The organism is Negadavirga shengliensis, from assembly GCF_042652345.1.
GTDB classification, from domain to species: domain Bacteria; phylum Bacteroidota; class Bacteroidia; order Cytophagales; family Cyclobacteriaceae; genus Negadavirga; species Negadavirga shengliensis.
Map to the genome: position 1 here is coordinate 57,672 of NZ_JBHSJJ010000009.1, position 57,671 is coordinate 115,342.

The window sequence follows — 57,671 nt, forward strand, 5'->3', positions numbered from 1 at the left end:
ACTTTCATAGTGCATGTGTAAATCATGATACCAGACGGTACTGCCCTCAGGAACGCGAAAAAGCGTCATCTCATCGGGAACCCTTTCCACAGCCTCATCACCAGGCAAAATCAGTCTAAACGCTGCCGCATTGTCAAAAAGCCGAAGTTCCAAATTAAACTCCGCATGTTCATCGTTTCTAAGGTTAATGAGCACTTCGTTGTAGTGATTATTCGCCTCGGAATGCGAACCCAATCGGGCATAACTTTCTTTATATGATCTTTTTACTATATCTACTATCTCAACCTGATCCGTTACGGGTTTTCCATCCGATGTCATTATTATCGGAGAATCTTTCAGAACGGTCCGGTCTTTATAGAACACTGAAAAGCTTAAAGGTCCGGTTCCCTCTCCCAGTTCCAAAACAATATTCTTATCAGGGCTGCTGAATTTTCTATCATGCCTGTCGTAGGAACAACTAAACAACCCAAAAAAGAGGCTAATCAGGAAAAGGTTACACTTAAGAAATTTCATAATGTTTGGGTTATATTTATCAAAAGCTATTTTTTTCATCATCAACGTTTATTCTGGATTATCTAGGCGCAGATTCAACTGTGCCTCAAAAAGGGATTGGGGATATACTTCCTGGCCACGTAATTGATCTATTCCAACATTTTCAAAGGTAATTTTCCTATTCGCCCGAAACCCCACAAAAACAGGATCCGCTATGGTGTAATTTCTTCTCCTCTCAACAGACCAGAAATCATAATGAAAATCCTTTTCCGATAAATATTCGAAATTCCAAAACACCAAGTGTTTCCCATGATGGGGAAGTCCCGGCAAAGGCCCGCCAAGGTTGTAAAAAACCCCTCCGTTGATATTATCAAACAGGGTGGCATAGGGTTGTCCGGAATGGCTGTCAATAATTTGATCCTGGCCAAGCGTACACTGTGTGACAACAGTAGCCACTCCCCCATACCCGGTTCCCGGTCCATGGTGGTGAGCCCCGTTAAAATCACATTTCCTGATCAGGACGCCATATCCTGACCTCGCATGGATAGAGGTATGTCCCTTTTTTCCAAAAATATTGATATCGGTTAAGGTCAGTTGATAGCCGTTTCTGATATTGATCACTTCATTCCAATCCTTAAAAGCACAATTCCTTATCCAGGAATTTTTCACATTCTCCATATTGATGGCGACCCAGCCCTGGTCGTGGATCACGTCTTTATGATGGTGAAACTCCTCCGGATAACTTGTCCAGTTTCCGGTAAATAAAATATCTTCTATTCCACATTCTTCGATACTCCGGTAGCTGTGCAGCTCAAAATCATGTCCTTCTATCATCATGATGTCTATATGGAGGGGGTTTTTGAATTTCACGCGGTTGCCTTCAATTTTGTCGACCGTATGTATCTCCTTGATCTGCATCCCCCCATCGGGACCAAATAATCTGGTCCACTCCTTGGACAGTTCCCTTGGAGCAAAGTATTGCCTGGTAAAAGCCTCACTTTTATGCATCAAAACAACGTCGTCCCCCTCTTCAAGCATTTCCGGATTTTCAACTTCTATCCAGAAGCTTCCTCTTTCTGCAGCTTGGGTAAGGAGGGTTATTTTTTCACTGTCGGTCTCTTCTGGCTCAAACCTGAACTGTCTGCTTCCCACCCTCATTTTGTCCTGAAATATTTCCGTCCCTTCTTTTCCGCTACCGCTGCCTTTTAAAATAATATTGCTTTTGGAGATCAGGAAAAATTTGGATTTGTCTTCATCCGGAGCGATAAGATATTTTCCCGGAGGAAAAAAAACAATACCGCCTTGATCAGTTCTCTGAGCCGCATCAATGGCTTTTTGTATGGCTTCGTCATCATACCCATTATCATCAGGTATTGCTCCGTACTCAGTCACATCGAAGATGTTCAGTTCATGATTGTCGGGAAGCGGCTTTTCTGAAAAATGGTAACCGGCATAAGAAAAATCAGGTAAAGTTGCCTGTCGGTTCTCTTGCGCAGCGCTTTTGAATGCTGTCCAAAGCGGCGAAACCTGCTGGCCTTGGGCAGAAAAAATAAATAGCGATAGGCAGGACAAAAGAAGTTTGCTTTTCAATCTTTTCATCGGTCAAAACTGTCAGTCTGTTTTTATCTGTGTTTCAGTAATGGCAATTTATGTAGATTTGACTGAATGAAAATATCCGATATTGACTTTGTATTAAACCATTTTCACCTTGTCTCCCTTTTTTCTATCTTTCGGCCATTCAAAGATGGTAAGCCTATCCATTTTCCCCGCTTCCTCATCACAAAAATTATAGTAGATCGGTGTAGGGGCCAGGTTTACCTTAGAACTTCAAAAGTTTAATTGATGTATGGATACAGAAAACCCCCGATTGGTACAGTTACAAACGAAAGAACTCTCTTCTTTTTTAATAGGTAAGGAGTGCATTGCCCAACACGACAGCACTTGGCATTTTCATCCTGAAATCGAACTTGTACAGGTATCTGAGGGAAAGGGGAAATTACAGGTAGGAAAACATGAAGTTTTCTTTCATCCCGGGAGGGTTTTTATATTGGGATCATTTGTTCCCCATTGTTGGAAGCTCGGGGATAGTGAAAACAATGAAATACATGCCATACATTTCCGCCCGGATTTTTGGGGTGATCGCTTTCTCGGTCTGCCGGAAAACCAAGCCATTAGATCGCTTTTGGAAACTGCTAAAAAGGGAATAAGGCTTCATAAAAAAGATGAAGAAATTATTTCCGGGTTGTTCAGAAGGGTGTTTGATTCAGAGGGAAGTACCAGGATAATTGCCCTTCTGGAAATGCTGACCTGTATATCAAAATGTGAAAAATCATTTATTTTGCCACCTGATTTCATGACCGGGAGTTTTCAAGATCACAGTGATCTCAGCAGAATTGACCGTATCATGCATTTTACTCATAATAACTTTAAAAGAAATATTCTGCTTCACGAAGCAGCGTCTTTGGCAGGCATGAATCCAAATTATTTTTGCAGGTATTTTAAAGCAAAAACAGGAAAAACATATTTCCAGTACCTGTCAGAAATACGGGTCCGTCATGCATGTGCACTTATACTGGAAAAAAAGCTGAGCCTAAAACAGATCTGTTTTGAAAGCGGATTCAATAACATCCAGGGGTTTTACAAGGCATTCAAAAAGATAACCGGCAAAAGCCCCTTGAAATTTTACCATGATCTGGCTAAAAAGATATAATTCCACTCCCGGCTTCACCCCCCTCCCCTCTATTGAATATAAGAAAATGTGAATGAGGCCGGTTAATACCGGAGTTTAACTAATGATTTTCTTTGTTTTTCAGAATGATTGTTTGCTTTTTTACAGGTGATAACAATAACCCGTACCTTTAGATGGATTTTTCAAAATTAAGCGAAGCACAATTATGGAAGAAGATAGCCCAAGGCGATGACGCAGCCTTTGAATTTGCTTATGAAAAATTTTCGGACGGGCTTTTTAGGTATGGACAAAAGATAACAAAAGACCGCGAGCTGATAGAAGACACAATTCATGATGTTTTTTTGCTGCTATGGGAAAACAGGAAAACGGTAACGATTTTCAACTCCCTGAAATTTTACCTCTTAAAGTCTTTCAAAAGGGCTTTGATCCGAAAGATCAACGAAACCCGGGAAACCCGCCCTTCTACATCCCAGGAACCTGATAGGATATGGGAGTCCTCCATCCAGGAATTGCTGCTTGAAAACCAAATCATCCTGGAATCCAATGAAAATGTAAAAAACGCCATCAACAACCTCTCAGCCCGGCAAAGGGAAGCTGTTTTTTTAAGGTACATGGAAGGGCTTCCGTACGAGGAAGTGGCCAGACTGATGGACATGCAGGTTTCTTCCCTTTATAACCTTGTGCAAAAGGCATTGAAAAACCTGGGGGAATTTTTGGTAAACAAACAGACATACATCAAATCGTTTTTGATCCTCATATATTGGTCCTCGCGATAGCGCGAACAGCATGCACCCAAAAATCGGCAAGAAATTCCCGACAGATACACCAGTCGTTATTTGTAATAATCTAACAAAAGGATACTTTTACTGTATTTTTTATAATAATAAAAGGGATTTTATACATAGCATGTAAAAAATCACCCCAATTTGGAGATAGCCTATGTGATTTATTAAAAAAGATGCTCCTATTTATAACAGCAACGATTTGACACATTGGCGAAATTTGAAAAAATAGAAGACTTTTTGGAGGACGGCTCTTTCAGGGAATCTGTACTAGCCGGACGGCGGGACCCAAAGTGGGAATCCTGGTTAAAGGATAACCCTAAGAAAGCGGTCTGCTATCACAGAGCCGTGGCCATCCTCAAAGAGATCAGAGAGGATAGCGAAATATGGGATCCCAAGCGGAAAAAAGCTGTTTTGGACAGGTTGAAGAGCAGTCGGCGCAAGGCTGGCAGGGCCAAAAAAAACACCCACCGGGTAACTCTCCACGTGGCAGCAGTGATAGGAGCACTGGTTTTGGTGGCTTTTGCATGGCTGATCGGATGGAACGGCGTGGAAAAAAAACCGGAAGTCGCAACCCGCAGTACCAATGAGGAATGGGTGATCAAGACAAGCCCTGCCGGCCAAAAATCCAGGATTATACTCTCGGATGGTTCCACGGTCACGCTCAACTCCGACTCCGAGATCCGGTATAGGCCGGGTTTTTCCGTTGCCCATAGAGAGGTGTATCTTAAAGGGGAAGCCTTCTTTGAGGTGGCACCGGATAGTCTGCTGGCTTTCAAGGTGTATAGCGGCACCTTGGTCACGCACGCCCTGGGAACGGCCTTCAATATCCGTAATTATGAAAATATGGACCACAAGGTCCAACTGACTTCAGGGAAAGTGTCGGTATTGCACGGATCGGCGCGGGAAAACGCCATCTATCTTGATCCGGGACAAGAATTGATACTGGGCCGGAAGGGTCGCTTGGAAAAAAAAGACTTTGATGCCAGTAAAGCTTTGTTGTGGAAAGAAGGCATTCTCCATTTTGACAAGGCTCCGTTTGATGAAGTTGTGGCCACTTTGGAAAGGTGGTACGGCGTCCAAATAACCCTGAAAAACCGGCCCGGAAGACCCATCATCGTATCCGCGGAATTCCAAAAGGATTATTTAAGCAATGTGTTGAATTCCCTGGGATATTCCTTTGGATTCAGCTATACCCTCCATCAAAAAAAAGTAACCATACAATTTAACGGGAATAGCCTATGAGATAATTGAAATGCGACTGAAGCCGGACAACAAGCCGGCTAAATCAGGGAGGACAGAAAAGTTTCTCAGGCTGCTTCTACCTCCCTGATGCCTTATTGAATCATTGACAATAAAACACCTAAAATTATGAAAAAAACACTACACTTACTGGGTATGATGGGAAAATACTACCTCTATGGTACCATGTTGCAGATGGTATTTATGAATTGGATCTTTGCCGCAACAGGCAACGCCCAGGGTTCTTTGGATATCAAAGAGGTGAAAGTGAGCCTGGAGCTGGAATCCGCTACACTTTCCCAGGTTTTTGACGCGCTTAAAGAAAAAACCGACTTCTATTTTGTCTATGACAGAGCTTTGACAAAGGAATCCGAACCCGTAAACATCCATGTCCGGGATGAAAGTTTGGAATCCGTTCTGCTTTTACTGGCCGCCTCCCACAAATTGTCTTTCAGGCAGGTCAATGAACGGATCAGTGTGAAAATGCTTCCCAAGGGCAATGCCAAACTCTCCCTGGTTGCCGTGGAAATCCCTGTTCAGGGAAAGGTCGTTGACGAGCAGGGCGAGCCGCTGCCCGGCGTGACCATTGTCGTAGAAGGCACCAGTTCCGGTACCGTCACAGATATCAATGGAGAATTCAGCTTAAATGTAGATGAGGGGGCGGTGCTTCAAATATCATTCATTGGCTACCAGACCCAAAAGGTTACTGTCGGAAATCAGTCGAATATAAGCATCACGCTGCTGGAGGACCAGTCATCGCTTGACGAGGTAATCGTGGTGGGCTACGGTACCCAAAGAAAGAGCGATTTGACAGGAGCAATATCATCGGTTTCCAGCCAAGACCTGCAGGAGACTCCGGCCGGGAATTTTCTCGAACAGTCGCAGGGAAGATTGGCCGGAGTGGATATTGTACGGGAAAACGGATCGCCAGGCGCCCCTGTGCAAATCAGGATCAGGGGGAACAGGTCCATTAACGCAAGCAACGAGCCCTTGTATGTGATAGATGGAATCCCTACTACGGCAAATATCAACGATTTTAATCCGAACGATATAGAATCCATGGAAGTGTTAAAAGACGCCAGCGCAGTGGCCATCTATGGCTCAAGAGGTGCAAATGGCGTGGTATTGATCACTACCAAAAGAGGAAAGACCGGAAAGGCTGTCGTAAGTTACGACGGCTATTATGGCGTAAAACAACCGATCGAAAACATCGATTTGATGGATGGCCGGCAATTTGCTGAATATGCAAGGGTTGCCAGGGGACATGCGGCTGATGATCCCAGTTTTGATGGTAATTTTTTAAGCAGCTTAGAAATCAACAATCTGCAAGCAGGGAATTATACCGACTGGCTGGATCTGGCTATCCAGACCGGGAGCCAGCAAGACCATCAGGTATCGGTAAGCGGAGGTTCGGATAAAATCAATTATTACGTGTCGGGTTCGTTTTTTCAAGAAGACGGATATATACCCGGAACCGATTTCCGGCGCCATGCGGTACGGGCAAACCTTGAATCCCAACTTACGGACAAGCTGAAACTGGGGCTTAGTTCCACGGTAAGTCTCAGTGAGAGAAACCAGATGTCAAATCTGCCCTACAACAACTCGTTGGGATATTCACCCCTTGTAGGACCAACAGATGAGGAAGGGAATTTTCTACCGTTTCCCAATCCCAGAGAGGGCTTACTGGCCAATCCTTTGATCAATTACCAGCCTTATCAATATGTCGACGAAACAAGAACCCACAGGATTTTCGCCAACATCTATGCGGAATATCAATTTACCGATAATTTGAGGTTCAGGGTGAACTACGGCCCTGATTTTAATTTATCCAGGAGAGGCAGGTACAGGGGTTTGTTGGAGGGCAATATCAATACCGCCAGCCTGAATAACCAAATGGATTTTGCCTATACCCTGGAAAATATCCTGACTTATGACAAAGAATTCGGAAAACACCATTTAAATGTCGTGGGGTTGTACAGTGTACAGGCCAGCCGGTTTGAATCTTCCAGTTTGAGCGGTCAGGATATTCCCGTCGAAAAATCCCTGTTTTATGATATTGGCAGTTCCTCCACGATCACCGGCATCGGCAGTTCGCTCGGAGAATGGGGGCTGTTGTCCTACATGGGAAGGATAAATTACCGGTTTGACGAAAGGTTCCTGTTTACCTTGACAGGAAGGGCTGACGGATCATCCCGTCTTGCGGAAGGCAATAAGTGGGCTTTTTTTCCGGCAGTATCCGGCGGTTATATCATTTCCGAGGAACCGTTTATGGAAGGTGCCCGTGTTTCTTTCTTAAAGTTGAGAGCGGGATATGGAGAAGTGGGAAACACGGCAATCGATCCCTTTCAAACTTTGGGGGGCTTAAACAGGACAACTTATATATTCGGCACCACAGCTGCGTTTGGATTTGAAAACAATTTGATCCCGAATCCGGATTTGAGATGGGAAATTTCCAAAACCACCAATATAGGTTTGGACTTTGGCTTCTGGGAAGACCGGTTTACAGGCTCATTTGAGTTTTACGTGACCAATACCAAAGACTTGTTGCTGAACAGGTTGTTGCCTATTACTTCAGGATATAATTCCATATTACAGAATATCGGTGCAACCCGCAATTCAGGATGGGAACTCACCGTGGGGGGCAATATCCTTAACAGACCCGGCGGGCTCAACTGGGACGCCAGTTTAAATGTCTTTTCAAACCGGGAACAAATTGTGGAGCTGTTTGACGGTGAAAATGATGACGTGGGAAATCAATGGTTTATCGGTCATCCCATCAATGTGTTCTACAACTTTAAACAAGACGGTATCTGGCAGTCGGATGAAGCAGACCGGGCCGCAGACCACGGCCAAAGACCGGGAGATATCAAGATAAGGGATGTGAATGGAAGAGGTGCTGATGGAAACCTTACCAATGAACCGGATGGCATTATCAATGCGGACGACCGGACCATCCTGGGCTCAACGGTTCCGGATTGGAGCGGAGGACTGACTAACCGTTTCAGTTATAAGGGCTTTGATCTCTCTATTTTGGTCCATGCCAGAGTGGGACAAATGTTGAGGAGTGATTTCCATTATTTAGGAGGAAACAATTGGCAGGGAAGGTACAACAGCCTGAACCTGGATTATTGGACACCTGATAACCCCACCAATGCTTATCCAAGACCGGATGCCGGGGAAGCACCCTTGTACTTTGATGCCGTGAGGTTTTTTGATGGTTCTTTTGTCAAAATAAGAAACGTGGCATTGGGCTACAATTTCCAGAACTATCTGATAGAAAAAATAGGTTTTTCGTCTGCCAGGGTCTATACGACCATGAACAACGCCCTTATTTTTTCTCCCTATACTACAGTGGACCCGGAGACCTCAAATGGAATCGTAGGGGGAGGGAGCCCATTAACCACAGCTACTTATATTTTTGGGGTGAATCTTAAATTCTAAACAAGAAATATCATGAAAAATATATTCAATGTACTGACAATATGCTTAGGGCTGGTCATGATGTCATGCGAGCAGGTTTTAGTAGAGGATCCGGTAAGCCTCGCCACAGCGGACGGACATTATACCACAGAGGCGGGGATTGAAGATGGCCTAAAAGCCTCTTATACCACCCTTAGGAGCCTGTATGGACAGGAAAACGGCTTTTTTCTCACGGTTACCGGAACAGATATCTTTACCAACGGCTTCGGCGGGATAGCCAACAATCCCCATATCAACAACTACTCTCCTAATTTTCTGGGAACCAGTGGCACGGTGACGGCGATTTGGAACGCGCTTTACCGGGGGATTAACCAATGTAATACCGTGGTCAATAAGGTGGGTTTGGTACAGAATATTTCAGAACAAAGACGCAAAGAAATAGAAGCCGAAGCCAGATTTCTTAGGGCGTTGTATTATTTTCACGTGGTGCAGCAGTGGGGAGGAGTTCACTTTTCTCTTGAAGAAACCATCGGCGTGGAAACCGAAGCCAACAGAACTCCCGAGGAAACTTTTTATAACCAGGGAATCATACCGGATCTGGAGTTTGCTGTAGAAAATCTGCCGGTAAATGCCGCGGCATATGGCAGAACATTCAAAGGGGCGGCCGAGGCCCTGCTGGCCCGGGTGCAGCTTACGTTGGGCAACTGGCCTGAGGCGGAACGGTTGGCCGCCAAGGTGATCAGTGAATATTCATTTGAATTGGTCAAACCTTATATCGACCTGTGGGATATTCAAAATGAAAGGAATCCGGAATTTATCTGGACCGTCCAATTTTCCGAAGACCCTTTATTTAACGGCCCCGGGAATTCGGGTCACCTTTATTTTATTTTCGACTATACTTTTAACCCCGCTATGGTGCGTGATGTGGAAAACGGAAGGCCTTTTCAGCGGTTTCTGCCCACCAATTACCTTTTCAGCCTGTATGATAGAGACATTGATGCCAGGTGGGAAGGTTCATTCAAAACTACCTGGCTGGCCAATACATCCGCGGTGATCAACGGGCATACGGTCAGTCCCGGGGATACCGCCATCCATATCGTCATGCATCCGGTTGCCGATGAAGAGAAATTGGCGGCACCCTATTGGCTCATTGATTACAAGGGAAACTGGATAGGCGGCGTTACGTCATTCCAGGAGATCGGCACTAACCAAAGGCGAAACTACCCCTCCCTGCTCAAGTTTTTGGACCCCCTTAGACCCAGCATCAATGAAACTGCGGGCAGAAGGGATTTTCCCGTGATCAGGTTGGCGGAAATGTACCTGATTGCCACGGAGGCAGCCTGGAGGCAAAATAAAAATGCGGAAGCGGCGGCCTATGTCAACGTCCTGAGGACCAGGGCAGCCAAACCTGGAAAAGAAGCCGAAATGCAGGTGGGCCCCGGGGATATCGACTTGGACTTTATATTAGAAGAAAGGGCAAGGGAGCTAGTGGGAGAAAAATTCAGATGGTATGACCTGAAACGCACGGGTACCCTCCTTGAGCGTGTCAAAGCACATAATCTGGACGCAGCGCCTAATATCAAGGAAATGCATCTGGTACGGCCGATTCCCCAGACACAGATAGACAGGGTGAGCAACCCGGGGGAATTTCCCCAAAATCCCGGATATTGAATCAGGCTTGGGTTTTACGCCGGACTCCCTGTTCAACATACGGGGGGTTTGGTTCTTTTATTTCCGTGAATTGACGAATAAATGTGCGGCTGTAATTTTATAAACACATGAAATCGAGCATGAGAATATCAACACACCCCTCTCCGGCTGGGAAAGGGGCCGGGGGTGAGGGGAAACCGGATTATGCCCGGAATTATGCTAATCCAAACAAAAATATAATTCTGTGAAGAAACCAAGCTTGACGAAACGACACACAGTGGGATAATTTAGGCTTGGTTCTCCCAAATCAAGTTCGGGACCATTGAAAAAGATATTATAATCATTTGAAATCGAGCATGACGGGATCGTCACAAATTGGGATGCCCCGATAGCTATCGGGGAAAACATGCGAGATTCCATATGGCCTATTAAGAAAAAATTATAATCATATGAATTGTAGATCTAAAATATTGGGTATGTACGAAATCAAAAAAAACGGACCGGTCTTTTTTTTACTGACCGTGTGGGCTTCTATTATGCAAATTTCCTGCTCTTCACCAAAAAATCAACACGACCAAGCAGAGGTTCAAGCCCCCTACCACGTTCTTTTCATAGCGGTAGATGACCTTAGGCCGGATATCGGAGCTTATGGCAACAGCCTCATGAAAACACCGAATATGGACAAGCTGGCGGGCACTTCATCGCTTTTTTATAATCATTACGTGCAGGTGCCCACCTGTGGCGCTTCCCGGTGCAGCATCCTCACCGGGTTGCTCCCCCGCAGTACCCAACACCTCCAAAACTCTGCCATAGAGCGGTTCCTTTCCGATGAGCCGGAAGGGGAAAACCCTGAGAGTATGGTCCATCACTTCAGGAGAAACGGATATTACACGGTGGGCATCGGTAAAATCAGCCATTCTGTGGATGGACTTTGGTACGGATACGAGGAGTCTCCCGTGGGAGCTAAACCCGAAATGCCTTATAGCTGGGATGAGTTTCTGTTTGATGCCGACAAATGGGGCACAGGCTGGAACGCGTTTTTCGGCTATGCGGATGGTTCTAACCGACAGGGCATGAAGAGACAGGTGAAGCCCTATGAAATGGCCGATGTCTCAGATAGAGGCTATCCTGACGGGATTACAGCGGATCTGGCGGTGGATAAGCTGAAAGACCTGGCGGCCAAAGACCAACCGTTTTTTCTCGGTGTGGGTTTTTTCAAACCCCATCTGCCCTTCACTGCCCCAAAAAAATATTGGGATATGTACAAAGAGGAAGACATCCCTTTGTCTCCGGTACCCGATATTCCCGAAAACATCCACCGGGCCAGCCTGCAAAACATGGGAGAATTCAATTCCTATGAAGCCGGGGATGAAAGGGCCTCTCTGGATGAGCCGCTTTCTGATGCCTATGCAGGAAAACTGCGCCATGCCTATTATGCGTCCGTCAGTTATGTGGATGCCCAGATAGGAAAAGTGCTGGACGAATTGGAAAGACTGGGTTTGACGGAGAAGACCATCGTGGTACTGTGGGGAGACCACGGTTGGCACCTGGGAGACCACAGGGTATGGGGCAAGCACACCAACTTTGAGGTGGCCCTGCGGAGCCCACTGATGATTAGGGTACCCGGAACGGAGCCCAGGGAAATAAATGACGGTACCGTAGTCAGTTCGGTAGACATATACCCTTCCCTGATGGAATGGTGTGGCATTCCCGTGGATTTTCCCCTGGATGGACAGAGCCTGGCCAGGCTGGTAGGGGAAGGCAAGGATCCGGACAGGGAAAATCTCGCCTTCAGCTATTTCAACAGGGGCATATCCATGAGAAACGAAAGATACCGGCTGACCCGCTATTTTAGGGAACAAAGCCCCGTCACCGAGCTTTATGACCACCAGGCTGACCCGTGGGAGTCAAAAAACATTGCCGAAGAAAATCCCGAAATCGTTGAACAGCTCTTGCCGCTTTGGAAAAAAGGAAATACGGGATTATTTGACCGACAATGAATCGAGGGCCGGATTACGTTTCGCAAGCTAACGCTGTAAATTTTATCCTATGAAAAATTTATGCATTAAAAAGTGAAAAAACCGCTTGGAAAAAAGTGTTGGTTGGGCCACGCCAGTGAGGTAGTTTGACAGCCGCCCAATATACCACCCCAAGATGAGCTCGCTCCGGGAATAGTGGTTATTGCTTCGGTCCTGAATGGGTTGCTATTTGCTTTTTCAGATACTGCATTATTTTAAAAATAAGCTGCCGTAAAACGGGAAAATGTTCCGGGTGAAAACCACAGGACAGCCTTTCAATTTTAACGGCTGAAAAAATGAAATCTTTTAAGCAAGGCATCTGTAATTCAGTCTGTCAGCCTTCCTTGTTGTATTTTGATTTGTAGTCATGGGGAGAAATCCCTGTGATCCGGTTAAACACATTTCTAAAAGCTTTGGTATCGCTATATCCCACATCATACATGATTTCATTTACTGTTTTCCTGGTATTCTCAAGGGATTTTTTGGCCGCTTCAATTCTTACCCGCTGCAGGTAATCGAGTGGCGTCATGCCTGACGCCTTGATGAACCTTCTATCAAACGTTCTTCTTTCCAGGTTTAACTTTTTTATCAGAAATTTGATGGAAATTTTATCCTGATAATTTTTCTCAAGATACATTTGGGCTTTTTGTATGATGTCATCACCATGCTTTTTGTGGTCGTTGAAAATTGAAAATTCGGACTGCAGATTGCGGTCCATATCGATCTGAAAGACTTTGGCACAAAACATCAGAAAATACTTTAACACAAATAGATATGAACAATCAAGATTATACCGCTACTATTCTTGTAGATGCAGGCGCTGAAAAAGCCTATAATGCCATTAAGGATTTTCGGGCCTGGTGGTCAGAAGAAATTGAGGGCCCGACAGACAAACTCAACGAGGTGTTTTTTTATCACTATAAAGACATTCATTTATGCAAAATGAAATTGATTGAAATGAATAAAAATAAAAAGTTAGTCTATCATGTGTTGGAAAATGAATTTAATTTCACTCAGGATAAAACCGAATGGGTTGACACCAGGCTGGTTTTTGAAATAACGAATGAGGATGGCAAGACAAAAGTTAAATTCACGCACCAGGGTTTGGTACCCGAACATGAATGCTATGAGGTTTGTAATGATGCCTGGACGGGTTATATCACAAACAATCTTTATAAGCTGGTTACTGATGGCCAAGGTGAACCAATCCAAAAGACAAAGATGGATTTAATGCCGAATTAGCGGAAAAGTGGAAGTTAAATCAATTATCCGAAAACCATGACCGCAGACCGGGTAAAAGAAAGACGGTAAGTAACCAAACAACCTTGGGGTTTTGCCCCCAGGGAAGCGGCTTCTCCCCCACCCTAAAGCTTCAAGCAAGGAATCCTTCCTCTCCCAATCCCGGTTGCCCATTAAAAACGTGCGCCGGGCATTTTTTAACGCCCGGCCCCAGTTGCATAAATACCATGAATTGATAAAAACATCAGTTCAATCATATTTCATCGCCGGATACCCCAGAAGTCTGCGCCATAAGGCGATTTGGCCGATGCAGTTGGCTTCCCTGTAAATCATAAAAGCAATGAGATCAAAATGGGACATTTTCATTTCTTCCATCTCAAAGGGACTGTCGAGTCGCGCGTCAGAAACATGGACAAGTGCATTTCTTAGAACCGGGGTGACGGTTTCCCAATCTTTTTGGAATGTTGAAAGCGATGGATAATTTACATCGTCCTGAATCCCTTTGTAATCTTTAAAAAGCTCATCTGCCGCTTGTTTCATGTCCGAGCCGAGCAACCGGGCCAGTTCATAGCGCTGCTGAACAAGACTTCCCGTAAGCCAAGCAATGTGATTCGCTTTGGTGTTAAGGCGTTTGTGACGGTCTTCGTCCGAAATGCCGTCAATGACATTCAGGAAAAACCGCGTTTGCATATCATACAGCGCCAGAAGGGATTGCATTCTATGGCTCACTGTTTTGGTTTCCATACAGTTTGGGTTTTATAGTTATTCAATTTCCAGCACAGAAAGAATATTACCGGCCGGGTCTTTAAACCAGGCGATGTTCGGCCCGCTTCCATCACTTCGGCAAATACCTTTTTCATCGGTTTTAATCTCTCCCTCATATTGCTCAAACTGTACGCCCCGTCTGGATAGCTCATCCACGGCTTCGTCGATATTGCTTACAGGAAAGTTAAGAACGGTAAAGGTGGCCGGTTCATGGTTTGCCTTGGGATATATCATGACCGTGTTCCCACCTTCTATATGCAGTTCCAGAATGCCCATCGGGCCATCCTCTACTTTCACTCCAAGGACTTTACCATAAAACTCCTTGGCTTTTTGTAGATCATCCGCGGAAAACCCACTGAATGCTTTGCTTTTTTTGAACATGATGGTCTTGTTTAGGTTGTTGTGAGTTGATTGTCAGGTACAAATCTACGGGCTATTGTCCAAAGAGTCAGCGGGTAAATACGGCATTTTAATAGGGTAATAGCGACAATGGATTGGTTGAAGCTTTGCCGGGTCCTGGTGATTTCCGCCGTCTTCCATTAACGGGCTTGGTCAAAAAAATCCGAAAAAAATAGTAAATTCGGTTTGACTGATTAAGATTTTAGGGTTGGGTTGGGCCAAATTCAAGGGGTTAACGCTGGTCAGAAGCAAAAAGCAAGAATTACCTAAACAAATTATTTGAACCTATGTACGCCGTCTTTAGAGAAACCTATTATTCAGCCGAAACGAAAATTCAAGAAACCAAAGCATTCAAAGCGTTTCAGGACAAACACGCAGAACAGCCGGGTTATGCGGGAACCATAGTTACAAGTGTGGGTGAAGGCCGCCATCTTACAGTCACATTGTGGAAGACTAAAGAAGATATGCACAACGCGCGTAAAACACTTGGACAGGTGGTGGAAGAACTTTTGAACCCAATCATGACAGCTCCTGCAATATTACTGGGTACGGGGCCGGTGGTGGTAAATGATTTGAATGCATATTCCAGCGGCTAATAAATATCGCCTATCGCATTAAAAAAATTTGCGTAGTTAAATAGCTACATATATATTTGTAGTCAAATAACTACACAATGAAATTAAGACGGGACGTGTTTCAAGCCATAGCAGACCCGACAAGAAGGGCTATACTGCTATTGATAGCCTCACAATCCATGACAGCAGGGGTTATTGCTTCCAACTTTGAAACGGCAAGGCCCACGGTTTCAAAACATCTTCAGATTCTTACTGCATGTGAATTATTAAAACAAGAGCAACAAGGGCGTGAAATCTACTACCATCTCAACGCTGACAAAATGAGGGAAATAGCAGAATTTATCGAACCATTTCGGAAATTTTGGGATGACAGGTTTAACAAACTGGAAGCCATCATGAAAAATTACCAAACAAAAAAATAGCACAATGGAACGAAAAACAAAAGTGAATGCTGAAGACGGCAAACATGATTTGCTGATCACCCGTGAATTTGACCTGCCGGTGGAATTACTCTTTAAAGCGCATGTGGAGCCCGGGATTTTCGAGCAGTGGATGTCGCATGAGTATGGAACAACAAAACTGACGAAGTTTGAAGGCAAAAAGCATGGCAACTGGCGGTTTCAAACCACAGATGCCAACGGAAATGTGCTGTACGCGGCGAATGGAGTCTTCCATGAGCTTGTTCCCAATCAAAAAATCACCAGGACATTTGAAGCTGAGAATTCAACGCTTGATGTGCAACTTGAGTTCCTGGAATTTGAGAAACTGACTGACAACACCAGCAAGCTCATCATGCATACGGTATTCAGATCGGTCGCACTTCGGGACCAACTACTAAAAATGCCTTTTGAATACGGCCTGAATATGGCGCATAACCGCCTGCAGGACATAGTGAGCAAATTAACAAATGCTTGAAAAGAAAATTAGAAAAACAGACTAATTAACGCGTTATGGAAAAGAGAAACAAACCTGCCGGACGCGCCAGTAAAATCACCTACTGGGTTGCTACTCTTTGGCTTTCGCTGGGAATGGTATCCACCGGCATCGTACAATTGATGAAAATGGAAGCAGACGTAGACCTTATGACGCGTCTGGGCTATCCCATCTATCTTCTAACCATGCTGGGCGTTTGGAAAATGTTGGGAGTCGTTGCGGTGCTTGTTCCGAAATTCGCTTTGGTAAAGGAATGGGCTTACGCGGGCTTTTTCTTTGCCATGTCGGGTGCCATCGTTTCTCATTTGGCTATCGGTCATGGTGCCGAGGAACTTTTTGGCCCTTCTTTACTGCTGTTATTGACGGTAGTATCCTGGTATTTTAGACCTGCCGACAGAAAAGTCGTGGCGGTTAATCAATAAATAAACGGCATGAATCCTAAAGTCAATTGGTTTTTCGACAAGGCCACCGAGTGGCAGAAAGAATATAGGGAATTGAGAATGATTGCGCTCAATTGCGGGTTGACTGAAGAATTAAAGTGGGGCTGCCCTTGCTACACGTTTAAGAGCAGCAACATCGTGTTAATACACGGATTTAAAGAATACTGCGCACTTTTGTTTTTCAAAGGTGCTTTGTTACATGATGCCGATGGTATCCTTATCCAGCAGACGGAAAATGTGCAATCGGCACGGCAGATCCGGTTCACGGGTCTTCAGCAGATCGTGGAGATGGAAGCCACTTTGAAAGCATATATTTATGAAGCGGTAGAGGTGGAAAAGGCGGGCTTGAAAGTGGAGTTAAAAAAGACTTCCGAATTTCCAATGCCGGAAGAATTTCAAAAGGCATTGAATGAAAATCCTAAACTAAAAACTGCTTTTGAGGCCTTGACTCCCGGACGGCAAAGGGGATACCTTCTCCATTTTTCCCAAGCCAAACAATCCAAAACCCGAGAATCAAGGATTGAAAAATATATACCAAAAATTCTTGAAGGAAAGGGGCTGGAGGATTAATAAAACGTAAACATGAACAAAAATAAAATGAACCAACAACATACCTTGCCCTCAGACAGGCAAGAAGAACTGCTCAACATATTGAAGAAACGTTTTGAAAAAAACATGAACCGCCATAAAGGTCTTAACTGGAGCGATATCCAAAAAAAGCTGGAAGCCAACCCAGACAAGCTTTGGTCACTCGATGAAATGGAAATCACCGGTGGTGAACCGGATGTGGTCGGCCATGATAAAAAAACCGGCGAGTACATTTTTTATGATTGTTCACCCGAAAGCCCTAAAGGCCGCAGGAGTGTTTGTTATGACAATGAGGCGCTGGAGTCAAGGAAAGAACATAAACCGAAAAACAGCGCTCTTGGCATGGCTGCTGCTATGGGCATTGAGCTTTTGACGGAAGAAGAATATCGAAACTTGCAGAAACTTGGAGATTTCGATACGAAAACTTCTAGCTGGGTGATCACCCCTGCTGATGTCAGAGAACTTGGCGGCGCCCTTTTCTGCGATCGCCGCTACGGCCAGGTATTTCTCTATCACAACGGTGCAGAATCTTACTATGGCGCCAGAGGCTTTCGTGGCTCGTTAAGGGTCTGATTTTTTAGCGCCGGTTTTCACCGGGCTTTGTATTTTTTGCCAAAGGAACCAGCTATGAAAAAAAAAGCTGCGGAAAAATTTGCGAAACCGAAAAGTTGCATATATATTTGCAACTGATTGGTTTCTTAAAATCACCGCACAAATGAGAAGAGACGTGTTCCAAGCCATTGCCGACCCGACCAGAAGGGCAATTATTGCGCTCATAGCCTTGCAGGCGATGACTCCTAATGCCATTGCCGAACACTTTGACACCAGCCGGCAGGCTGTTTCCAAGCACTTGCGTATTTTGACGGAGTGCGAATTGGTATCCCAAAATCAGCAGGGAAGAGAGATCTTTTACCGTCTTGAAATTGAAAAAATGAAAGAAATAGACAAATGGCTGGAACAGTTCCGCAAGATATGGGAAAAACGTTTCGACCAGCTTGACGATATTTTACAAAAACTCAAAACAAAATAGAAATGAATCCTAACCTGTTATTTGACTTTTCCGTCAACAAGGAAAACAACACCATTTTAGTAAAACGGGAGTTTGCGGCAAACCTTGACCTGGTTTGGGACGCCTGGACAAAACCTGAGCTCTTGGACCAGTGGTGGGCGCCCAAGCCCTATAAAACCGAAACCCGGTCAATGGATTTCAGAGAAGGCGGACACTGGCTTTATGCTATGATAAGCCCTGAAAATGAAAAACACTGGTGCAGAAACGACTATCAAAAAATAAAACCCCTAAAAAGTTTTACCGGCTTAGATGCCTTTTGCGATGAAGATGGCATTGTCAATACCGACATGCCAAGAACCTTGTGGGCAAATGTTTTCAGCGAAATTTCCGACAAAACACTCGTAACAATTACGACAAAGTACGAAAGTCTTGCCGATCTTGAAAAGATAATTGAACTTGGTTTTAAAGAAGGCTTTACCATGGCTCTTGAAAATTTAGATGAGCTGCTATCAACCTTGACTCCCAATCAAAAATGAAACCGAAGATTCTGGCGGTGTTGTCCGTAGCATTCGGATTGCTGCTCATCAACGGTGGGTTAAATAAATTTTTTAATTACATGCCTGCCCCTGATGATTTGCCCCGGGAATTGCTGAACGATTTTAATGCGCTAACGGAGATCTCGTGGCTGATGCCGCTCATTGGGTTTGCTGAAACCCTTGGTGGGGTTTTGATCATTCTCCCTAAAACAAGAGCCTTGGGAGCTTTGATTGTTTTTCCGGTTATGGTTGGGGTGCTGCTCACCCATATTTTTGTGGACACAAGCGGATTGCCCATCGCCATTCTCATCTGGCTTGTCCTGCTTTGGATAATCTTTGACAACCGGGAAAAATACCTTCCAATTATCAAATAAACGGCTAAAATATAAATGGAATTAATCAATGAAGATATCCAGATCATTTCAGCACCGTCCATTTTGGGCCTGAAACCGACAGGGGTGGAAGCGTTGGGTGACAGCCTGCTTGCTTCCGGTTTGTACGAAACTTTAAAAACTCAGAATACAGTTATCCGCCTCGAAACCCTGAATACTCAATATAGTGAAAAACGGGAGCCAAGGTCCAATTTATTGAATGCGCTGGCAATCAAAAATTTTTCTATGTCATTGGATGAGGTTGTAGTTAATTCAATAGATAAAAACAATTTTCCGTTTGTTTTAGGCGGTGATTGTAGCATACTGATTGGCATAACATCGGCCCTGAAAGCAAAGGGGAATTATGGATTAATTTTTTTAGATGCACATGCGGATTTTTACGAACCTGAAAAATCCATCACAGGCGAAGTTGCTGATATGGATTTGGCTATTGTAACAGGACGGGGTCCCGGAATATTGACAAACATCCATAACCTACAACCCTACATAAAAGATGAAAATGTGGTTCATGTGGGCCAAAGGGACTGGGAAGAAACCCGAAAATATGGCTCACAGGATATACGGGAAACCCCTATAAAATGCTTCAGTCTGGCCGAAATCAAAAGGAAAGGCATAAATACCACCACAGAGGAGATTCTGCAACATATCAATAAAGCGGAGGTTGAAGGGTTCTGGATCCATTTTGATACAGATGTGCTTTCTGATGAGATTAATCCGGCAGTTGATTATCGCCTTCCGGATGGACTCCGGTTTGAACAGGTGGAATACCTGATAAGAAGCCTGTTAAAGACAGAACGGATGATAGGAATAAGCGTGACCATATTTAATCCCAGGTTGGACAAAACCGGAAATGTTTCTAAAAACATAACAGAAAGTTTAGGCAAAGCATTTAACTTAGAGACCCGCTGATATTCTTTCATGACAAAAAACGGCCTCTGACGTTCCGTGTGGTTTATGCGACAATAAGTAATTCAAAGTTCTCAACTTATGACACCCTGTCTGAAAAATGCCATAAGCCCTATATGTGACAGTTGTAGCCAATTTTAAAAATGACCATAAAGGAAATATTAAATACTACCGGGCACAGGCCTTGGAAGCTCCCTGCAGAAAGATGGAAATATTATCAGGAATGGAACAATGCGGTATTTCTTCATTGGCAAGTCGCCTATGAAGAAATAAGAAAGTTTGTTCCCGACGACTTAGAAATTGATTTATTTGAGGGAAAACCTTGGGTATCATTGGTTGCATTTACAATGGAGAAAGTAAGACCAAGAAAATTACCTTCCTTTTCTCCCCTATCTGATTTTGACGAAATCAACATTCGCACCTATGTGAAGCACAACAATAAAACAGGAGTTTACTTTTTGAGCATAGAAGGTGGTACCAAAATTTCCTGTCAATTGGCTAAGGCATTGTCTGCACTGCCCTACAGATACTCAAAAATAGAGAGACGGGAAAATATATATTACTCGGAAAACAAACAATCCAATGACAAACTGAAAATAATATACCAAGTCGGCAGGGAATTGAAAGAAAAGACAGAACTCGACAAATGGCTGCTAGAGAGATATGCCTTATTTCAAGATACGCAAGCTTCCATCAACGAATTTGAAATCCACCACGCTGAATGGCCTGCTTTTAAAATAGATTTGAAAGAAATAAAAATTGAGTACCCAAAATTTAACGAATTACTGGACAACTCACCGGACAGAATTCACTATTCTACAGGTGTACAGGTAGTTGCCTGGGACAGGAAAAAATATACAAAATTGGCGCATAAGCTGTAACGCCGGACAGTCAAGACTGGCTATTGAGAATGTCTGTTTTTTGCAATTTGCCCTCTGTTTTACCAAGTATTTTTGTGGGCACAACCATAAAAAATATGCTATGGACAAAGTGATTCTAATTTTGCCATGTCCCGATATAAAAAAGCAAGTGGAGTTCTACCGGCAATCAAAAATAAGTACTCCGATATCCTAGAGCAGGAATAGAATGGAATCAATCTTTGACCGTCCACCTTATCGCATAATATTCACACGCCCCTTTGCCCACATTACGAATCCCGTGAGGATCCATAGAACTGAGAAAAATAACCGATCCCGGTCCCAACCTATAGGGGGTGCCATTGATCATCTCTTCCACCTCCCCTTGCAAAACCACAATTATTTCCTCATCTGGATGCACATGGGGATCGTGGCTTTTCTCACCTTCCAAAAGTGTGGTGATATGCATTTCCAGTTCATGCAAAGTTTGGGTAGCTGCTTCCATGACGTTTCTGCGGCCACCTTTGGGGTTTTCCTTATAATCCAGTTTTTGATAATCAAAAACCTGTATGCTTTTACCCGATGACCTTGGCCGGTATTCTGAGAAAGTTTCTATTTTCCATTGGATAAGGAAAAAGGATGTTGGGGACTTCCCGGCATTGTAAATACTCAGCTTTTCTCCAGGATGTACCAAGGCAATGCTTCGCGCACTTAAGATCTGGTCCCCCTGCTGAGAACTCAAGCTTAAAGTACCGTTTTTCACAAGAATCAATTTTTCCGTGTCAGAGGCTATCTCCGTAATTTTCCTGTTATTTTCTGATTGAATGTCAATGACTTCAATTTCAAAATTCTGCAAAGTTTTGGTCGGCCAATTAAAGTAATGCCTGCGCTCTACCCCGCCACTTTTTTCCACTGGCATCATTTTCCATTCGTAAACAGAGGAGGGTAAGGGTTGAGGCTGGGCTATGGATTTCATATAACAGAAAAGTACAGGTAAGAACAGCAATTTTGGATTTATCATGTCCATTGTCAATTAAACAGGATGAAGACCATCTTAAATATAGGAATTGTTTCCATGGCATCCCGGCTTAGAATTCCTGAGATTTTATGAAATAATTCCCATCACCTCCGGGCCGGTTCTCAGGCCCTTTTCACCACTTCACATTTTTTGAGATAATCAGGGTCTATGGTAACGCCCATTCCCGGGCCGGTAGGAACTTCAATTGTCCCGTCAGCCAATATTCTCAGTGAAGAGGTTTTGCATTCAATCGGCACATCCGTATAACCTTTGAATTCAATATGAGGGCCTGAATTAGGAATCGCCGAAACAAAATGCATCATATAAATGAACCCAAAATCACCCGACAAATGGGGGGTGCATGTTTTGCCCATGGCATGGGCCATCCGGGCCACTTGCATGGACCGCACCATTCCCCCGAAATAATACTGGTTGGGCTGCACGATTTCGAGGCCATCGTTGGCCAGCAACCAGCGAAAGCCATAAATACTGTGTTCCTGCTCCCCTCCTGCCACCGGAATGGACAGCGCGTCATTTACCATCTTTGTACCATGATGCCAGTAACAGGGTGTGGGTTCCTCGAAATACCTATAATCGTGTTCTTCCAGCAACTTACCCACACGTATCGCCTCATTCACGTCCTGGTAATAGCCATTGGCATCTGCATACAGAGGCATATGGTCACCAAAAGTTTTCCTAATGAGCGGAATGATCTGCTCCGTTCTGCCGGGAGGGCCCTTCGCATCCAAATCATTGGTCATGAACATCAGCGCCCCGACTTTTATTTTGACCGCCTGGGCACGGTGTTTTTCCACCTCCCTTTTGATAAGCTCCACCGATTCTTCCACCGGTCTCTCCCTGAATTCGGTGGCCTGATAGACCGGAACGTGCGTATTGTGGATTTCGCCAATCAACTGGCCTGTGGGTTTCTTGGCAATATGTCCCATCATATCCAATATCGCAAACTCGATGGTGGCTAAGGGAATTCCAATCGGCAGAGGCTGGTACCGGTAATTCATGTTATAAATAAGTGCCTTTTCCACGATTTCATCCAGCCGCCTGGCATCCAACCCAGCAAACATGTTTTGCAGGTGATTGACAAAAACGGGATAAAAGGTGTTCATCATGTCGTGGGCAACTGAAACGCCTTCTGCGCCATCCTTAGATCGCACGCGGCATAAAAATTTTCTTCCATGGCGCAGTAATTCCACAGATTCGATAATAACGGGGTGGGTAAACAGCTCCTTTTTGAAAACAGGTCGGCGGAGCACTTCATCCAGTTGGGCGTATTTGGGGTTTTGGGATTCCAGACAGGCGTCCGAATGGTCCATCCTGTGCTTTCCGTATCCTGGCATGGCCACAGCCATTCCACTTACCAGTGCCGTTGAAAGAAATTTACGTCGATTGCTTTTCATCATTTTTACTTTATTGATTTCGGATTCGTTTTTTCAGCCCACACACCCGCATTTGTACACCTATTTTTTAAATTTAAGATAAATATTTGGGTTTCACCCCTCAATTAATCCAGATTCTTCTCCCATTTTTAAAATATATATTTAAATTAGGTCCTGAGGTTTGAGGTACTATTATCTCCCCTGCACATTCCATAACTGAAAAATTACAGCCTCCGGCACCGAAGGGATTGCCTGTGAGACAATGCCGGCAACAGGGGACACCGTGAGGCTCCATCAAAGAACCATGAAAAAAAATTATTTATTCAAATACAGGTGTTGGCTCATCATTCTTATATATCCTCTTTTACAAAACTGCCAATCGCCCGCAAATGGATCAAAGGCTGAAAGCCATTCCCTGCCCACATACTACGGAGCTGATGACTTCCCCACCATCAAAAAACATGACGCGCATGTACACCTCAGAACGGATTTCGACACCCTGTTTATCCGTCAAGCAGAAGCCGATAATTTTTCTCTGCTCACCGTGAGTGTGTATACGGCCTCCGGAAGGCCACCGGAGGAGCAGGAAAAATTCTCCGTCAAGATGAAGGAAACCTTCCCCTCAAAAGTCTTCTATGGCACCGCTTTTTCTCTTGAAAATTTCGGGAAGCCTGATTGGGAGAAACAGACAATCAATTATTTGAAAAGCTCTTTTGCCAAAGGAGCCATCGCTGTCAAGGTATGGAAAAACATCGGAATGGAGCACCGGGATGATGACGGCTCTTTTGTGATGATAGATGATCCGAGGTTTGATCCCATTTGGGATTTGCTTGAAGCAGAAAACATTACCCTTTTGGGGCATTTGGGTGAACCAAAAAACACCTGGCTGCCCTTGGAAGAAATGACGGTCCAGGGTGACAGGGACTATTTTCGGGAAAACCCAAAATACCACATGTACCTTCACCCCGATTATCCTTCTTATGATGAACTGATTGCCGCCAGGGACAGGTTGCTGGAAAAACGGCCCCGGCTCAGATTTGTAGGAGCTCATCTCGGCAGCCTGGAATACGACGTGGATGAACTGGCCAAACGGCTCGACAAATATCCCAACATGGCGGTGGACATGGCCGAAAGGATCTCTCACCTGCAACACCAGGCTGTTTCAGATTGGCAACGGGTACATAATTTCCTGATCAAATACCAGGATAGGCTGATTTATGGGACGGATCTGCGGCGAGGGGCTTCAGACATTGTGGCCAAAGGATTGGAGCAACCATCTGAAATAGCCCAACATGCCCACGAGGTATGGCTGCGCCACTGGAAATTCTTTACTTCTGATGAAACCATGGAAGTGCCCAAAGTCAAGGGGCAATTCAAAGGAATGAAGCTGCCGAAGGAGGTCGTGGATAAAATCTACCGGACAAATGCCGAAAAATGGTATCCCGGATTGCTTCACTAAAAATACGCATATCGAAATTTAAAACCATAGACTCATGAATGACCCGAATCGAAGAAATTTCCTTAAACTTTCCACTGTCGCCGTGGGAGGTATGACTTTATCGGGAGGAATTTTACCGGCAAATGCGTTTGCCAAGTCCTCTTCCAGAAAACAAAATATCCGCCTGGGCTTTGTGGGAATAGGCGGGCGTGGATCCTACCATTTGGATACCGCCCTGGGTATAGAAGGGGTTGAAATCCCCGCTATTTGTGACATCAATCCCAAAAACCTTTACCGTGCCAAAAGATGGGTGGAAGAAGCAGGACAGCCCACACCCCGGCTATATGACCGCGGGCCTACGGACTTTGCCCGTTTATGTGAGGAGGAAGAGCTGGATGCGGTCATCTGCTCCACGCCATGGGACACGCATGCCCCGGTATGCCTGGCTGCCATGAGAAATGGCAAACATGCCGCTTGCGAAGTACCGTTGGCCCAGACATTGGATGAAGGCTGGGAACTGGTGGAAACCTTCGAAAGCACCGGAAAATGGGCCAGCATCGTGCTGGGAGGATTTGGGGACCTGACCTTGCTCAATATGGTAAGAAAAGGCCTTCTGGGGGATATTCTCCATGTGGAAAGCGGATATATTCATGATTTAAGACTGGTCAAATTTGATCCTGAAAGAGAACCGTGGCGTCTTCAGCCCGCCGTGGACCGAAACGGCAACCTCTACCCTGACCACCCCATGAGGAACATGATGCCGGCACTGGATATTAACCGTGGCGACCGGTTTGACTACCTGGTTTCTATGAGTACAAAATCCGTGATGCTCAATGAATATGCCAGGTCCCAATACGGAAACGACCACCCCTATGCTACCAAAAAAATGGCATTGGGCGATTATAATGCTTCCCTCATCCGTACGGTAAACGGCAAGATGGTCACCCTCAACCACGATACCCATACACCCCATCCCCGGGAAAGTTTCCGCATACAGGGCACGAAAGGGGTATATCTAAAGGAAAGAGACGGGCACCGGATTTATATTGATGGGCGCAGCCCTGTGGACCATCAATGGGAACCAGCAGAAGAGTACCTGAAAGAATACGAGCATGAGATCATAAAAAATTATAATCCTCCGAAAAGGAAAGGTGGTGCCATCCGCGGACATGGCAGCGGTGGCATGACCCAGACTCCCATCAACTGGGACCGGCTTATCACGGCGCTCCGTGAAGACAAACAACCTGACTGGGATGTCTATGATTCCGTGACCAGCGCCTCCATTATTCCCCTTAGTGAAGCATCTGTGGCAAACAAAAGCCGACCTGTTGACTTCCCTGATTTCACCAAAGGAAAATGGAAAACCCGGCCACCGCTTTATACCGAATACAGTAGCATTCAAGTGAAATAATATACGATTTTACTTCTTGGATACATCGGGCGAATGTCGTCCTACACGATCCGTTTTCCCGGGATTTGAATTCCAATCCGTTTGGATCCCGGGACCCGGATCATACTGAGGTTGTTGGTCAGCAAGCAATTGAAAAGACTCTTGGTTTTATTTATCCCCTTATCTTTCCAATTGGGCTTTTAAATTGTTCAGTCCGGACTGTAAATCCTCCCCTATCATTTCTTCAAAATCCATAAAAAGCATCATGAAATTCATAGGATAATTCATATGTCCGCTAAAACCCCATTTTACAACAGTCTCATTTTCAGACAAGCTTTCAGTGGTCATATAGGCGGGTGAAGTGGCCTCAAACGGCTTGATAAATCGAAGCTCAAAATCAATCCTTTCTCCCTCAGTGATCCCCTTAATTTCCTGTTCACCGGTCCCTACCTCTCCGTTGTCGCTTTCCCACGCCGATACAAATCCCACGGTACCATCGGTACCCCTATATGTCTTCTTCATATCGGGATCCATTGTCGCCCATTTGCTGTAGGCGTCCTGGTTTTTGAGATATTTAATGTAGTCAAAAACCTCCTGTTTGGGTTTGTTGATAACAACCTCCCGTTCTACGGAGTAATCTTTTTTGACAAACAATGCGAGCACAAGGGGAATGGCAATGATGATGACTACCCCAATGAAGATTTTTTTTAAAATTCCCATTTGTAAGATGCGTTTAGTTTAGCAGGTAAGCAGACCAGAAGCTCATATATGGCTGCTTTCTGTACGGTTAAGGGTATATAAGGTACAAACAATCAGATAAATATCCTATAAAGACAGGTCATAAAATCAATAGCTGGGGGTTACCCCAAAAGGACGTCTTACCTATACAAGCGTAGCCTTTTAAATGTTCAACCAATAATTCAATTTCATCACAAAAGCCCTCTGCTTGGGCGCAAAGGAAGAAGGGAAGTAGTTGTCGGTGTATACCACAAAAAGATCGGAGACCGGTGCATACCGCCATTGGAAACGGGTGTTGATGTTGATGTTGTCTATTTGGTTATTGTATTGCATAAAGGTAGTCCAGAACAGGCTTTTGGTAAAGGTCAGGTCCACCCTTGGACCTATCAAAAACAAGTCTGCGTTTTGTTGAGGTTCGGCCAGCCGGATCCTGCTGTAACTGAAATTCATGGAAATGTTGGCCAAATACCCCAAGCGGCACTGGGCAGTTCCCGTAAACCGGGTCATGCTTCCGTTAAAGTAGTCCCCAACCTGCCCGGTTCCCAACACCGAAAAGACACCGCGTGGATCGGTTCTGAAATTAAAACTAAGGTAATTGTTCCTATACGCCGTGCCCTCTGCCAGTGGCTCACCCCCTGACCGGGTAGGGTCAAAAGGGAAAAACAGGTAAGTATACTGGTTATTGAAATTGACGGTGAGTTCCGCGAAACTATGCAGTTGTATCATGTATAAAAAAGTATGCAGCTCATCGGTCACACCCAGCCTGTCGTTCCAAAGCGTTTCTGAAATAAATCCCGGGCCATGGCGGTTGACCCACCTTGAATTGGGAAAAAATCTGTATCCCAGCTGAGGCGAAAAACGCTGGTAACCGGTCCGTGGCGTATACCCCATCAACGGGTTGTAATTTTCCCCCACATAGGAATAGGCCAGACCGGCAGACAGATGGATATCATCAAAAGCCAACTGGGCATGGGCTGTACCCGCATCGGACGGGGATCCTACCTCAAAAGTGCGGTGATAAAAAAACTTGCCGTTCCATCGGTTATCCGCCGAGTACAGGTTATAATCCATTCCCGCCAGCCGGTGAAATTTCCCGTTATCCATCGCCATGCCTCCTTTTTCCATATCCATGGATTCCCGGTTGATCACCATCATACCAATGTTGGAACGGTTAAAAATTTTCCGCTGCAAAGCAGCTACAGAGAAGTTTTTTCCCGAAATGCCCAGGTTAGGGTCATTGGCAGTTTGCATGTTCATGGCGCCTATCCTCCAATCGTCCGTCAACTTTCCGCTTAACCTGGCGCCATATAAGATGCGGTTCTGGACATTCTGTCCGGTATGTTCATCCCTGTCCACGCCTATCCTGCGGGAAAAGAACGGGCGGATCCTATCGGTACCAAAGTCCGCAAAAAGGTCTGCGTTTTCCAGAAAGAACTGTCTTCTTTCTGGAAAGAAAATCTCAAAACGGTCCAGGTTGGTCACTTGTTCATCCACCTCCACCTGTGAAAAATCCGGGTTTACGGTAAGGTCCAGGTTCAAAGCCGGGCCTATCCCCACCTTGGCATCCCCTCCAAAGGAAGGCTTCACGGGCTCCCCAAACCCTTCCATAAAGTTGCGGGATGTCCCCATAGCCATATATGGGATAAATGAAAGATTGCTGCCCACTTTTGGCAAGGGTTCCGGAAAATACAGTTTTCTGGAAAAAGCCATATTGGTCACATTGAAATTTCTGGGAATCGGTGTCCAGGTACTTTTTTCTGAGTATTCGCTGTCTATCCTATAGAAATTCACGTTCCAGGAAGTGCCGCCCTCTTTGTACCTTAAAGTAGAAAAAGGAATGACCATTTCAACCACCCAATGGTCCTCATTGATCTTTGCAGCAGAATACCATTTGTTATCCCAGGCAAGGTTCAGATCGGTGGATATGAGCCCCCCATTGCCTATCATCGCTTCCCTTTGGACCCCGTAAGGATTCACACCAAAAACATATCCGTTGGTTTTATCATTAAAAGTATCAAACACAAAACTGATCCCATCATTTTGATTGCCGCGATAATCCCGCCGTAAGGATGTGCTTACGTATTTATCCCTGGGGCCGGGGTTTAGCATGACCGCAGCGATATACAGGAATTTATCATCATAGCCCACTTTCACCCTGGTTTGAGCTACTGCCAGGGAAGTGTCAGACGGAAAAGTCTGGTAAAAATCAGACACCCAGCCAGCTTCCTGCCAAATATCCTCATCCAGCACCCCATCAACCCGGATAGGATCGGAAATTTTTACCGCCACAATTCCGGGCAGTATTTCTTGCTGGGCTTGAGAATTAAGATGTAAACAAAGTAAAAATATCAAACAAATTATATTTCTTATCATATGGTGATTGGGATGAGTCACTAAATTAACACCCCAACCACCAACAATTATTCTGTTTTTATATAAATGGTCGCATTATTCTTCTTGATCATTTGCCGCCCACACGTTAATAAAACCCTGGGGAAGTTCCAGCACTACCTTAAGGTTTTTATAGATTACTTCAAGGTCAAAATCCGCTGTCTCTTTGGCCAGCGAAACCTCTCCAATCAATTGATACGTGTCTGTTTTTCCAAACCGGAACTGGTTACCAGGCGTTACCCAAACCAAAGCTTTCTCCCCTTTATCATAGGATCTCCAAGCCAATGTCAATTTCTTTCCTGCAAGTTTTCCCTGAAGTTCCGCAGCAAACGGCTCTCCCAACAAAGAAACGCCATCCAGTTCCATCGCATGGTTTTTGGGAATGCTGATGCCCATAAAAGCGGCGATGGTCGGAAAAATATCCACAACCCCTGGCTGATTGTTAAAATGTTCATTGAATTTTTTGTTACTGACTATCCAAGTAGCCCTTTCTTCATCCGACTGGCCCCCATGATGAAAACCCCCGGTCTCCCTGCCATGGTCTGTAGTGATCACCACCAGCCAATCCTCATCAAAGGCTTGCATCCGCCTCTGGACAGCCTCCCAAATAAGGCCTACCTGTCTATCGGATGCCTGTATGGCCGCATCCATCTCAGGGCTTTCGCCAAACTTATGCCCCATGTCATCGGTATATTGCAGGTATACCCAAGTAAGATCAGGTCCCTTCTTATCGATATCCCGGGCGGCATACTCCGCCACCATCTGGTCTATTTCATGGATATACAGGCTTTGGTCATCATGCGGAAACCGGACAGTATCCAGTTCAAACCCATCAAAATGATAGTCCAGCTGAAGATTTCCGGTTTCCGGCAGATTTTCGCCCACCAATTTGGTCCGGTTGTCCAACCAAGTTGAATAAACAGCGGTCGTTTTATCCGGATAATTGGCTTTAAAATGCCTGAAAATGGTCCAGTAATGATAATTCGGATGCCGGATGCTGTTGTCTTTCACATTATGTTTGTTTACCCAGGTACCGGTAAGCAGACTGTTATAGCCTACCGCGGATATGGTAGGTGTCTCTGAATAGCCCCCTCTCTGCCCTCCCACATAAGCGGCAGCATAGCCTCCGTCTTGTGAAATCCGGTCCATATTGGGGGTTGGGGCTGCCTCCAATAGAGGGCCGGGTATACCGTCCAGGATGATAAACACCGTTTTGCGCTGCTGGGCATGAAGGTGGAAAGTGAAGAAAAAAGCAACCAAAATCAATAAAGAAATTCGTGTCATATTTTTTAATATGGATTAAATACAATGGCATTTGACTTATTAAATTGCAGACCTTCCAGGTTTTTGAAACCTGGAAGGTCTGACTTTGATAGTAGGTTGGCGGAATTTATTCCCATCCAAAAATCTGTTCAAGATTGGGGTTGAGAACGACTTGCTGTATAGGAACAGGCCGGTAATAATATTTAGGTTCCATAAATTGTCTTGGGGCAGTTTCGGTAACCAGGGTACCCCCATTGACCCCATTTCTCAAATATACGGTTACGTTATCATTTACGGTGCCTGCCCGGTAATAAATCAGTCTTTCTCCCAGAGAATTGGTTTCTTTTTGGGGGTCGGATGGTATATTGCTGTCCTTGTCTATCAAAATGATATCTTCCACCCCATCTCCAGTCAGGTCATACTTGCCCAATCCAGGGAAGTACATGCCTTCGGGGATTCTTTCCAAAAGTTTTCCGGCTCCCCATCGCATCAAATCATCAAACCGGTATCCTTCCAGGGCAAACTCAACCCTTCTCTCCCGCCTGATTTCCAACAATACGCCGGTCATGGGACCGGAAACATTCGGATACTTTTCCATCAGTCTGGCATCAGGAGAACTGTTGGCCGCTGTAAGCTCCAGGGGGGGCATTCCCGCCCTGTTTCTCAGCCGATTGACGGAAGCATCCAGATCAGATTGGGTAAGGGTTCCCAGTTCGGCTTTTGCTTCGGCATAGGTCAGCAGCACTTCCGCATATCGCATCACCGGAAAATCAAGGCTGCCTATGTCCACATTATCGATGGTATTGTTATATCCTTTCTGCTGAAAGTATCCCGTAAAGTTTCTGTTCATCAAAGGGATAAACGGACCCGGGTCAGGGGAACGCACCCAACCGGGATAAACCAACGTCTGGCTCAGCCTGGGATCACGATCCTGAAATTCCTCCACATACAGGAAAGTTTCATATCCCGGAATATCTGTAAAACGTGATCCATCTCTCATCAGGTAGGTCTGCACCAAGTCTCTGGAAGGGGATTGCTCATAAGTTCCAAAGACCGTATAGTTGATATTGCTGCTGCGGTCTTTGCTCACATCATGGGGATTCACCAGAATGATTTCAGGGTTGCCCACCAAATTCAGGCTGTTGAACAAGGTGGCATAGTCTCTCTCCGGATTACCTGTCTGATAGATGGAGAAATTGCCGGAGGCGATTATTTCCTGGGATACATCCTCCGCGATGGTCAAAAGAGCCTGCGCTGTCTCCTGTATGTTCAATTCGGGATGGTATTTTCTGAAAGTGCCTTCATAAAGCGCCACACGCGCATACAAGGTTTTCACCGCCCAAATACCGGGGGTGCCGCTGGGTACCTGTTCACGGACATGTGCGGCGGCAAATTCCAGGTCTTCCAGGATCCGCTGCATCACCAATGCCCTGGGGTCTCTGGGTTTATAAAGGGCTTCATCTGTAGGGGCAAGGAGCTCCCCATACCAGGGCAGGTCGGAATACCTTTTCACCATATTGAAGTAAAACCATGCTCTGTAAAATCTTGCCAGCCCCTCGAAATGGTTGATGGCTTCCTGACTTGCCTGGGCATTGGCGATGTTATCCAGAAAATAATTGATGTTCCTAAGCCTGGCCCAGTCCCATCCTGCTGTAATGTTTTGGGAATTGGGACTGCCTGTCATGATACTTTTTACTTCTATCGCCCCGGTAGTGGCGAGATTGTCGCTGCTCTGGTCCTGTTCGTACTGCCCCATGCCGGGTAACTGCAGGAGACCGTTGACATAGAGTGCCAGGTCCTCTTCGGATTTGAAGAACTCCTCGGGGGCAATGGAAGTCTGTGGGTACCTGTCCATGAATCCGTCATCACAGGATGTCAGAACAGACAGGATCAGTAAATATATATAAAGCCTTTTCATAGTATCTGTATTTTTATAAGTCAATATTCAATCCGAACGAATACCTCCTTTGAAAGGGGTAAGACCAACTGTAACCGTTGTTCACGCTTTCCGGATCCACAAACTGTTTGATGGCTGAAAACTCATACAGGTTTTCTCCGGTGGCAAAAATCCGGATACGCCGGGCCTTGATCCTTCTTGCAAGCTCTGTAGGCAAAGAATAACCTATGGAAAGGTTTTTCACCCTCACATAAGCCGCATTCAGCAAATATTCCGTCTGGGGAATATCCAGCCCTGAGCCATAGTTGTTGTCAGCAAGCCAGGCTTGGAGAACCGGATACCTGGAATCAAGGTTAACATCGGCCAGGCCTGCATCCAGGTACGCACGGCTGTGCATGGCCCTTAACTGCTCATTATCAGCCTCTCCCCTGTAAAAATCCAGGTTCCAAGGGTATATGTTGGCATATGGCTGCTGATAAGGTCCCCAAAACAGGTAATGTCTGGGGTAATAATCCTGCCGGCCGACCCCCTGCAAAAACAGGGAAAAATCGAAGCCGTTCCAGGACAGGTCTATATTCGCTCCCAACTGATAACGGGGACGGCTATTGCCAATTACGGTCAGGTCTCTTGGGTCCTGTTCCGAAAGCCCTCTTTCTATTTTTCCATCACCGTTTAAATCCACATATTTAGGCCATCCGGGTACGATATCAAGCGCGCCCCAAGGGATGATCGCTGACTGGTCAAGCTGACTGATTTCATCCTCGTTTCTGAAAAGCCCATCATTTATCAGACCCCAAATTTCACCAATTTCCTGCCCCACTCTGAAATTCTCTACCGTTTCTCCATTTTTGATCCTAGAAAACAGCTTTTGTTCATTTTCAAAGCTGGTAATCCAAGAGCGGGAATCCGCTACAAACAACCGAGTGGTTAACTGCACAGGTTTGTCGGACCTGCCGAATTGATTCCGGTAGGACAATGAAACCTCCCATCCTTTCGTCTGCAAATCGGCCGCATTCTGCTGAGGAGGGGAAGTCCCCAACACTCCCGGCAGTTCCACGGGATCGGTAAGCATGCCTTTGGTGTTCCTGATGAAGTAATCAAACGACGCAAAAAACCTGTCATCCCAAAAACCCACATCCGCTCCGAAATTGGTGGTGACCACCCTCTCCCAGGTATAATAATAGGGATCAACGGCCAGCTGAGGGGCAGAAGAAATGACCACTTGCCTGTCTCCCCCTATCAGATAGTTGGAAAACTGGGTCGGTAAGGCCTGAATGTAGCCGAAATCAGCAACGTTCTGATTGCCAAGACTCCCGTAAGAAGACCTTAATTTGACGGTCGGCGATGATGTCATCCCAACATCTTGGAAAAATCTCTCGTCACTGATGATCCATGCTCCTGAAATGGATGGAAAGAATCCCCATCGATTGGAACTGGGAAACCTGGAAGAACCATCATAGCGGCCATTGAATTCCAAAATATACCGGTCCAGCAGGGTGTAATTGGCCCTGCCAAAAAGACTTCTTGTCGCAAAGGAACTGTAAGCCGGGGTAATAAAGGAGTCGCCCGTGGTCAAGCCCATATAAGGAAGAGATGAAGAAATCAAGACCCTCCTCTCCGCCTGTACGGAAGATAATACATAACTTTCCTGATTATAGCCAGCGAGAAGATTGACGGTATGAGCCCCCATCTTTTTGGTATAATTCCCATACAGATCCAAGATCGTGTTCTGTAAAGTCTCATTTCTTTCAACCACAGCGCCATCCCCTCCTTCCATTCTGACATCCTCCGGCCCAAAACCTATCTCAAACTTCCGCCTGTCCCAATGGTATTTCCATTGTTCCCTCTTAAAACTTGCGTTTCCGGTAATGGAAAGGTCGCCGTTCAAAAAGGTGCCCGTGCCTCTTATGATGTTGTGAAACCCGAACATGTCTTCCTTGTTTCTGCCACCGTCTGAGAGTCGGGCGGCCAATCTTCCGGCTCCGGTGTTGGCCCAGGTTCCATCGGGATTTTTTGCCACTTCAATTGGGGTCAGGTAATAAATATCAGTGATGGTAGTAGTAGGATCCGCCCTTTCCGTCTGATAAATGTTCAGGTTGTTGTCCACCTTTAGCCACTTTTTAGGTAAAGCAGAGACCCTGGCCCTAAGGGAATACCTGTCCCAATGATCCGGCGCCAATTTGTTCATTCCGTTTTCCTTGGTATAGTCTCCGGACAAATAATAGGTAATGGGCATATTGTCAACATTGGCGCTCCCGCTGATGGCCAGGCTTTGATTGGTGGAAAAACTTGCCGGATTAAAAAAGTAATCATACCAATCATTATTACCCATATAAGCCCAGCGGTTGGGGTCATTCGGATCGATTCTCACATCTTCTACAGATGGATTTTCTGATCTTTCCTTGGCCCACTGGTAATGAAAATCATTAAAATTGATATAATTCCAAGGGGTATTGCTGGTGGACTGATCCATGACCCGGGAATAAATATAAGGGTCGGTTACCGGCTGTGGTAACACGGTGGGTCTTCCCCAGGTAAAATTGCTGTTATAACTGACAAGCTGGGTTGTCCCACCTTGTTTCGTGGTGATCAAGACCACGCCAAATGCCGCCCTGGCGCCGTAAATGGCAGCAGAAGCCGCATCCCGAAGTACTGAAAACGATTCGATATCCGCGGGATTCAATCGCAGCAAGTCCTCATATCTACCCGCTACACCGTCAATGACAATAAGGGGTCCGCCTCCGTTGATCGACGTAAACCCACGGATATTGATATCGGGCACCGTGCCTGGCCTTCCACCCGAGTAGGTGATATTCAAACCCGGACTTACACCCTGCAGGCCCTGCATGACGTTGGCCACGGGCCGGTTGATAATCTGTTCCCCCGATACCTGGTCTACAGCTCCCGTGAGGTTGATCTTTTTCTGGGTGCCGTAACCTACCACGACCACCTGTTCCAATAGTGTCTCCTCCGGCATCAAGGTAACATCAATGGTGGTTCTGTCGCCCACGACCAGGGTTTGTGTTTCGAAACCGATAAACGAATAAACCAATTCGGCTTCCGGCGACGCTACCTGGATACTGTATAGCCCGTCAATATCCGTAATGCTGACATTGGTAGCGCCTTTTTGGTAAACAGAAACCCCTGGTAAAGGCAGGCCTTCCGCACCATCCGTGACGGCGCCTGATACCGTTACCTGTGCCTGGGCTGTCATCATGTTGATCAGAAGCAACGCCATGCATTGCAAGAGTCCCCGGCTTCCGATCTTTCTTAAGCGAAGTAAATGTGTTTTCATATATTAGTAAAAGAGAAGTGAACACTGATAATGAATATCATGCAAATTAAAACAGGATTGTTACTTGAATATTAACCAATTATTAGCAAATATTTATTGAACATTCATTCAATATTAAATAATTTAATTGTAAATTCAAATGGTAATTAATTACTAATTTTTAATTATTTTTGATTTTTAATTTTATAATATTATGAAAAAAAAGATCAGAGACGTAAGAAAAACCGAGATCATTGAAGGTTTTTATGAGCTTTGTAAAAAAGACGGTTTGGAGAATACATCCATTGCCAAAATCGGCAAGTATCTGGGGATGCCTCCCAGTCTCATCATGCACTATTTCCCCAACAAAAGACTGCTCATTCTTGCTTTGATTGATTATATTTTAAAACATTACCAGTTGATTTACGAGCCCTTGTTGGAAAAATTCAAGGACGGAAGAAAAGTGGATTCGGAAGTTCTGGTCGGCAGGTTATTTTCCAGGGAATGGAACCTGCTCTTTGATGATGGGGTGTTTTACAGCTGCTATGCCTTGATTTTCAGGGATCCCACCATCAAAGAGGAATACAGAAAACTCCATTTAGAGTTGAGGAAAACCCTGCAGGAAATCCTTGACAAGGATGAGTACCTCAGAAAAGCAGACACGGCAGCGCTTTCAGAGAAAATATTCGTCATTATTGAAGGGGCCTATTATTACCTTTCCATGATTGAAGACGCTAAGGAGTATGAAGAAAAGCTGAACCATTTCAAGGAACAGGCTTATGATCTCTTGCGGCTGGAGCTTTTGCCGAATTGATATAAAGCCATGATGGCTATTGAGGCCCATACCCCATTTACCAGAATATTGGCATTGTCCCGAAAATGAAGCGCATTGATAATCAAGCTCATCGCACCCATAAGATTGAGCAGGTGATATGTCGTGCTTTCCTGTCTTAACCTTCCTTTTGACAATAAATAATAGGAAACGATAAAAAAGAAAGCCCCAAACCAGCCGATAATTTCATAAAGCATTTTGCTGTTTTTTTGTTAAACCTGGTATTGAATTACCCGCCCAATACCGTTTTTTATTTGGCCAAGCCGCAATATTATCAATATTAATTAAACTTGGTTGCCCGTTCCATGATTTTATTTAATTTTAGCCCACTTATCGAACCATAAAATACTCATGAGCAACCTGAACATCAAAGCCAAATCCGAAAATACTTTTGACGCCATCGTTGTGGGATCGGGAGTAAGTGGAGGATTCACGGCGAAGGAACTTTGTGAAAAAGGCTTGAAAACCCTGGTGTTGGAAAGAGGCAGAATGGTCACCCATCTGGAAGATTACCCCACCATGAACAAAGACCCCTGGGATTTCAATTATCAAAAAAGACTGACCAACAAAGAAAGGGAAGATCATTATGTTCAAATCCGGAGCGGCTTTATCAGCGAGGAAAACAAGCATTTCTACCATAATGATAAAGCGGATCCGTACGAGGAAAAGCAGCGTTTCGACTGGATCAGGGCCGATGTAGTGGGCGGAAGGTCTCTGATATGGGGACGGCAGTGTTACCGTTGGTCTGACCTTGATTTTGAGGCCAATGCCAAAGAAGGTATCGGCGTGGATTGGCCCATCCGGTACAAGGATCTGGCACCGTGGTATGATTATGTGGAAAGATATGTGGGCGTATCCGGAGAACCTTTGGGACTCTCCCACCTGCCAGACGGACAATACCTCCCTCCCATGGAAATGAACTGCCTGGAAAAACACATCAAAAAAGAGATTGAAAGCAAATTTCCAAACCGCTATATGACCATCGGCCGTGTGGCCAACCTGACCGTACCCCATAATGGCCGGGGAGCTTGCCAATCCCGTAACCGTTGTGCCAGAGGATGTCCGTATGGGGCATATTACAGTAGCGTATCGGTGGCATTACCTGACGCTGCCAAAACCGGAAACCTGACACTGAGGCCACACTCCATGGTCCATTCGGTAATTTATGATGAAGGCTCAGGCAAAGCCACCGGCGTAAGGATCGTGGACAGGGAGTCCAAAGAGATGATTGAATATCATGCCGGACTCATCTTTCTCAATGCCTCGGCACCGGGTACCGCCGCCATTTTGCTCAATTCTATTTCCAACCGCTACCCCGATGGCCTCGGAAACGACAGCGGAGAACTGGGACACAATATCATGGACCACCATTATAGGCTGGGAGCGTCCGGTACTTATGAGGGTTTTGAAGATGAATATTATAGGGGCCGCCGGCCAAACGGTATCTATATACCCCGCTTCAGGAACATCAATGCAGCCACCAGTACCAAGGAATTTTTACGCGGCTATGGTTATCAAGGAAGTGCTGGCAGGTTGAGTTTTAGCCGGGGCGCCAATGACAAAAACTTCGGGGCAGCTTTCAAAGACAGCCTGGTTCAGGCCGGTCCGTGGACTTTTGGCATGACTGGGTTTGGGGAAATTCTTCCCTATCACGAAAACCGCATGTATTTGGATCATGACCAACCTGACGAGTGGGGTTTGCCCAAAATGGTTTTTGATGCCAGTTATAAAGAGAATGAAACCGTCATGCGCGAATATATCAAAAACGACGCGGCTGAAATGCTGGAAGCTGCAGGCTTGAAAAACGTGGCTACTTTTGACGCCGGTGGGGCCATCGGTGTGGGTGTCCATGAAATGGGTACGGCACGGATGGGAAGGGACCCTAAAACATCCGTATTAAATGCCCATAACCAAGTCCATGGGATACCTAATTTGTTTGTAACGGACGGGTCCTGTATGACCTCTTCTGGCACGCAAAACCCCTCCATCACTTACTTGGCCCTTTCTGCCAGGGCAGTTGATTTTGCCACCACAGAAATGAAACGCAAAAACCTTTAATTATCCGACCATGAACAGAAGAGAAGCGTTAAAAAGCACAAGCATGATACTCGGAGTTGCCCTGTCCGGCAGCACGGTAGCAGCGCTTATGCAATCATGCGGACAAAGCACTTCCCTGAAGTGGACACCGCAGGTGCTGGAAAAAAAACAGGCCCAAACCCTTTCTGCCATAGTGGATAGGATCTTGCCAAAAACGGATACCCCTGGCGCAGTGGAAGTCGGTGTGGACGAATTCATAGACAAAATGCTCAGCCATGTTTTTCCCGATGAGGTCAAAAAGGGCTTTATGCATGGTCTGGACAGCTTCAATCAAAATGCCAAGGACAAATTCGGGGAAGATTTTATAAAATCCTCGCCTGATCAACAGGATCAGTTGATCAGGGAATATGAAGAAAAATCCGAACCCCTTCCCGGTTCCATGTGGGGCTTCTCATTTGGGGATCCCTCTTCTTTTCCTTTTTACAGGATGATGAAGGAATTGGCACTTTTGGGTTATTTCCATTCCGAAAAAATAGGCAAAGAAGTCCTCGCCTATGACCCTATTCCGGGCCCCTACCAAGGCTGTATTCCCTATGGCGATGTGGGAAAAAACTGGACGGAATAGGTTTATGGACGGTTTTTAAAATGCGTTTAAAAAATAAAATGGTATTTGAGATCAACTATTCCCCTTATGAAAAAGCATTATTTATATCTTCTTGTAACCGGTTTGATTTTGGGCACACACGGCCTTATTTGGGCTCAATCCCTGGATACTGCATCCAAAAACCTTAAAGTGATTTCCTATAACATCTACAATGGCTTCGACTACGGCAAAGACACAGAGAGGGAACAAGCTTTGGCGGAATGGCTGGCCTCTCAGCAGCCTGACGTGGTGGCGTTTCAGGAATTATGCGCTTTCACAGAGGAAAAACTCAAAACCTATGCATCCAATTGGGGTCATGACCATGTGGTATTACTGAAAGAAGACGGACACCCTGTGGGGATTACTTCCAACAAACCGATTACCGTCAAGAAAAAAATGCTGGATGGATTTTGGCACGGTGCCCTCCATGCCTCTACCCACGGTATCGATTTTGTAGCGGTCCATCTATGTCCGTCAGACTACGCTACCCGGATGCGGGAATCCGCATTGATTGCCAGCCAGGTGAAAGAAACCCTGTCTTCCCATGAAGATCCGCATATCATTTTGGGGGATTTCAACGCCCTTTCACCTTTTGACGCCCATTTGGACATGCTCCGCCCTGAGTTAAGGGAATGGTATTCAGAAATAGAGGCCGCAAATAAAAAGAAAGGGCATCAAACCCTGCTAAACGATCAGTTTGACTATAGTTTGATGGCCTCCTTTTTGGGATTTCCACTGATCGATGTATGTGCCCAAAAAGTGGACGGGGAGGAAAGGTTCAGTTTTCCAGCTCCTATCCATTTTGAGCCCAGAAGGAATCGGGAAGACATAGCCCCCCTAAGAAAACGTTTAGACTATATTTTGGCCTCGCCCAATCTGGCCCGGCAATGCGTTTCCGCAAAGATCATTAATGCCGGAATAGTTGATGATTTGTCAGATCATTACCCGGTTGTCGCTGAGTTTTCCATTCTGGAATGACGACTGAAGGTTTTTTGTGTGGGTTTTAACCAAAACTTGAAGCAATCCCTTAATCCCAAAGGTTCAAACACCATTTCCTAATGCCTATAATATTATTCTTCTTGAGACAAAAAATTCTCCTTGTATTTTAATGGAGTGACTTTGGTAATTTTCTTGAACTGACGTTGGAAATAGGAAAAATTATTGAATCCGCTTTCATAGCAAATTTGTGTGACGGTTAATTCGGATTCCATGAGTAGCCTGCAGGCATGTCCCACCCTTAGTTCGTTTATCATTTCGGAGAAAGTTTTGCCCGTTCTTTTTTTAAAAAACCTGCAAAAGGTGGAATTGCTCATGCTGATGAGAGAAGCCGCTTCTTCCAAATTGATGGTCTTTTTATAATTCAATAGGATATATTGATAAATAGTATTTACCCTTTCCACATCTGAGGAATCTACCGGATAGTGAAATGCCGGGCTGGAAAGTTCTTTGATTTCCTTGGAATGGGATAGAATGTTGAGTATATGGAAAAGCTGCAGTAATCTTTCAAAGCCATCTAAATACAGAATTTCCTCCATTTTTTGGGAGATGACTTCATTGGTTTTTCCATAAACTTTCAAACCCCTCATGGCTCTGGCAAACAGCTGGTTAATTTTTATCATTTCCGGTTTGTCAAAAAAATCTTTTCCCAAAAAGTCTTTTAAAAAATGGATGACTATTGCTCTTACCTTTAACTGATCATGTTCTTTTTGATAATATTTTTCATTGTTTCTATGGAAATGCGGCAGGTTAGGGCCAACGAAAATCATGTCGCCCGGATAAAAAAATTCCACATGATCGCCGACAAACCTTTTTCCTTCACTTTCGGTAATCACCGTCAGTTCAAACTCCGGATGAAAATGCCACGGAGTAGTAATATGGGACAATATATCCTCTTTGATCGCAAATGAACTTTTAGAAGTAACAGAAATTTTTTCTAGCAGGGGTTCCACAATTTTTTTGGTTAATGTGTTTTAATATGGAGAAAAAAAGTGAATTATACCCAATATTTGACAATATAGTACATAAAATCGCCCAAATAGGTGAGGGTTATATGATTTTTCAGTAGTAGATTTGTTTAAATATAGTTGCAATAACCAAAATAGACACAATATGCACCTACTTTTCAAATATTATTCTATCATTGATCGTTACAGTAAAACTTTCTATTTGTTCTTTTTTTGGTTCGTTATGGCTGGTATTTTAATGCACTGTACCGAAAGCAAAAGCGAAGATGATCAAGAGCAAATCAAACCTGTAGAAATACCTGATGTGAGCTGGGAACACGTCTCCACTACAACGGGCGACTTGGACGAACCCAATTCAGGCAACCAGCAAACGGCCACCTTGGTCTGTGACATTGACATGGACGGTGTCAACGATTTCTTTATTACAGAACGTACCAAAGGGCCTTCAGTATTATTGTACAGACGGACTGATGAAGGTTGGGACAGATACATAGTTGAGGATACACCGCTAACCATAGAAGCGGGGTCTGCTTTTCATGACATTGATGGAGATGGGGATTTGGATATCGTTTTTGGAGGGGACGGCAGGAGCAATGAAATCTGGTGGTGGGAAAATCCATATCCTGATTTTGATCCCACCACACCGTGGAAAAGACGCAACATCAAAAAGTCTGGAGCCAATAAGCATCATGACCAGATTTTTGCCGATGTCACGGGAAACGGTAAAATGGAATTGGTATTCTGGAACCAGGGAGACAGAAAACTTTTTGTAGCTCCTGTACCGGATCATGTTAAAACGGTGGATGTATGGGAAATCCATGAAATTTATGCCTATCCTGAAATCTATACTCCCCAAAAAGGGAGGTATCCCGGTTGGAAAAGGCCAAATGAACATGAGGGATTGGCCATTGAGGATATGGACGGAGACGGGAAAATGGACATTGTGGGAGGGGGTAGATGGTTTAAACATATCGATGGCTATAATTTTGAAGTACATGTTATAGATGAGGGATATGCCTTTACCCGGTCTGTGGCCGGGCAATTTGTACCTGGAGGCAGGCCGGAAGTAATGTTGTCAGCCGGTGACGGGGCAGCTCCTTTGGTTTTTTATCAATGGGAAAATGGGGAATGGAGCGAAAAGGTTCTGATTGACACCTTATATGATGGCCATTCCATCAATAAGGTGGATTTTAACGGGGACGGGCATTTGGATCTGTTTATCGCGGAAATGAACCTGGGGAACCATCCCGATAAACCGAAAGCAAGGATTTTATTGGGTGATGGAAAGGGCAACTTTGAAATACATGAGCTATTGGAGGGATTTGGGATGCATGAAAGTCTGATGATAGATCTGGATGGAGACGGGGATTTGGACATTCTCGGCAAGCCTTACACCTGGAAAGCGCCAAGGCTGGATATCTGGCTGAACAACGGGACGGGTAAAAGGCGCAGCCTAGGGGGCGGCTAACTTTCTGAAACACCGGATTGTTCTAAATACCGGTGTTGATGCTTTGAGAATTTCTATTCGCAAACCAAATGAAACCAGTTTATTGCCATGAAGACCATCAAAGGACCCGCTATTTTTCTGGCCCAGTTTTTAAAGGATAGCCCACCTTATCATGACTTGGAAAGTATTTCAGGTTGGGCGGCATCATTAGGATATAAAGGGATTCAAATTCCAACATGGGACCGACGGATTTTTGATCTGGAGCAGGCATCGCAATCCAAAGGGTATTGTGAGGATTATAAAGGAAAATTAAAGGAAAAGGGTCTGGAGGTGGTGGAACTTGCTTCCTATTTGCAGGGACAGGTTATGGCCATCCATCCCGCCTATGAATTGTTGTTCCAACCTTTCTATCCCAAAGGTTTGGATGATCCTGGAAGATTGGAATGGGCTTCTGAACAGCTCCGGCAGACGATTTTGGCAAGTGCATATTTCGGGACCGAAAATATTTCTGTTTTATCAGGAGGTTTGGCCTGGCCCTATATCTATCCCTGGCCACAACGCTCCAAAGGCCTTGTTGATGAAGCATTTGGGGAATTGGCCAGGCGTTGGCTGCCCCTCTTTGATAGGGGCAAAGAATATGGGATCACTTTTGGCTTTGAGCTTCATCCAGGTTCTGATCTTTATGACGGAGCTACCTTTCTTCGTTTTCTGGATAAGGTTTCGCACCATCCTGCTGCTTGCATCACTTATGATGCAAGCCATTTTTTGTTGCAGCAGATGGATTATGTAGAATTCATCCGGATTTTTCATGACCGGATCAAAGCATTTCACGTCAAAGATGCGGAATTCATTACAAATGGTTTGACAGGGGTTTATGGCGGATACCATGATTGGGTCAACAGGGCAGGCCGGTTCCGTTCCCCGGGAGATGGGCAGGTGGATTTTAAAAAAATCTTTACAGAACTTACCACCCGTCGATATGAAGGTTGGGCCATCCTGGAATGGGAATGTTGTGTCAAAAGCCCGGAGCAGGGGGCAAAAGAAGGCGCTCTGTTCATAGCCTCCCATATTATAGAAGCCACCCAATATGTATTTGATGATTTTGCCAGCAGCCCGACCGACCATGGGATGAACAAACAAATTCTTGGATTAGACCGATAATAATAATTGTGAAAGAGGAACTAAACATTGGTATAATAGGAACCCAGTTTATGGGAAAGGCACATAGCAATGCGTACAGGCAGGTACCCCGGTTTTTTAATATTCCGATAAATCTCCACTTGCATACTGCCTGTGGAAGGAACAAAGCGGCACTGGACCAATTTGCACAAAAATTTGGCTGGGATCGTGCTGAAACAGATTGGGAAAAGATCATGGAAGATGAAACTATTAATATAGTAGATATTGCTGCCCCGAATGACCTGCACATGCCTATAGCCAAGGCTGCAGCTAAAGCAGGAAAACACATTTTATGTGAAAAACCCATTGCTTTAAATTTAATTGAGGCCAAAGAAATGTACCAGTCAGCCCAAAAAGCTGGAGTTATTCACATGATGGTTTTCAATTACCGTTTTGTCCCGGCCATTGCACTTGCCAAACAATTAATAGAGGAAGGGAAAATCGGTAAGATCCATCACTTTAATGGCGTGTATTATCAGGACTGGTTGGTGGATCCCAATTTTCCAATTACCTGGCGGCATGATGCCAAAACATCAGGCTCAGGTGCCCATGGTGATATGAATGCCCACATAGTGGATTTGGCACGTTTCTTAGTAGGGGAATTTATCTCCGTCAATGGCCTTCAGAAAACTTTTGTTACAGAAAGGCCTCTTGCCCCAGGAGAGGGAAAAGGTGCAGTCACTACCGATGATGCGACCACTTTTCAGGCGGAATTTGAGAATGGGGCCTTGGGATCATTTATTGCCACCCGCTTTGCCAATGGCAGGAAAAATTTCCTGAGACTGGAAATCTTTGGGAGTAAGGGAAGTCTGGTGTTTAATTTGGAGCGGATGAACGAACTGCAATATTTCTCCCTGGAGGAGGATCCAAAATGCCAGGGATTCCGTACTGTCCTGGTTACAGAATCCCGTCAACCCTATATCGATGCATGGTGGCCTCCCGGACATATTATTGGATGGGAGCATACTTTCGTCCACTTGGTAAAAACTTTAGTGGAAGGGATAGCGGGGAACAAACAAGTAAGGCCTGACTTTTATGATGGGTTAAAATGCCAACAGGTGCTGGATGCAGTGATGGAATCAGCCCGGGAAAGAAAATGGACAGACATTGAACTTGATTTAAAACTATAAGAGAAATATGGCGGAACTAAACAAATTCAGCAAACATGTAACCCAAAATGATACTTCTCCAGGAGCACAATCCATGTTACATGCGATTGGGTTGAGCAGGGAGGATCTTAAAAAGCCGCAAATAGGCATAGCAAGCGCCGGATGGGAGGGCAACCCCTGTAATATGCATTTAAATGATCTGGCCAGGAAAATAAAGGAAAGCATTATGAAAGAAGACCTCATGGGGCTGATATTCCACACTGCCGGCGTAAGCGATGCCATTTCCATGGGCTCAAGCGGTATGCGGTTTTCCCTTCCATCCAGGGATGTTATTGCAGATTCTGTGGAAATGGTAGGAGGTGCCCAATGGTACGATGGCTTAGTTGCTGTGGTAGGATGCGATAAAAATATTCCAGGCGCCCTTATGGGCATCAGCCGTCTTAACCGTCCGGGAATAATGTTTTATGGAGGTACCATCAAGGCCGGTCATTATAATGGGAAAAAACTGGACATCATTTCTTCATTTGAAGCCACTGGAAGCCGCTCCACCGGTGAAATCAATGAGGAGGAATTCAGAGACATCGTTTTTCATGCCTGTCCGGGAAGAGGGTCCTGCAGTGGCATGTATACGGCAAATACCATGGCATCTGCAGTTGAAGCCATGGGCATGTGCCTGCCTTTCAATTCATCTTATCCGGCGGCAGATGAGTTCAAGCAGGTGGAGACCCACAAAGTGGGCCATGCCATGCTTCAACTGCTGGAAAAAGACATTAAACCAAAGGATATACTTACCAGGGAGGCATTTGAAAATGCCATACGGTTGGTGATGATAACAGGGGGTTCTACCAATGCGGTGATTCATTTGATTGCCCTGGCCAGAGCCATTGACGTGCCCTTGAGCATAAAGGATTTCCAATATTTCAGCAATAACACACCTGTATTGGGCGATTTAAAACCCAGCGGGGAATATGTAATGGAGGATTTATTTCAGGTTGGAGGAATACCTGCCGTATTGAAGATGATGCTTAGAGAAGGGTTGCTGCATGGGGACTGTATGACAGTAACCGGAAAAACCATGGCAGAAAATCTGGCAGAGGTGGAAGATTTGACAGAAGGTCAGGACATCATTCATCCCCTCAGCAATCCCATCAAACCAATAGGCCACCTGCAGGTACTGTATGGCAATTTGGCTGAACAGGGTGCAGTGGCCAAGATTACCGGTAAGGAAGGGGAACAGTTTACCGGATCGGCACAGGTATTTAATTCTGAGGAGGAAACCAATGAGGCTATTTTAATGGGAAGGGTAAAGGCAGGCAGTGTGGTGGTGATCCGTTATTGTGGGCCAAAAGGAGGTCCTGGAATGCCTGAAATGTTGAAACCTACCGCAGCCCTTATGGGTGCCGCTTTGGGCAAAAAAGTTGCCCTGATAACGGATGGGAGGTTTTCCGGAGGCACCCATGGTTTTGTAGTGGGGCATATTACACCCGAGGCACAGGAAGGCGGCAATTTGGCCTTGGTCAGAGATGGGGATAAAATCACCATTGATGCCATAGATAACAAACTTTATGTGCACCTTTCCGATGAAGAATTGGCAGAAAGGAGAAAGCTCTGGCTACAACCGTCCTTGAAGGTGTCCAAAGGCATTTTGCACAAATACGCAAAAGCGGTAAAATCTGCCTCGGAAGGCTGTGTAACGGATGAATAGGGGATAATATAAAGTATACGGTAATGACACAACTATTAGAAGAGAACACATTGAAAGCTTTGCAGAACAAGGCACTGGAAATAAGAAAGGAAATAATCACCATGGTTCACAGGGCCAACTCCGGCCATGTGGGCGGTAGTCTGGGGGCCACTGATCTGGTGGTTGCCCTGTATTATCACCTGATGAACCATAGGCCTGACAATTCTGATTGGGAAGACAGAGATAGATTTGTTCTCTCCAAAGGACATTGTACACCGGTGATTTACGCTGTATTGGCGGACTGCGGTTATTTCCCAATGGAGGATTTAAAATCATTCAGGCGTCCGGGATCTCACCTGCAGGGCCACCCCTACCAACCTATAACTCCCGGGATAGATGCTTCTACCGGCACACTGGGCTTGGGAATTTCTACAGGGGTTGGGATGGCGCTGGGTGGAAAAATCAGGAACAAAAGCCATTACTATTACATTATCTGTGGAGATGGGGAAATACAGGAAGGCCAGGCTTGGGAGGCGGCAATGTTTGCCAATAAATACAAATTGGATAATGTAATTGCCTTCGTCGACAGGAATTACCTGCAAACAGATGGTAATTCGGAAGACATTATGCCCTTGGATCCCCTTAAGCCCAAATGGGAAAGTTTCGGTTGGCAGGTGATGGAAATTGACGGGAATGACCTACAGCAGATTGTGGGCGCGGTAGGAAAAGCCAAAGAAATGAAAGGAAAACCTACCATGATCATTGCCAATACCATCAAAGGGAAAGGGGTCTCCTTTATGGAAAATGTGGTAAAATGGCATGGTACACCACCGGAAAATAAAGATTTTGAAAATGCAATGAAAGAATTGGATCATGGAATTTAAAGAGACAAGAAAAGGTTACGTGGATGGACTGCTGGAACTGGCCAAAGAAATGCCGGAAATGGTGGTTTTAGATGCCGATGTGGCTAAGGCCACCAAAACAGAATTATTTCAGGAAGCCTATCCCGATAGGTTTTTCAACTGTGGAGTACAGGAGCAGAACATGCTTTCTGTAGCTGCGGGGCTGGCTTTGGAGGGATTTCTCCCATTTGCCTCTACTTTTGGGGTATTTGCCACCTGCCGGGCAGGGGATCAAATGAGAAATTCCATTGCTTATCCTAAGGTAAATGTAAAAATCGGGGCCACACATTGTGGCATCAGTACCGGAGGTGATGGGGCTTCCCATCAAAGTATTGAAGATATTGCCATCGCCAGGTCATTTCCTAATATGACGGTATTGGTGCCCGGTGATTATGAAGAGGCAAAACGGGCTACAATTGCTGCCGCAAAGCATCAGGGACCCGTCTATCTTAGGTTTGGAAGGGACAAATATCCGGTAGTGGAGGAGATCCGAGGGGAATTTCAGATAGGGAAATCCAAATTGGTACGCCCAGGAACAGATTTGACTATCATCAGTACAGGGATCATGATAAGTGAGGCCTTGAAGGCTGCGGATGCCTTGCAGGAACAGGGATTTACTATTCGGGTCCTGCATATGCCTACTATAAAACCCTTGGACAAAGCGAGTATTATCAGTGCAGCAAAGGAAACCCAGGGAATTGTGACCATTGAAGAACATTCCATTATCGGGGGACTTGGAGAGGCAGTGGCGTCAGTGACTGCCGGGGAACATCCATGTCCAGTGAACAGAGTGGGGGTTATGGATGTATTTGGTGAATCGGGGCAGGCAGATGAACTTTTCGATAAATATGGATTAAGGGCCAGAAACATCCTTGAGGCCTCGGAAAAAATATTGAAAAATTATAGCAGAGCCGGTAAAATATGAAAGCATTGACAAAATACGAAAAAGGGAAAGGAAATGTAGTTTTAATGGAAATGCCTGAACCGGTATGTGCCGATAACCAGGTGGTTTTGGAAGTGAGTTGTTGCGGGATTTGCGGCACAGACCTGCATGTGTACCATGATACTTTTAAGAATTATCCTCCTGTCATTATGGGGCATGAGTTTTCAGGAAAGGTGATAGATATGGGTAAGAATGTGAAGGATGTAAAACCAAGTGACACCTTTTCCGTACTGGGCGCCACGGCCATCACCTGTGGGGTTTGCAGCTATTGTTATAGCGGGGAGTTTATGTTCTGCAAAAACCGGAGGGGAATGGGGCATGGCGTTCATGGAGCCTTTGCTAAATATGCCGCTGCCAGAGTAGACCAATTATTTCCTGTTCCGGAAGGAGTTAGCATGGAAGAAGCGGCAATGGTGGAGCCATTAGCTGCAGCTGTACATGCGGTTTGCGATATAGCGCGGTTCAAAATCGGAGATGTGGTGCTGGTATCTGGCCCTGGAACCATGGGCCTAATGAGTCTGAAGTTATTGCTTGCCCAGGGGATAAAAACCATCGTGGCAGGGACATCTGAAGATAATTATAGGCTGGACCTGGCAAAAAAATATGGTGCAGCACGTACCGTGAAAGTGGACAAAGAAGATCTGGCTGCTGTAATAGAAGAAGAAACAATGGGAATGGGAGTGGATTTGGCCTTGGAATGTGCAGGGGCGGAGGGCTCTGTGAGGAATTGCATGCAGTCACTGAGGGCACAGGGAAGGTACGTTCAGGTGGGACATTTCGGGAAAGACCTGACTGTTCCCTGGGACCTCATCGCCTTCCGCCAGTTAAAAATCCATGGGTCTGTAGGCTATAACCGTGATACCTGGTTGCAGACATTTAGGATATTGGAGCAGGGGAATCTCAATATTAAAGACATTATCACCCATAGGTTTAAGCTTTCGGAATGGGAAAAGGGCTTTGAACTTTCAGAAAAAAAGCAGGCCGTTAAAGTTTTGTTGTATCCAGATTAAATGGAATAGATGAATTCAAGATTTACAGGTAAGGTAGCGATAGTCACTGGTGCAGGTAATGGGATTGGCTTTGAGATAGCCAGACAATTGGTGAAAGAAGGGGGGGCGGTCGTGCTGAATGATATCAACGGCCAATCTGCCGAAGATGCAGCCAGAAAGATCAGTCAGGACAGGCCCGGGGCCTGTATTTTTTATAAAGGGGACGCTGGGAAGGTTAAAGTCATTAAAGAACTGGTGGAATTGGCGGTAGCGGAATTCGGCCGCCTGGATTTTGCCATTGCGAATGCCGGCATTACTCTGTTTGGAGAATTTTTTGATATTACGGAGAAGGAATTCCAAAACGTGGTAGACGTCAACCTCAAGGGCTCCTTTTTTCTGGCCCAACATGCAGCCAAACAGATGAAAGAACAAAATACGAAAGGAAGGGTTTTGTTGATGTCTTCCACCATTGGTTGTATGGCTTATCCAAAATTAGGTATCTATTCTGTTACTAAGGCTGGACTTCATATGATGGCCAGGAGTCTGGTATTGGATCTTTCTCCTCATGGCATTACCATCAATGCCATAGCACCGGGGGCCACACTTACAGAAAGGACTGTGGAAGAAGAACCGGATTATGAAAATTTTTGGAAAGCATTGATACCTAAGGGAAAAATAGCAGTCCCCAATGATATCGCGAAAGCAGCACTTTTTTTATTGTCGGAAGATGCTTCCCATATTACCGGGCAGACTTTGGTAATTGATGGAGGGTGGACTTCAGTAGGTCATAATTACAATGGTAAAAGCTTAGATACATAATAGGGTTTTTATTTAGATTTCATTCCCGTAAAACCTCTTTTTTTTGTACCATTTGAGTCGGGTCCTTCTATTTCTATGGTAACATATGGTAAATAATTTCCTGATAGGGCTATTTTACCTATACAAGTGTCAATATTGTATATTCTTTTAAGAAAATAATAGATTTTTTCCAATTCACAAAAGCCTAAATTGTGTAATCTAATATTTCAGCATGCTGTATTCAGAAGCATCCGATAATCGGTAGTTTATTGGGTTGGGGGACATTGTATTATTACACCAAGGCTTCAAAAGGTACCAAGGGACACCCCTATTCTGGTTTGTATATCAATTCATGCTATAAATAAAACCCAATGTTTAACCTAAACTGAGTATGTTATCAAAAAATTTACAATTAACAATCTTCTTTACTGTTTTATTTTTCTTTCCAGCCATCCTGCTTCTGGCACAGGAAAGGAATATCCAAGGTAAAGTAAATGACGAGTCAGGAGACGCGATCCCAGGAGCAACAGTTCTTGTGAAAGGAACCAACCGTGGTACGGCAACAGACATTGACGGTTCCTTTGAAATTCTTGTATCCTCTCCTTCCGATGTACTTGCTATTTCCTATGTGGGATATATTTCCCGCGAAATTGAAGTAGGAAACCAGTCCGAATTCACCATAACACTCCAGCCGGATATGGAAGCCCTTTCAGAGGTGGTAGTGGTGGGTTATGGAACCCAAAGGAGAAGGGATGTGACTGGGGCTGTAGCTTCTGTTCAACCAGAAAACATCCGGGATTTGCCCATGCAGGGAATTGATCAGGCCATGGCGGGGCAAATAGCAGGAGTCAGGGCCCAACAGACAACGGGTACTCCCGGTGGGGGGATCAATGTGCAGATCAGAGGAACCGGATCCATCAGTGCAGGTGGACAGCCTTTATATGTAATTGATGGTTTTCCGGTAAGTCATAGCTTCAGTCAACAAACCAACCCTCTGGCAGCCCTGGATCCTAATGATATAGAGTCCTTGGAGGTTTTGAAAGATGCATCTGCAGCCGCAATCTATGGTTCACGGGGAGCGAACGGTGTAGTATTGATTACTACCAAGCGGGGAAAGACAGGAAAACCTACCATCAATGTGGACATGTACTCAGGGGTTCAGGAAGTACAACGGCGAATAGAGATGATGGATCCTGTGCCATTTACAGAAATGTTGATCGCAGCCCGGAACAATTCCTATTTACAGGCAGGGGGGAACAGTATCCACGATTCAAATGTGGATCGTCTGATACCTGGTGCGGGAGATTACTTTGACAATTATTTAATACCTGAATTGTATTCAGATTTTTTGGCAAATCCGGACCAATATACCTATACCAATTGGCAGGATCATATTTTCCGGACTGCCCCAATCCACAATTTCAATATATCTGCCTCTGGTGGCACTGAAAATACCAGTTATTATATTTCCGGAGGTTATTTCAGACAAGATGGTGTGGTAATCGAATCCGGCTTTGAAAGGTATTCTCTGCGGGCAAATGTAGAGACACAAGTAAGTAACCGGGTGAAAATTGGAATGAACATAAATCCTACCCTCGGTGTCCATGACCTGGTAAATGCAGAGGGGAATCCTTGGGATAATGCTGTTATAATGAATGCATTGACCATAATGCCGTTTATTGCTCCTTATAATGAGGATGGATCCTATGGGGATCAATTGACCTTCGGGCGGGGTACTGCTGCACAGGCTAATCCCATTGCTGTGGCAAGGGAAATTGATAATGAACAGCATAGGTTGCGGTTGTTGGGCAATGTATATGCGGAAGTAGCAATCACAGATGATCTGTCGTTCAGGACTTCTGTGGGCACTGATATGTCCATGGTGCGGCAAAGCCAGTTTTTTAGTGGGGCAGTGAGAAGATACTTTTCTCCATCCAGTGGTTTTGTGGCCAATTTTCAGCGTACCAACATCCTTAATGAAAATACGCTAAGCTATGACAAATCCTTTGATGGCCATAGGTTTAATGCGGTAGTGGGATTCACTTCTCAATACGAATACATTGAAAACAGTCAAATTAATGCAAATAATTACCCTAATGACCTGGTGAAAACCATAAATGCAGGGATAATTGTAGGTGGGGACCATCTGCGTGAAGAGTGGTCACTATTATCCTATCTGGCAAGGGTTAATTATGCTTATAAGGATAAATTCTTGTTGACAGGAACTATCCGAAGAGACGGATCCTCCCGTTTCGGAGCCCAAAACAAGTGGGGATATTTTCCATCAGGATCTATTGGCTATCGTATTTCGGAAGAATCATTTATGAATGTTATACCCGTTATAAGTGATTTAAAGGTTAGAGCAAGTTACGGCGTTACCGGAAATTTTGAAATAGGTAATTATGCACACATTGGACTTTTGGGAGCAAACAATTACGCACTTGGGGCGGGAACCGGAAATGTGGTAAACGGTCTGCTGCCTACTACTTTGTCCAACACTGGTTTAGGATGGGAAAGAACCCGGCAATATGATTTCGGTTTGGATATAGGATTACTAGAGGACAGGGTGATTTTTGCGGTAGATCATTATCGAAGTAACACCACTGACCTGCTTTTAAATGTACCAATACCAAGATCTACTGGGTATGCCAATGCATTCCAGAATATAGGAGAAGTTGAAAACAAAGGTTGGGAGTTTGCCTTATTATCACGAAATTCTGTGGGGGAATTCAATTGGACTACAGATTTTAATCTTTCCTGGAATAGGAATAAAGTGCTTGCACTTGGACCTGGAGGTGATCCGATTATTTCTGGAAACCATATCACCAGGATTGGGGATGCAATGGGCAGTCATTTTGGGTATTTGACAGAGGGTATATATCAAACCATGGAAGAGGTGAATAACACCCCACATCCACCAGGTACCCGACCTGGAGACCGGATTTTTATTGATGTGGACGGTGACGGGGAAATGACCCCTCAGGACCGAACAATAATCGGAAACAATCAACCGGATTTTATGTACGGTATGACCAACCGGTTTAATTATAAAAACTTTGATTTCAGCTTTTTGATCCAAGGGGTACAGGGGGCTCAGGTATATAGCGTGCTATATGAACGTATGGCGGATGTCCGTGGCCAGTTCAATCAGATGAAGATATCTGAGGGTTACTGGCAGTCACCGGAAAATCCCGGTAATGGATTCACTACCCGTCCATTCAGGGATGCGTTTCTATGGAATGAACGTCCTGGCAACTGGTTGATACGGGATGTATCTTTCCTGCGTATCAATAATGTTACTCTGGGATACAGTCTTCCTCCACAGATTCTCCAGACCATGTTTTTAGAAAGGGCAAGGGTTTATATAGGAGTGCAAAATCCCTATACATTTACAAGCTATGAAGGGTTCAATCCAGAAGTAAGTACCAATGGGGATAATCCTCTTCAGCCGGGAGTAGACCGTGGTGGCTATCCTGTACCCCGAACTTATTTACTGGGAGTTAATGTCAGTTTTTAATTTTAAAATTCAAGAACATGAAAAGATTAATCGTAATCAGTATATTAACCTCTGGCCTGTTAACTTCTTGTGGAGATGATTTCTTGGACCTTACTCCGCATTCCCAGGCTAACGTTGAGGACTTCTACCGAACAGAGAATGATATAGAAGTGGCCGTAAACGGAGTTTACCGGACTTTGCAATTGCCCGGCCAATATGGCCAGGCAATTTGGACCATAGGAGAAATAGCCTCGGATAATAGCATAGCCGGTAGGCCGGTTGACCCCTATCAGGATATTGGAATGCATAGGATCCCATCTACCAATGGTGTAGTCGAAAACAGTTGGTACCATAATTTCCAGGGCATACAGGCAATCAATACCTTGCTTAACCGGATGCCTGATGTGGAATTTACCAACATGGGACTCCGTGACCGGTTAGAAGGAGAAGCCAAATTTCTGCGGGCACTGATGTATTTTAATTTGGTAAGAATATATGGAGATGTGCCGCTGGTACTTACCGAAACCCAATCTCCGGAGGAGGGCTATGAACAAGGCCGGGACCCAGTCTCACAGGTGTATGAACAAATTATCAGGGATTTGACGGAAGCCGGTGCAGAAGGATTTTTGCCTTTGCAGTATGACAGCAGTGAAAGAGGTAGAGCCACAAGGGGTTCCGCTCTGGCCCTATTGGGGAAAGTTTATCTGACATTGGGAAACCATTCGGAGGCGGCAGATTTTCTCAGACAGGTAATCGATCTGAATATCTACCAATTGTTGCCAGATTATGCCGATATATTTGAAATTGACAATGCCAATCATGCAGAGTCCATTTTTGAGGTGCAGTTTAAAGGAGGGACCGGCCAGGGAATGGGAAGTAACTTTTTCCATACCTTTTCGCCCTTCACTGCAGGATCATTAATAGTCGGAGTTGGTTCCGGGGCGGGTTTTGGACAACCTTCTGCCGATATGATTGCTTCTTATGAAGAAGGCGATCTAAGAAAAGATATCTCCCTGCAGGAAGGTTTTGTAAATGAAGCCGGTGAATTCATTCCCGAACCATGGATATCCAAATACATAGATCCGTCCCCCTTTGCGGCAAATGATAATGATAATAATTTCCCGGTTATACGGTATGCAGATGTCCTGCTCATGCATGCGGAAGCCTTAAATGAACTGGCCTATGAGCCGGGAGGGGAGGCCTTTACGCATTTGAATGCGGTGCGTCAAAGGGCAGGATTGGACCCGTTTGATGGCCAGGATCTTCCAAGTCAGGACGCTTTCCGGCTTGCAATTGAAAATGAGCGCAGACACGAACTGGCTTTTGAAGGCCACCGGTGGTTTGATTTGGTGCGGACAGACCGTTTGTTGCCGGTAATGAATTCAGTAGGGTTTGAACTCCAGGAATATCAAAAAATATTTCCTGTACCACAGACTCAAATCGATGTTAATCCAGGTGTAATTACCCAAAACCCGGGACATACCTTATAATTAAACGGTCATGCGTCCCCGGTTTGCTTTCAAATGAAGGAAACTGGGGATGTATAATTGAAGTGTTCAAAGCCTACAACCGATTTGCAATACATCCTTATATGGCACACATGAAATACCCCATTACTGTCGATCAGAGGATACCGGTGCCGGACAGATAGCGGAAAATCAGGAAGCGGGGAAAGGAATTGAAAATTCAATAACATACGAAATCCATGAAAAATACAAAATACCCCTTTTTCTTAAGTAGAAGCTCACTCCTGATGATTGGGCTCATATTGTCTTTGCTGTTGTTGTCAGGCTATGAATTATTCCTGGGGGACCATGAGCAACAAAAATCCAATGAAACCATCTTTAAGCTTCCCATAGACCAATGGACCTATATAGAAGTGGACAATCAACGTGGGAAGTGGGGGGATTGGGATGAACCGGCTTGGCTGCGTTATTTTGGATTGGACATGAAGGATATAACGGGTGACGGCTATAAAGACATCGTAGCCGGAAGGTATTTTTATAGGAACCCAGGGGGAGAAATGACCTCTGAGTGGGAAAGGATAGACCTTGGAATGAATGTAGACGGGATGTTATTCGTCGAAGTGGACGGGGAGGGCTTTGGAAATATCATTGCCACCGCATTGCCGGATGTTTATTGGCTTGAGGCGCAGGATGAACAGGGAAATTCCTGGAAAGGAATAAAAATAGGAGAGATTCCCGCCACTTCACATGTAAACGGCCAGGGATATGGCAAAGCACAAATTGTTCCCGGAGGTAAGGAAGAGGTACTTCTGGCCACCGGAGAAGGGATCTATTATTTTGAAATTCCGGAAAATACTCCCGAAAAAGGAAATTGGCCCGTAGTCCATGCAGCACCGGAAGCTTCGGATGAAGGTTTCGGGATCGGGGATATAGATGGGGATGGATTATTGGATATAGTGGCAGGCCGGAGGACTGGCGAAGAAGAGGGCGGTGGCATGGATATTTGCTGGTGGAAAAATCCCGGAAACGGGGAAGGAAACTGGCAGCTTTACGAACTGGGAAGTACTACCTATGATGCTGACCGCATCGAGGTGGCAGACATCAATGGAAATGGAAAAGCAGATGTGGTGGTGACGGAAGAGAGGTACCCAGGGAAGGAGCCGGATGCCAGCCTTTACTGGTTTGAACGTCCAGATGATCCAACTCAAACTAACTGGAAACAGCACAAAGTGGTAACCCAGTATTCCATGAACAACCTGGATGTGGCAGATATGGATGGGGATGGCCATCCCGATATCATTACTGCAGAGCATAAAGGGGAGAATCTGGAGGTCCAGATTTGGATAAATAACGGAAAGGGCAATTTCTCTATAAATGTGGTGGATACAGGCAAAGAAAGCCACCTTGGATCCCGTGTAGCCGACCTTAACGGAAACGGGGCCCTGGATATAGTGAGTATTGGCTGGGACCGGCATGAATACCTGCACGTTTGGCGGAACGATGGGTCGGCTTCTGAAACTATAGGAGAATGAAAGAACCGGGAACAACTATCAAGTGCATATGGCGATTTTCAGTTTATTTGGGCATTATTCAAAAGCCATTTCAGAAAGAGGTTTCAAGATTGGATATCTTTCCCAATCAAGATCCAAATGCTGTATTGAGGTTCAAAAAAAGTCTAATAATATTTTAAAATATAAATCTGGGAAATATTATGAAACTAAGTTTAGATGTTATCGGATATGGGGGATATTTTACGGCCCCCGGGGAGAAGCTGGGCCTTGAAGAGGCTATAAAAAGGGCTGCAAAAACCGGTTATGATGCTGCCTGCATCTACGCCCACCGTCCCTTGGGATTTCCAATGGATCTGGATACAGAAAGACGCAAAAAAATTGTGGATTTATATCAGGAACTTGAGCTTGAAATGGGAGCGGTAGTCTGTTGTACCAATTTCATGCAGGGCAATCATGTATTGTTATATCCCCAGGAAAAGGAAATAATGTACGTAAAGGAATGCATAAAGATGGCCAAGGAAATGGGCTCCGGTATAGTCCGTATTTTGTCCGCTTTTTACGGGTACTTCCAAAACCCCCATGCCAGTACCGGGTATGGCTTCCCTGCATTCGAATCAAGATCAAAAAGGGTTTCAAGGGCCGAGGATTGGCTGGAAGCCTGGCATGAAGTAAGGTCAGGACTGACAGAGGTTGCCCAATATGCTGAAGAACAGGGAATCCTATTGGCCTTACAGACGCATCCGGAAATATTGGGAAACAATGATGAGGCACTTGAAATATTGAATGAGGTAAATGTTCCCAGTTTGAAAATCGGGCTGGACCTGCCCCTACTGGAATCACAGGACCCGGATTTTATAAGAAATACGGTGCATAAAATGAAGGATCATATGGTCTACTCCCATACTATTTCTTTAGCGAAAAACCAGACCATTGGAG

The 57,671-nt window shown here is 45.1% G+C and carries 50 protein-coding genes (2 of these 50 cut by a window edge); 36 read left to right on the top strand and 14 right to left on the bottom strand.

All coding sequences use genetic code 11. The features are described 5' to 3' along the window. Together ACFPFU_RS15825 and ACFPFU_RS15830 are read right to left on the bottom strand one after the other, a co-directional pair. A protein-coding gene (locus ACFPFU_RS15825; RefSeq protein ID WP_377065760.1) for a glycoside hydrolase family 97 protein crosses the window boundary here: on the bottom strand, nt 1-513 show its beginning. It extends 1,380 nt beyond the left edge of the window; the window shows 513 of its 1,893 coding nt (coding positions 1-513); its start codon is at nt 511-513; its stop codon lies beyond the left edge, outside the window. A 48-nt stretch (nt 514-561) separates the two neighbouring features. Beyond that, a complete protein-coding gene (locus ACFPFU_RS15830; protein WP_377065762.1) occupies nt 562-2,091 on the bottom strand; it encodes a DUF4955 domain-containing protein in 1,530 nt (509 codons plus the stop codon). 247 nt (nt 2,092-2,338) lie between these two features. Between ACFPFU_RS15830 and ACFPFU_RS15835 the strand changes: the two genes are divergently transcribed. The 6 genes from ACFPFU_RS15835 to ACFPFU_RS15860 all read left to right on the top strand — a co-directional run bounded on the left by ACFPFU_RS15835 (nt 2,339) and on the right by ACFPFU_RS15860 (nt 12,275). After that, nucleotides 2,339-3,202 carry an AraC family transcriptional regulator gene (locus tag ACFPFU_RS15835; RefSeq protein WP_377065764.1) on the top strand — a complete coding sequence of 288 codons (864 nt, stop codon included), beginning with the start codon at nt 2,339-2,341 and terminating at the stop codon, nt 3,200-3,202. A 152-nt stretch (nt 3,203-3,354) separates the two neighbouring features. Continuing rightward, entirely contained in the window at nt 3,355-3,957 is a 603-nt protein-coding gene (locus ACFPFU_RS15840; RefSeq protein ID WP_377065766.1) for an RNA polymerase sigma factor, read from the top strand. A 216-nt stretch (nt 3,958-4,173) separates the two neighbouring features. Next, complete coding sequence (locus tag ACFPFU_RS15845; RefSeq protein ID WP_377065768.1) at nt 4,174-5,208, top strand: FecR family protein; 1,035 nt, start codon at nt 4,174-4,176, stop codon at nt 5,206-5,208. 126 nt (nt 5,209-5,334) lie between these two features. After that, on the top strand, nt 5,335-8,646 hold the full coding sequence (locus ACFPFU_RS15850) for a SusC/RagA family TonB-linked outer membrane protein (protein WP_377065770.1): 3,312 nt from the start codon (nt 5,335-5,337) through the stop codon (nt 8,644-8,646). Between the two features lie 12 nt (nt 8,647-8,658). Further along, nucleotides 8,659-10,296 (top strand): RagB/SusD family nutrient uptake outer membrane protein, encoded by a 1,638-nt coding sequence (locus ACFPFU_RS15855; protein ID WP_377065772.1) that lies wholly within the window; start codon nt 8,659-8,661, stop codon nt 10,294-10,296. 428 nt (nt 10,297-10,724) lie between these two features. Next, a complete protein-coding gene (locus ACFPFU_RS15860; protein WP_377065774.1) occupies nt 10,725-12,275 on the top strand; it encodes a sulfatase in 1,551 nt (516 codons plus the stop codon). A gap of 352 nt (nt 12,276-12,627) precedes the next feature. Here ACFPFU_RS15860 and ACFPFU_RS15865 read toward each other — a convergent pair whose 3' ends face one another. Continuing rightward, nucleotides 12,628-13,041, bottom strand: coding sequence for a helix-turn-helix domain-containing protein (locus ACFPFU_RS15865; protein WP_377065776.1), 414 nt, complete (start codon nt 13,039-13,041; stop codon nt 12,628-12,630). Nucleotides 13,042-13,067: 26 nt separating this feature from the next. Here ACFPFU_RS15865 and ACFPFU_RS15870 point away from each other — a divergent pair, with 26 nt between their 5' ends. Then, complete coding sequence (locus ACFPFU_RS15870; protein ID WP_377065778.1) at nt 13,068-13,535, top strand: SRPBCC family protein; 468 nt, start codon at nt 13,068-13,070, stop codon at nt 13,533-13,535. A 246-nt stretch (nt 13,536-13,781) separates the two neighbouring features. Here the strand turns inward: ACFPFU_RS15870 and ACFPFU_RS15875 are convergent, their stop codons facing one another. Together ACFPFU_RS15875 and ACFPFU_RS15880 are read right to left on the bottom strand one after the other, a co-directional pair. Beyond that, nucleotides 13,782-14,276 carry a DinB family protein gene (locus ACFPFU_RS15875; protein WP_377065780.1) on the bottom strand — a complete coding sequence of 165 codons (495 nt, stop codon included), beginning with the start codon at nt 14,274-14,276 and terminating at the stop codon, nt 13,782-13,784. Nucleotides 14,277-14,294: 18 nt separating this feature from the next. Beyond that, on the bottom strand, nt 14,295-14,678 hold the full coding sequence (locus ACFPFU_RS15880) for a VOC family protein (protein ID WP_377065782.1): 384 nt from the start codon (nt 14,676-14,678) through the stop codon (nt 14,295-14,297). Between the two features lie 305 nt (nt 14,679-14,983). Between ACFPFU_RS15880 and ACFPFU_RS15885 the strand changes: the two genes are divergently transcribed. The 11 genes from ACFPFU_RS15885 to ACFPFU_RS15935 all read left to right on the top strand — a co-directional run bounded on the left by ACFPFU_RS15885 (nt 14,984) and on the right by ACFPFU_RS15935 (nt 20,956). Next, nucleotides 14,984-15,292, top strand: coding sequence for a 3'-5' exonuclease family protein (locus ACFPFU_RS15885; protein ID WP_377065784.1), 309 nt, complete (start codon nt 14,984-14,986; stop codon nt 15,290-15,292). A gap of 77 nt (nt 15,293-15,369) precedes the next feature. After that, nucleotides 15,370-15,693: an ArsR/SmtB family transcription factor gene (locus tag ACFPFU_RS15890; RefSeq protein ID WP_377065786.1), complete on the top strand. Its 324-nt coding sequence runs from the start codon at nt 15,370-15,372 to the stop codon at nt 15,691-15,693. Between the two features lie 4 nt (nt 15,694-15,697). Beyond that, complete coding sequence (locus tag ACFPFU_RS15895) at nt 15,698-16,186, top strand: SRPBCC domain-containing protein (protein ID WP_377065788.1); 489 nt, start codon at nt 15,698-15,700, stop codon at nt 16,184-16,186. A gap of 35 nt (nt 16,187-16,221) precedes the next feature. Continuing rightward, complete coding sequence (locus ACFPFU_RS15900) at nt 16,222-16,626, top strand: DoxX family protein (RefSeq protein WP_377065791.1); 405 nt, start codon at nt 16,222-16,224, stop codon at nt 16,624-16,626. A 9-nt stretch (nt 16,627-16,635) separates the two neighbouring features. Beyond that, nucleotides 16,636-17,214 (top strand): YdeI/OmpD-associated family protein, encoded by a 579-nt coding sequence (locus ACFPFU_RS15905; protein ID WP_377065793.1) that lies wholly within the window; start codon nt 16,636-16,638, stop codon nt 17,212-17,214. 12 nt (nt 17,215-17,226) lie between these two features. Continuing rightward, nucleotides 17,227-17,805: a DUF4256 domain-containing protein gene (locus tag ACFPFU_RS15910; protein ID WP_377065795.1), complete on the top strand. Its 579-nt coding sequence runs from the start codon at nt 17,227-17,229 to the stop codon at nt 17,803-17,805. A gap of 142 nt (nt 17,806-17,947) precedes the next feature. Further along, the gene (locus tag ACFPFU_RS15915; RefSeq protein ID WP_377065797.1) at nt 17,948-18,262 is read left to right on the top strand and encodes an ArsR/SmtB family transcription factor; all 315 of its coding nucleotides are present in this window, start codon (nt 17,948-17,950) and stop codon (nt 18,260-18,262) included. Between the two features lie 2 nt (nt 18,263-18,264). Next, nucleotides 18,265-18,777, top strand: coding sequence for an SRPBCC family protein (locus ACFPFU_RS15920; RefSeq protein ID WP_377065799.1), 513 nt, complete (start codon nt 18,265-18,267; stop codon nt 18,775-18,777). Further along, on the top strand, nt 18,774-19,151 hold the full coding sequence (locus ACFPFU_RS15925) for a DoxX family protein (protein WP_377065801.1): 378 nt from the start codon (nt 18,774-18,776) through the stop codon (nt 19,149-19,151). Before ACFPFU_RS15920 ends, ACFPFU_RS15925 begins: the two co-directional genes overlap by 4 nt. 15 nt (nt 19,152-19,166) lie before the next feature. Then, on the top strand, nt 19,167-20,078 hold the full coding sequence (locus ACFPFU_RS15930) for an arginase family protein (RefSeq protein WP_377065803.1): 912 nt from the start codon (nt 19,167-19,169) through the stop codon (nt 20,076-20,078). Between the two features lie 140 nt (nt 20,079-20,218). Beyond that, nucleotides 20,219-20,956 (top strand): YqjF family protein, encoded by a 738-nt coding sequence (locus tag ACFPFU_RS15935; protein ID WP_377065805.1) that lies wholly within the window; start codon nt 20,219-20,221, stop codon nt 20,954-20,956. 211 nt (nt 20,957-21,167) lie between these two features. Here the strand turns inward: ACFPFU_RS15935 and ACFPFU_RS15940 are convergent, their stop codons facing one another. Both ACFPFU_RS15940 and ACFPFU_RS15945 read right to left on the bottom strand, forming a co-directional pair. Continuing rightward, nucleotides 21,168-21,953, bottom strand: coding sequence for a cupin domain-containing protein (locus ACFPFU_RS15940; protein WP_377065807.1), 786 nt, complete (start codon nt 21,951-21,953; stop codon nt 21,168-21,170). Between the two features lie 119 nt (nt 21,954-22,072). Further along, nucleotides 22,073-23,368 (bottom strand): mandelate racemase/muconate lactonizing enzyme family protein, encoded by a 1,296-nt coding sequence (locus ACFPFU_RS15945; RefSeq protein ID WP_377065809.1) that lies wholly within the window; start codon nt 23,366-23,368, stop codon nt 22,073-22,075. A 280-nt stretch (nt 23,369-23,648) separates the two neighbouring features. Between ACFPFU_RS15945 and ACFPFU_RS15950 the strand changes: the two genes are divergently transcribed. Both ACFPFU_RS15950 and ACFPFU_RS15955 read left to right on the top strand, forming a co-directional pair. Further along, nucleotides 23,649-24,803: an amidohydrolase family protein gene (locus ACFPFU_RS15950; protein ID WP_377065811.1), complete on the top strand. Its 1,155-nt coding sequence runs from the start codon at nt 23,649-23,651 to the stop codon at nt 24,801-24,803. 34 nt (nt 24,804-24,837) lie between these two features. Beyond that, entirely contained in the window at nt 24,838-26,193 is a 1,356-nt protein-coding gene (locus tag ACFPFU_RS15955; RefSeq protein WP_377065813.1) for a Gfo/Idh/MocA family protein, read from the top strand. Nucleotides 26,194-26,352: 159 nt separating this feature from the next. On the opposite strand, the gene ACFPFU_RS15960 is transcribed toward ACFPFU_RS15955, so the two are convergent. The 5 genes from ACFPFU_RS15960 to ACFPFU_RS15980 all read right to left on the bottom strand — a co-directional run bounded on the left by ACFPFU_RS15960 (nt 26,353) and on the right by ACFPFU_RS15980 (nt 35,756). Beyond that, a complete protein-coding gene (locus ACFPFU_RS15960) occupies nt 26,353-26,892 on the bottom strand; it encodes an SRPBCC family protein (protein ID WP_377065815.1) in 540 nt (179 codons plus the stop codon). A 180-nt stretch (nt 26,893-27,072) separates the two neighbouring features. Continuing rightward, entirely contained in the window at nt 27,073-29,199 is a 2,127-nt protein-coding gene (locus tag ACFPFU_RS15965) for a DUF5916 domain-containing protein (protein ID WP_377065817.1), read from the bottom strand. Nucleotides 29,200-29,358: 159 nt separating this feature from the next. Further along, nucleotides 29,359-30,585, bottom strand: coding sequence for an alkaline phosphatase family protein (locus ACFPFU_RS15970; RefSeq protein ID WP_377065819.1), 1,227 nt, complete (start codon nt 30,583-30,585; stop codon nt 29,359-29,361). 106 nt (nt 30,586-30,691) lie between these two features. Beyond that, entirely contained in the window at nt 30,692-32,482 is a 1,791-nt protein-coding gene (locus ACFPFU_RS15975) for a RagB/SusD family nutrient uptake outer membrane protein (protein WP_377065821.1), read from the bottom strand. Between the two features lie 13 nt (nt 32,483-32,495). Continuing rightward, nucleotides 32,496-35,756, bottom strand: coding sequence for a SusC/RagA family TonB-linked outer membrane protein (locus tag ACFPFU_RS15980; protein WP_377065823.1), 3,261 nt, complete (start codon nt 35,754-35,756; stop codon nt 32,496-32,498). 193 nt (nt 35,757-35,949) lie between these two features. Between ACFPFU_RS15980 and ACFPFU_RS15985 the strand changes: the two genes are divergently transcribed. Then, nucleotides 35,950-36,549, top strand: coding sequence for a TetR family transcriptional regulator (locus tag ACFPFU_RS15985; RefSeq protein ID WP_377065825.1), 600 nt, complete (start codon nt 35,950-35,952; stop codon nt 36,547-36,549). Here the strand turns inward: ACFPFU_RS15985 and ACFPFU_RS15990 are convergent. Then, the gene (locus tag ACFPFU_RS15990) at nt 36,513-36,764 is read right to left on the bottom strand and encodes a CBU_0592 family membrane protein (protein ID WP_377065827.1); all 252 of its coding nucleotides are present in this window, start codon (nt 36,762-36,764) and stop codon (nt 36,513-36,515) included. The two genes, ACFPFU_RS15985 and ACFPFU_RS15990, sit on opposite strands and share 37 nt — an antisense overlap. Before the next feature lie 154 nt (nt 36,765-36,918). On the opposite strand from ACFPFU_RS15990, the gene ACFPFU_RS15995 reads away from it, so the two are divergent. The 3 genes from ACFPFU_RS15995 (at nt 36,919) to ACFPFU_RS16005 (ending at nt 40,225) form a co-directional block, all read left to right on the top strand. After that, nucleotides 36,919-38,625 carry a GMC oxidoreductase gene (locus tag ACFPFU_RS15995; protein ID WP_377065829.1) on the top strand — a complete coding sequence of 569 codons (1,707 nt, stop codon included), beginning with the start codon at nt 36,919-36,921 and terminating at the stop codon, nt 38,623-38,625. Between the two features lie 10 nt (nt 38,626-38,635). Then, nucleotides 38,636-39,229 carry a gluconate 2-dehydrogenase subunit 3 family protein gene (locus ACFPFU_RS16000; RefSeq protein WP_377065831.1) on the top strand — a complete coding sequence of 198 codons (594 nt, stop codon included), beginning with the start codon at nt 38,636-38,638 and terminating at the stop codon, nt 39,227-39,229. A 66-nt stretch (nt 39,230-39,295) separates the two neighbouring features. Continuing rightward, nucleotides 39,296-40,225 (top strand): endonuclease/exonuclease/phosphatase family protein, encoded by a 930-nt coding sequence (locus ACFPFU_RS16005; RefSeq protein ID WP_377065833.1) that lies wholly within the window; start codon nt 39,296-39,298, stop codon nt 40,223-40,225. 92 nt (nt 40,226-40,317) lie between these two features. On the opposite strand, the gene ACFPFU_RS16010 is transcribed toward ACFPFU_RS16005, so the two are convergent. Further along, nucleotides 40,318-41,196, bottom strand: a complete 879-nt coding sequence (locus ACFPFU_RS16010) for an AraC family transcriptional regulator (protein WP_377065835.1) — start codon at nt 41,194-41,196, stop codon at nt 40,318-40,320. A 238-nt stretch (nt 41,197-41,434) separates the two neighbouring features. On the opposite strand from ACFPFU_RS16010, the gene ACFPFU_RS16015 reads away from it, so the two are divergent. From ACFPFU_RS16015 to ACFPFU_RS16070, 12 genes are all read left to right on the top strand, one after another. Beyond that, nucleotides 41,435-42,679, top strand: coding sequence for an FG-GAP repeat domain-containing protein (locus tag ACFPFU_RS16015; protein WP_377065837.1), 1,245 nt, complete (start codon nt 41,435-41,437; stop codon nt 42,677-42,679). A gap of 87 nt (nt 42,680-42,766) precedes the next feature. Further along, nucleotides 42,767-43,819 carry a sugar phosphate isomerase/epimerase family protein gene (locus ACFPFU_RS16020; protein ID WP_377065839.1) on the top strand — a complete coding sequence of 351 codons (1,053 nt, stop codon included), beginning with the start codon at nt 42,767-42,769 and terminating at the stop codon, nt 43,817-43,819. Nucleotides 43,820-43,827: 8 nt separating this feature from the next. Further along, a complete protein-coding gene (locus ACFPFU_RS16025) occupies nt 43,828-44,967 on the top strand; it encodes a Gfo/Idh/MocA family protein (RefSeq protein WP_377065841.1) in 1,140 nt (379 codons plus the stop codon). A 7-nt stretch (nt 44,968-44,974) separates the two neighbouring features. Continuing rightward, the gene (ilvD, locus tag ACFPFU_RS16030) at nt 44,975-46,651 is read left to right on the top strand and encodes a dihydroxy-acid dehydratase (RefSeq protein WP_377065843.1); all 1,677 of its coding nucleotides are present in this window, start codon (nt 44,975-44,977) and stop codon (nt 46,649-46,651) included. A gap of 23 nt (nt 46,652-46,674) precedes the next feature. Beyond that, a complete protein-coding gene (locus ACFPFU_RS16035) occupies nt 46,675-47,514 on the top strand; it encodes a transketolase (protein ID WP_377065845.1) in 840 nt (279 codons plus the stop codon). Further along, nucleotides 47,504-48,457: a transketolase family protein gene (locus tag ACFPFU_RS16040; protein WP_377065847.1), complete on the top strand. Its 954-nt coding sequence runs from the start codon at nt 47,504-47,506 to the stop codon at nt 48,455-48,457. The genes ACFPFU_RS16035 and ACFPFU_RS16040 overlap by 11 nt, the downstream gene beginning before the upstream one ends. Then, nucleotides 48,454-49,485 carry a zinc-dependent alcohol dehydrogenase gene (locus ACFPFU_RS16045; protein WP_377065849.1) on the top strand — a complete coding sequence of 344 codons (1,032 nt, stop codon included), beginning with the start codon at nt 48,454-48,456 and terminating at the stop codon, nt 49,483-49,485. The genes ACFPFU_RS16040 and ACFPFU_RS16045 overlap by 4 nt, the downstream gene beginning before the upstream one ends. Nucleotides 49,486-49,494: 9 nt before the next feature. After that, a complete protein-coding gene (locus ACFPFU_RS16050; protein WP_377065851.1) occupies nt 49,495-50,283 on the top strand; it encodes an SDR family NAD(P)-dependent oxidoreductase in 789 nt (262 codons plus the stop codon). 370 nt (nt 50,284-50,653) lie between these two features. Beyond that, nucleotides 50,654-53,779: a SusC/RagA family TonB-linked outer membrane protein gene (locus tag ACFPFU_RS16055; RefSeq protein ID WP_377065853.1), complete on the top strand. Its 3,126-nt coding sequence runs from the start codon at nt 50,654-50,656 to the stop codon at nt 53,777-53,779. Between the two features lie 17 nt (nt 53,780-53,796). Then, a complete protein-coding gene (locus ACFPFU_RS16060; protein ID WP_377065855.1) occupies nt 53,797-55,248 on the top strand; it encodes a RagB/SusD family nutrient uptake outer membrane protein in 1,452 nt (483 codons plus the stop codon). Nucleotides 55,249-55,463: 215 nt separating this feature from the next. Beyond that, nucleotides 55,464-56,756: an FG-GAP repeat domain-containing protein gene (locus tag ACFPFU_RS16065; RefSeq protein ID WP_377065857.1), complete on the top strand. Its 1,293-nt coding sequence runs from the start codon at nt 55,464-55,466 to the stop codon at nt 56,754-56,756. A gap of 179 nt (nt 56,757-56,935) precedes the next feature. Continuing rightward, nucleotides 56,936-57,671 carry the 5' portion of a sugar phosphate isomerase/epimerase family protein gene (locus tag ACFPFU_RS16070; RefSeq protein WP_377065859.1) on the top strand. The gene runs 272 nt beyond the window's last position, so the window shows 736 of its 1,008 coding nt (coding positions 1-736); it begins with the start codon at nt 56,936-56,938; its stop codon lies beyond the right edge, outside the window.

What these genes read in the sequence shown, in the direction of transcription:
- ACFPFU_RS15830 (WP_377065762.1), bottom strand. Translation starts at nt 2,091, where the DNA reads ATGAAAAGATTGAAAAGCAAACTTCTTTTGTCCTGCCTATCGCTATTT.
- ACFPFU_RS15835 (WP_377065764.1), top strand. Translation starts at nt 2,339, where the DNA reads ATGGATACAGAAAACCCCCGATTGGTACAGTTACAAACGAAAGAACTC.
- ACFPFU_RS15840 (WP_377065766.1), top strand. Translation starts at nt 3,355, where the DNA reads ATGGATTTTTCAAAATTAAGCGAAGCACAATTATGGAAGAAGATAGCC.
- ACFPFU_RS15850 (WP_377065770.1), top strand. Translation starts at nt 5,335, where the DNA reads ATGAAAAAAACACTACACTTACTGGGTATGATGGGAAAATACTACCTC.
- ACFPFU_RS15855 (WP_377065772.1), top strand. Translation starts at nt 8,659, where the DNA reads ATGAAAAATATATTCAATGTACTGACAATATGCTTAGGGCTGGTCATG.
- ACFPFU_RS15860 (WP_377065774.1), top strand. Translation starts at nt 10,725, where the DNA reads ATGAATTGTAGATCTAAAATATTGGGTATGTACGAAATCAAAAAAAAC.
- ACFPFU_RS15865 (WP_377065776.1), bottom strand. Translation starts at nt 13,041, where the DNA reads ATGTTTTGTGCCAAAGTCTTTCAGATCGATATGGACCGCAATCTGCAG.
- ACFPFU_RS15870 (WP_377065778.1), top strand. Translation starts at nt 13,068, where the DNA reads ATGAACAATCAAGATTATACCGCTACTATTCTTGTAGATGCAGGCGCT.
- ACFPFU_RS15875 (WP_377065780.1), bottom strand. Translation starts at nt 14,276, where the DNA reads ATGGAAACCAAAACAGTGAGCCATAGAATGCAATCCCTTCTGGCGCTG.
- ACFPFU_RS15880 (WP_377065782.1), bottom strand. Translation starts at nt 14,678, where the DNA reads ATGTTCAAAAAAAGCAAAGCATTCAGTGGGTTTTCCGCGGATGATCTA.
- ACFPFU_RS15885 (WP_377065784.1), top strand. Translation starts at nt 14,984, where the DNA reads ATGTACGCCGTCTTTAGAGAAACCTATTATTCAGCCGAAACGAAAATT.
- ACFPFU_RS15890 (WP_377065786.1), top strand. Translation starts at nt 15,370, where the DNA reads ATGAAATTAAGACGGGACGTGTTTCAAGCCATAGCAGACCCGACAAGA.
- ACFPFU_RS15895 (WP_377065788.1), top strand. Translation starts at nt 15,698, where the DNA reads ATGGAACGAAAAACAAAAGTGAATGCTGAAGACGGCAAACATGATTTG.
- ACFPFU_RS15900 (WP_377065791.1), top strand. Translation starts at nt 16,222, where the DNA reads ATGGAAAAGAGAAACAAACCTGCCGGACGCGCCAGTAAAATCACCTAC.
- ACFPFU_RS15905 (WP_377065793.1), top strand. Translation starts at nt 16,636, where the DNA reads ATGAATCCTAAAGTCAATTGGTTTTTCGACAAGGCCACCGAGTGGCAG.
- ACFPFU_RS15910 (WP_377065795.1), top strand. Translation starts at nt 17,227, where the DNA reads ATGAACAAAAATAAAATGAACCAACAACATACCTTGCCCTCAGACAGG.
- ACFPFU_RS15915 (WP_377065797.1), top strand. Translation starts at nt 17,948, where the DNA reads ATGAGAAGAGACGTGTTCCAAGCCATTGCCGACCCGACCAGAAGGGCA.
- ACFPFU_RS15920 (WP_377065799.1), top strand. Translation starts at nt 18,265, where the DNA reads ATGAATCCTAACCTGTTATTTGACTTTTCCGTCAACAAGGAAAACAAC.
- ACFPFU_RS15925 (WP_377065801.1), top strand. Translation starts at nt 18,774, where the DNA reads ATGAAACCGAAGATTCTGGCGGTGTTGTCCGTAGCATTCGGATTGCTG.
- ACFPFU_RS15930 (WP_377065803.1), top strand. Translation starts at nt 19,167, where the DNA reads ATGGAATTAATCAATGAAGATATCCAGATCATTTCAGCACCGTCCATT.
- ACFPFU_RS15935 (WP_377065805.1), top strand. Translation starts at nt 20,219, where the DNA reads ATGACCATAAAGGAAATATTAAATACTACCGGGCACAGGCCTTGGAAG.
- ACFPFU_RS15940 (WP_377065807.1), bottom strand. Translation starts at nt 21,953, where the DNA reads ATGATAAATCCAAAATTGCTGTTCTTACCTGTACTTTTCTGTTATATG.
- ACFPFU_RS15945 (WP_377065809.1), bottom strand. Translation starts at nt 23,368, where the DNA reads ATGATGAAAAGCAATCGACGTAAATTTCTTTCAACGGCACTGGTAAGT.
- ACFPFU_RS15950 (WP_377065811.1), top strand. Translation starts at nt 23,649, where the DNA reads ATGAAAAAAAATTATTTATTCAAATACAGGTGTTGGCTCATCATTCTT.
- ACFPFU_RS15955 (WP_377065813.1), top strand. Translation starts at nt 24,838, where the DNA reads ATGAATGACCCGAATCGAAGAAATTTCCTTAAACTTTCCACTGTCGCC.
- ACFPFU_RS15960 (WP_377065815.1), bottom strand. Translation starts at nt 26,892, where the DNA reads ATGGGAATTTTAAAAAAAATCTTCATTGGGGTAGTCATCATCATTGCC.
- ACFPFU_RS15970 (WP_377065819.1), bottom strand. Translation starts at nt 30,585, where the DNA reads ATGACACGAATTTCTTTATTGATTTTGGTTGCTTTTTTCTTCACTTTC.
- ACFPFU_RS15975 (WP_377065821.1), bottom strand. Translation starts at nt 32,482, where the DNA reads ATGAAAAGGCTTTATATATATTTACTGATCCTGTCTGTTCTGACATCC.
- ACFPFU_RS15980 (WP_377065823.1), bottom strand. Translation starts at nt 35,756, where the DNA reads ATGAAAACACATTTACTTCGCTTAAGAAAGATCGGAAGCCGGGGACTC.
- ACFPFU_RS15985 (WP_377065825.1), top strand. Translation starts at nt 35,950, where the DNA reads ATGAAAAAAAAGATCAGAGACGTAAGAAAAACCGAGATCATTGAAGGT.
- ACFPFU_RS15990 (WP_377065827.1), bottom strand. Translation starts at nt 36,764, where the DNA reads ATGCTTTATGAAATTATCGGCTGGTTTGGGGCTTTCTTTTTTATCGTT.
- ACFPFU_RS15995 (WP_377065829.1), top strand. Translation starts at nt 36,919, where the DNA reads ATGAGCAACCTGAACATCAAAGCCAAATCCGAAAATACTTTTGACGCC.
- ACFPFU_RS16000 (WP_377065831.1), top strand. Translation starts at nt 38,636, where the DNA reads ATGAACAGAAGAGAAGCGTTAAAAAGCACAAGCATGATACTCGGAGTT.
- ACFPFU_RS16005 (WP_377065833.1), top strand. Translation starts at nt 39,296, where the DNA reads ATGAAAAAGCATTATTTATATCTTCTTGTAACCGGTTTGATTTTGGGC.
- ACFPFU_RS16015 (WP_377065837.1), top strand. Translation starts at nt 41,435, where the DNA reads ATGGCTGGTATTTTAATGCACTGTACCGAAAGCAAAAGCGAAGATGAT.
- ACFPFU_RS16020 (WP_377065839.1), top strand. Translation starts at nt 42,767, where the DNA reads ATGAAGACCATCAAAGGACCCGCTATTTTTCTGGCCCAGTTTTTAAAG.
- ilvD (WP_377065843.1), top strand. Translation starts at nt 44,975, where the DNA reads ATGGCGGAACTAAACAAATTCAGCAAACATGTAACCCAAAATGATACT.
- ACFPFU_RS16035 (WP_377065845.1), top strand. Translation starts at nt 46,675, where the DNA reads ATGACACAACTATTAGAAGAGAACACATTGAAAGCTTTGCAGAACAAG.
- ACFPFU_RS16040 (WP_377065847.1), top strand. Translation starts at nt 47,504, where the DNA reads ATGGAATTTAAAGAGACAAGAAAAGGTTACGTGGATGGACTGCTGGAA.
- ACFPFU_RS16045 (WP_377065849.1), top strand. Translation starts at nt 48,454, where the DNA reads ATGAAAGCATTGACAAAATACGAAAAAGGGAAAGGAAATGTAGTTTTA.
- ACFPFU_RS16050 (WP_377065851.1), top strand. Translation starts at nt 49,495, where the DNA reads ATGAATTCAAGATTTACAGGTAAGGTAGCGATAGTCACTGGTGCAGGT.
- ACFPFU_RS16055 (WP_377065853.1), top strand. Translation starts at nt 50,654, where the DNA reads ATGTTATCAAAAAATTTACAATTAACAATCTTCTTTACTGTTTTATTT.
- ACFPFU_RS16060 (WP_377065855.1), top strand. Translation starts at nt 53,797, where the DNA reads ATGAAAAGATTAATCGTAATCAGTATATTAACCTCTGGCCTGTTAACT.
- ACFPFU_RS16065 (WP_377065857.1), top strand. Translation starts at nt 55,464, where the DNA reads ATGAAAAATACAAAATACCCCTTTTTCTTAAGTAGAAGCTCACTCCTG.